This is a genomic window from Streptococcus sp. S784/96/1 (assembly GCF_902729355.1).
Lineage (GTDB): Bacteria > Bacillota > Bacilli > Lactobacillales > Streptococcaceae > Streptococcus > Streptococcus caledonicus.
On record NZ_CACVCC010000017.1, the window covers coordinates 1 to 53,561 of the forward strand.

A 53,561-nucleotide genomic window follows, 5' to 3' on the forward strand; every position below is an offset into this window, starting at 1 on the left:
ATGGACTGGTATAACTATGATAGACCACAAGAAATATTAAAAGGTATGACCCCTATGGAATTCAGGGAGTCATACCTTACTAACTAATGTTCTTTTTTACACTGTCTATTTTAGACGGGGCTTGACAGTGATATTCCAGCAACAAAAAACAAGGTATTAACCACAACCTTATACTGTGTCTTTTGAGAGTTTCCGTCACCATTTCCAGCTAAAATACCTACATAGACAGGTAAAATTGGCAAAACACAGGGAGAAAAAAATGACAACACCCCTTCTAGAAATAAGGTTACTATTTGAACAATATTCATAATCATTTCCTAACTTTAACTTGTATGATTTAATGATAACAACACCATTGCGTCTTGTCAAATTTAAAAACTCTCAACTGTATGAGAGTTTTAATTTTAAGATTAAGGTTTAATACGATGCAACATACGTGGGAATGGAATAGCTTCACGAATATGTTTTGTACCTGCTACGAATGTTACCATACGTTCGATACCGATACCAAAACCACCGTGGGGTACAGAACCATATTTACGGAGGTCAAGATAGAATTCATACTCAGTCTTATCCATACCAAGTTCGTCCATTTTCGCAACAAGGGCATCGTAATCATCTTCACGCATTGAACCACCGATAATTTCGCCGTATCCTTCTGGAGCAAGCAAGTCTGCACAGAGCACACGCTCTGGGTTGCTAGGTACTGGTTTCATGTAGAAAGCTTTAAAGCTTGCTGGGTAGTTCACAACAAAGGTTGGAACACCAAAGTAGTTTGAAATCCATGTTTCATGTGGTGAACCAAAGTCATCACCATGCTCAAGGTGTTCGTAATCTGTATCGTCATCATTTTCGTGTGCTTGAAGAAGGTCAATCGCTTCATCATAAGATACACGTTTGAATGGATGATCAATGTAGCTCTTAAGGAGTTCTACGTCACGCTCAAGCGTTTCAAGTGCTTGTGGCGCACGGTCAATAACCCCTTGGATAAGGGCTTTAACATAAGCCTCTTGAAGATCAAGCGACTCCTCATGAGTTAGGAATGAATACTCAGCATCCATCATCCAAAATTCTGTCAAGTGGCGACGTGTTTTTGATTTTTCAGCACGGAAAACTGGTCCAAAGTCAAAGACACGTCCAAGTGCCATAGCCCCTGCTTCAAGATACAATTGACCTGATTGGCTCAAGAAAGCTGGTTGACCGAAGTAATCTGTTTCAAATAATTCTGTTGAGTCTTCGGCTGCATTTCCTGAAAGAATTGGGCTATCAAATTTGATGAAGCCATTTTTCTCAAAGAACTCATAAGTGGCATAGATGATAGCATTACGAACTTGTTGGATAGCCATTTGTCTACGTGAACGCAACCATAAATGACGGTTGTCCATCAAGAAATCTGTTCCATGCTCTTTTGGTGTAATTGGGTAGTCAGTTGATTCACCAATCACTTCAAGATTTGTCACATCCAACTCGTAGCCAAATTTTGAACGCTCATCTTCTTTAACAATTCCTGTGACATATACAGATGTTTCTTGGCTAAGGCGTTTGATAGCATCAAACTTAACTGTTCCTTCTTCTTCACCAAATGTTTCAATAAAGTTAGGCTTAAAAGCAACCGCTTGGAAGAAGGCTGTTCCATCACGTAACTGTAGGAACGCAATTTTTCCTTTACCTGACTTGTTGGCAACCCAAGCACCAATCGTTACTTCTTCGCCAACATACTGGCTCACTTGATTTATTGTAACTAATTTTCTAGACATGTTCTCTCTTTTCTTATTAAATTTTATTCTAATACTAAATTCTCAAATGATTTAAGCTTCCATAAACGCTCTGATACGTCTGACAGCTTCTCTTAAGGTATCCAAATCGGTCGCATAGCTCATTCGAATATTTTCTGGAGCTCCAAATCCTTCACCAGTCACCAAAGCGACTCCTGCTTCTTCCAAAATAGCATTGGTAAAGTCTGTGACATTATCATAGCCTTTCATTGCCATAGCTTTTTTGACATTCGGGAAAAGATAAAAGGCACCTTGTGGCTTGTTAACCTCAAAACCTGGTACTTCGCACAGTAAAGGATAAATGGCATTCAGACGTTCTTCAAAAGCCTGACGCATTTCCTCTGTAGAAGTTTGGTTACCTGTTAAAGCTTCAATGGCAGCATATTGAGCAGCTGTGGTTAAATTTGACGTTGTCTGGCTAATGATTTTCCCCATAGCAGAGATAATTTCAGCATTCCCTACCGCAAACCCAACGCGCCAACCTGTCATCGAATAGGCTTTAGCAACACCATTGACAACAATTGTTTGCTCACGAATGACCTCAGAAATACTAGAAATTGGTGTAAATTCTGCTCCATTATAAACCAAGCGTCCATAGATATCATCAGCCAAAATTAAAATACTATTGACAACAGCCCAATTACCAATCGCTTCAAGCTCCTCACGACTATAAACAGAACCTGTTGGATTTGATGGAGAGTTAAGCAACAATACTTTTGTCTTATCTGTGCGAACTGCTTCTAGCTGCTCGACCGTTACCTTAAAATCTGTCGCTTCTGTCGTTTGAACAAAGACTGGCTTACCCTCAGCAATGATAACCTGCTCCGAATAAGAAACCCAATAAGGCGTTGGAATAATGACCTCATCGCCTGCATTTAACACCGCCATGAAAAAAGTATAAAGGATAAACTTAGCTCCCGTTCCAGCAACAACTTGATCGGGAGAAACCTTATAGCCATAATAATTTTCCATATAAGTAGTGATGGCCGTTTTTAAATTCGGAAGACCACTAGCCACCGTATAAAATGAGGCTGAGCCATTCTCGATAGAAACAATACCTGCATCACAAATGTGCTTAGGCGTTACAAAATCAGGCTCACCAACCGTCAGACTAATAACATCTCGTCCTTCTGCTTTCAAGGCCTTAGCTCTAGCTGCTGCCGCCAAAGTAACGCTTTCTTCCATTGCTAACACACGATTTGATAAAACTGTCATAGTCCCTCCTTGGTTCCTCTGTAGGAAACTTGGGGAAATAGCTAAGCAGACACTTTGAACTGACTTCCATCACTATTTCCGATAAATGATATTTATCTTCTCATTATATCAGACTTTATCAAAAAAATAACCTATTTCTGTAAGAATTTTTGGAAAGCTTTGAATTTGTAGCTCAGTTTGTTCAGAAAGTGACTCTTGAATCTCTTGACCATACGATTTTGTCACAAGTCTCTTATCTAAAATAATAACAGCAGAGGTCTGATTCTTTCGTCTGATACTCCTCCCTAAAGCCTGCTTTAAACGTAAAATAGTTAAGGGTAAGTGATAGTCATAAAAAGGCTCTTTCCCGCTTTCTCTTAGGTAATTATCCATTTTCTGACTAATTGCTGTCTGAGGATTATCAAAAGGTAGGCGGCTTATCACCGTAATTAACTGATTCTGGTTGGCAAAATCCATTCCCTCCCAAAAAGCACCTGCTCCCAATAACAGTTGACTTTCCCCTCTATCAAACCTTTTTTTGAGACTAGTTGCCTCTCCATTTCGGTGCTGACAAAGGTGAGCAATTCCCCATTCTTCTAAAATTTGAGAAAACGCCAGCATCATTTTATTAGAGATAAAAAGTACCAATACTGGCTTATCTAACAGCAGTAAATCCTTAATCCGCTCTGCTATTTCATAAAGGTAGCGTCTTGTAGAAACTTCCATAATATCTGGCATGCTACTATCCACAAAAAGCTTCTGGCTTACCTCATAAGGTTTTGAAAAACTATCTAAACTATAGTCCTCGTAACCAAGTAAATCTGCCACGGTAACATGATGCCCTATTTGTAAAGTCGCTGAAGTAAAGTAGGTTTTTTGAGTTTCTGGAAGAAACTTTGGGAGAGACATAAAATCTAGGCTCGCACTTTTCAACACTAAACGTCGATAATCAGAAAACACCTCTTCCTCAATCCATATCTGATTGAATGGTTTATCCAAAAGTTTCTTCAATTCTACAAGAATAGGTAACTCCAACTCCTTCAGATATAGTCTCAACTGTGCTAAGGTATCTTCATCTGGTTGCTTCCCGCTATCAGAAAACTGTTGCGACAGATGATTTAATTCAAATTGAATCCCTTCTAAGAGACGCCTATGTAGGGTATTTTGCACATCATCGAAGCTCTGCTCGATTTCTTCTAAGAATGTTTTAATATTACCGCTTCTATGTGAAAAAGCTTCTAAGTTAAGAAAAAATCTCTGAGCTTCATCAACAACCAATGTTTTGCCTGCTACAAAGTTCTTATCATCCTCTACTCTAGTTAAAAAATAAGCATGATTTGTCACGATAATCTTGCTCATTTTCGCCAACTGATAATGTCGTTCCCAAAAATCATAATCTGCAAAGAAACTTCTCCGACTTAAATCACCATCATGTTGAATGCGAGAAAAATACGCTCCAAAACGCTGCTTTTGACCAATTTCATCCATATCTCCTGTTTCAGTCTCACAAAGCCAGACCAAGATCTGCATTTTGTAGCGGTTAACCACTGGATTTTGATCAACTGTCATTAAACTCTCCAAAAATTTATCTAAACTGATATAGTTTTTAGGACTCTTCAAACTCTGAGCAGAAACATTAAAAACCTCCTCTAAACGCTTGATTTCCCCTAACATCATCTGATCTTGGAGCACCTTAGTTGGTACTGTAACGATAATTTGCCCAACATCTGGATTGGCCAAAAGTGGCAACAAATAGCCATAGGTTTTTCCAATGCCAGTTCCTGCTTCAATAAAGGCAGGGTTTCTGTCGCTAAACCGCTCTGCTATTTTTTCTGAAAAAAGCTGTTGCTGAGGACGCTTATCAAGATCTAAAAGCGCTAAATTCATTTCAAAATCTTGAGATAGTTGCCGCTGAGCTCCAAAACTATGAGGTCTTTTCAAAACCAAGCCGCCTATTTCAATCACCTCAGGGCTAAGCGGCTCTGCCTTTTTACCTCGATAAATATCATCAATAATAAGCCTTGTCTCAAAAAGCAAATAGTCGCTAAAATCAAGAATCCTCTCTAAGGTGATGAGTGGTAAGCTTCTGATTTTTGCCTGCAAATGTAACAGTAACTCTGCTGTCGCCCGCGCATCAGCAATCGCGGTGTGGGCATCTAGTAATTCAATTCCCAAGAACCGAGCGAGATTTTCGAGAGTATAGCGTTCCAAATTTGGAAAGAAAATTTGAGATAACTCCACTGTATCAACCAAAGGAGAACGTAACTCAAATCCCTCCATAAAAAGTTCCTCCGCCAAGAGATTGGCATCAAACTTAACATTGTGGGCAACAAAAATAGCACCATCAATCAAGTCAAAAATGGCTTTAGCAACTTGAGAAAAATCAGGTGCTTTTGCCAATCGTTCATCTGTTAAACCTGTTAAGGAAATAATATGATCACTCAAGGCCTCATGGGGATTAACATCACTTTCAAACGTCTCTACAACCTTACCATTTTCCAGAATAACAATTCCAACTTGAATAATTTTAGCAAGACTAGAAGCCGAGGTCGCTTCTAAATCCACGATAGCATACCGTGTTCTATCCATTTGTTTCATAAAACCTATTATAGCGCTTTAAAGCAAAAATTTCTAATACTTTTAAGCCCTCAATAACATAAAAGAACCAACTTTTTACAGAAGGTTCTTTAGAATCAACTATTAATCTACTAACATTGCTTAATACTTTTACATTTTAATCGTTTCGTCCTAAAATGCGGAGCAAGCTAAGGAAGAGATTGATAAAGTCAAGATAGAGACTAAGCGCCATCGAAATTGCCCAGCCATCTCCCACACGACCACCAGTTTGTTGATAAACCTGTTTAATCATCTGGTTATCATAAGCAATCAAACCTGAGAAAATCAAAACAGATAATATACTAATAATATAACTCATGGTCCCAGAACCAATAATCATATTTACTAAACTAGCAATCAACATACCAATCAAAGCAGCAATGAGAGCCTTTCCCATGCTAGACAAATCTTTTTTTACGGTCACACCTACAATTGCCATCGCTCCAAAGACCAAAGCAGATGATACAAAAGCTTGAAAAACAGTCGTTTGGGCATACATCAGTAGGATAAAGCTAAGCGTAAAACCATTAAGAGCAGAATAAGTTAAAAAGAGTGGTAAAGCCATGGGACTATTCTTGCGTGCCGCACCAGAAGCAAAAAAGACAAGTCCTAATTCCGCAAAAATTGCCAAATAATAAATCATAGGAGCATTAGCTAAAATACCGATTAAATTGTGTGGGAATAAATACAACATAACATAAGAGACAAGAGCTGACAGACCTATCCCAATACCAACCAAACCATAAATCTTAGCAAAAAAGCGACTCAAACCTGCATCGGTTTGTGTGTAAATAACATTATTATCAAATTCCATTATATAACCTCTTCATTTTATTATTGAGTACACCCAGATATGTAATACGACTCCCTAGTCAATTTTCCAACTGAGCAAACTTCTATTACTAAATCAACTTTCTAACGATTGTGACTGCCAAGTTCTTTCCGCCTGAAAAATGACCGTCTTTGCCAAACATGTCTCAGAGGAGTTGCTGCCTCCTTGATAGCCCAGTATTTATCAACCATTGTTACAATATAACCTTCTTTATAGCGAGGCGGAGCAATCGTTGCTCCCCACATATGCTTAAGAATAATGTCCTCTTCCTTACGATTCAAATCAATTAATTTTCTGGCATTACGCACGGCAATACGAGGATGCGTCCAAGCATGACCTTTTTTAAATTTGGTATCGCGCCAATCATAATAAAACATATCATGTAATAGCCCTCCACGTGCCGTAGATTTTGCATCCCACCCTAATTTCTTTGCAATTTTAAAACTGGTGTAAGCGACATTTATCGAATGCTCATAACGTGTCGAATGCTGATGTTGCACAATAGTATCTAACTTTTTAAATCGTGGATGATCAATTAAGTCCCTCACATGCGCCATAAACTCAGGGTCTTTTATGTAGTGCTCCATAACGAATCACCTCCTAAAGCCATTATACCATCTTTGCTTAAATCAAGCTGAAAATAAGTATACCAGCTGCCACTGCAACATTCAAACTTTCCGCTTGGCCAGGCATGGTTATATGAACCAGCTGATCAGCCTCTTTAGTCATCATTTCTGAAATCCCATTGCCCTCATTTCCCATAACTAAAGCAAAGCTATCAAGTTGATTGAGTTGGCGATAATCAACGGATTCCTTAGATAAAGTTGTCGCTAAAATAGGCACAGCCGACGCTTTTAACAAAGCAATCGTATCACTTGTACAATGACGCCAAATTGGCAGGTGAAAATGTGAGCCCTGCATCGAACGCAAGGTTTTTTGATTATAAATATCAGCTGTCTTATCAGACAAAAATACCCCATCAAAACCAGCCGCATCCGCTGTCCTAATCATCGTGCCTACATTGCCAGGATCTTGAACATCTTCTAAAAAGAGGTAGCGTCCCAATAGGGCATCCGGTAAACTTTTTTCACTAAAAGCCACTTCTGCGACAATTCCTTGGGGACTAGGGGAGTCAGACAGGTCTTTCAAAATTTCTGGCGTGACCACAAGAACATTCGAAAAATCATCTAGTCGTTCGACCATATCCTCTAACACAAAAATCTGTAAGATTTCTGCACCTGACTGAAGTGCTTCATCGACCAAATGCCATCCCTCAATCAGGTAAGAAAATTGACGATATTTTTTTTGAAGTAATTTTTTTGCCGCCTTAATGGTTGGATTCATTCGTGATGTTATTTTTTGCATAAAACTATTATATCAAATTTTAAAAAAACAGTTAAGAAACTTTGATTTTTATAAGAAATTCAAGTATAATGCAGGTAATGAGAAAACGAATTAAACCCATACTGATTTTGTTATTTATTAGTATCTTTCTGTTTACCTTAGTCTCTACTAAAGCACGGCACGATTATACACAAAAGCAGATTACAATAGCTAATAAAAAAATGTTAGCCGAATCAAAAGCTGCTCAAACAGCTGCCAAAAAAGCTGAAAAGGAGAAGAAAAAACAACAGGACGATGAACCACTTATTCTTAATCCTATTATTGATGTCTCCGGCTGGCAGCTACCGAGCGATATTGATTACGATACTTTATCCGCTAATATTTCTGGTGCTATTATCCGTGTCTTTGGAGGCTCACAAATTACCGCTGACAATAATGCCGCCCATACCACAGGAATTGACAAATCTTTTAAAACCCATATTACTGAATTTCAAAAACGCAGTGTCCCTGTTGCAGTCTATAGCTACGCCCTTGGTCGCAGTGTTGCTGAAATGAAAGAAGAGGCTAGGATTTTTTATGAAAATGCTTCCCCTTATGACCCTACATTTTATTGGATTGATGTCGAAGAAGTGACCATGAAAAATATGGATGCTGGTGTCGAAGCATTTCGTAAAGAACTCAAAAAACTAGGTGCTGAAAATGTCGGCATTTACATTGGAACGTTCTTCATGGCGGAACAAAGTATTTCAGTTGATAAATTTGATGCTGTCTGGATTCCTACCTATGGAGATAATTCTGGTTACTACAATGCTGCGCCACAGACAGATTTATCCTATGACCTTCATCAATATACTTCAAACGGTTGGGTTAGCGGTTCTTCAGGTCTACTTGATCTTAACCAAATTTCACCCGTATCTGATAATCCCAAAGCAATCTACGAAAAACTTTTTGGACCAATCAAAGAAAAAACAGAATAATCAGGTCCGATAAAACTAAGATGAAACACGTTTGTTTCGTCTTTTTGTTTGATAAACATATTGTTAGTCTCTACATTAGTTTATTCTTAATCTCTGTGCTTTGGCAATCCTCAATATTCGAAATAACTCTCTTGCTTTTACTAACATTTTAAGTTAAAATACAGTTATTAAAATTATTTTTATACACAAGGGAGTGCCTTTGGCTGAGATCGCATCTGCGAAATCCTCATTACCTGATCTCGTTAGGACGAGCGTAGGGATTGTGACAAACTGACATCTAAAAAGATGCTCCTTTGTGTATAGACAAAGGAGTTTTTATGTCTCAAAAAATTACCCCACTCGTTGAAGCAGCTATTTTTGCTGCTCTTGCTATGGTTCTATCCCTTATTCCAGATTTTGCAGAATGGTTTACCCCCTCATTTGGTGCCATTCCACTAGTTCTTTTCTCTCTACGTAGAGGAGCAAAATATGGTGTCCTGGCTGGATTGATTTGGGGATTATTGCATTTTCCTTTAGGTAAAGTATATTACCTTAGTCTTTCTCAAGTGGGTATTGAATACATTCTTGCCTTTTCTTGCATGGGATTGGCTGGTGTCATGACAGGATCTTTGCAAAAGTCACTTAAAGCCTCTAAAAAGGCTATTGCTCTCACTTTTGCCTTATTAGGTGCCACTTTAGCAACTCTTGCACGCTATATCTGGCATTACATTGCTGGTGTTATTTTTTGGGGTTCCTATGCCCCTAAGGGTGTATCTGCCGAGTGGTATTCTTTTACGGTAAATGGCACAGCTGGCATTTTAACACTTGGTTTTGTCATCATTGTCATTACAATTTTGCTAAATACCCAACCCAAATTTTTCCAACCGCACACCAAATAAGTTTCTGACAAATAATAGACAAAATGGTATAATAGTTTTATTATACTGTTTTTATATACAAGGAGATGGTAGAAATGGCTAAAAAAGCCAAACTCAAAAAGACGCTAGTTGATCAGATTTTGGACAAAGCAAAGATAGCACATGACAGCTTCGATTTCAATGGGTTAGATGGGGACTTGCCAGACGGAATTAATCGCTCTGCTATTTTCAAAACACTAGCCCTAATCGGAGATAAGACTGGTCCTCTTATTGGAATTCTTCCTATTACCGAGCACCTATCCGAAAAAAAATTGGCTAAAATCTCTGGTAATAAGAAAGTATCTATGATTCCTCAAAAAGACTTGCAGAAAACGACGGGATACGTCCACGGAGCAAATAATCCTGTGGGTATTCGTCAAAAACACCACTTCCCAATTTATATTGACCAAGTAGCTCTAGAAATGGGGAAAATGATTGTGTCTGCTGGTGAAATCGGACGATCCATTCAGATTGAGAGTCAAGTACTTGCTGATTTTGTAGGTGCTAGTTTTGTGGATATTAAAGAGGAGTTATGAAATTCATTGGTACTAGTTGGTCTTTGTGATTATCATAATCCTTTGCACCACATTCATCAATATCTCCGTTACGTGGTAATGCCTCACAATTATACAATGTAGTCTCTCTTCACTCAGCAATTAATAGCGATACGCTTGAATCTAAACTAAGTTTAGATTCAAGCTTTTAGACTAGATGTTTCCGATCTTCATAATAGTCCAACACTGTTTCTTTGTGTAACTATTATTGATATCCCACTAGCAATACAATCATTCAAATCCGCTATGCTCTGCCATCTCTCTTAATATTGACATAGAAAAACATTAGATTTGGAGTAAAATACGAAAATGAAACTTTATTTTGTCCGTCACGGAAAAACAGAATGGAATTTAGAAGGTCGTTTCCAAGGTGCAAATGCCGACTCACCTCTTTTACCCGAAGCATTAGAAGACATTGCGGAACTAGGAGAGTATCTGTCTGATATCAATTTTGATAAAGTCTATTCAAGTGACCAGAAGCGTGCTATTGATACTGCTCAGCTTCTAATTGATAAACACAACAATGATTTAACACTTGAAACTACCGAAAGCCTTCGTGAATGGAACTTAGGTATCTTGGAAAACAAAAAAATCAGTAATATGGAAGCTATCTATCCAAAGCAGATGTATGCTTTCCGTCATAATTTAGCACAATTCAACGCAACACAGTTCAAAGCCGAATCTGTTTTTCAAGTCACTCACCGCATCTCTGATTTTGTCAAAAGTTTAAAAGATAATGATATTGAGAATGTTCTGATTATCGGACACGGCGCTAGTCTAACCGCTGCTGTACGCCATTTACTGGGCTTCTCATCTGCTCAACTCCGTCGTGCAGGTGGTCTTGAAAACGCTAGTGTGACTATTTTAGAAACAGAAGATTTTAACCATTTTGATCTTGTAACTTGGAACGATAAAGAATACCTAAATCGAAAAAAGCAATTTAAAGTCGTCTCATAATAAATGGAAAAGCAAAGAAAGCTATTAGCTCAAAGCGAGTGACTTTCTTTGTTTTTCTACTATTTAAAACCTAATAGCAAACGAAAAAAACGAAAAAACATCTACAACAAAGAAGAGATTGCTAGACAAGTTGCTCTGGGCACAAAAGAGTCCAAAGAAAAATCTCGTCATCTCACACAACAAGAAAAAATGTCCATTATCAAAGCTAAACAAGAAAGATGTTATACGACTGATGATGGTTATTTTTTTGCCCCAACAGATATCATTGGAGATTTTACTGAAGCATATTTAGTACCTCATGGTAATCATTTCCACTATATACCTAAAAAAGATCTATCTCCTCGTGAACTAGCAAAAGTACAGCAATATTGAAATTAAAAGAATGGAAAAATAATGTTTCAGAAAATACTTCTGTACTGGGCACCTAACTGCTATACACTATCAGTTATAGGAAAAACAGGCCATACCACCATCTTCAATAACCAAACCTTTATTCAATCCAAATAATGACTTTGACAATAAATCATTTGATGAACTTTTATCTCAATGACATCATTTAGATAAAAAGTATCGCCATGTAGAGGAAGATGACGTGATTTTTGAACCAAATCAAGTGACATGAGTCAATTCATTCGGGCATATTATCCCCCTTGGCGACCATTTGCACATTATCCCACAAAAACCATTATCTGAACAAGTTACCCTAGCAAATAGATTCTTAACAGATCAGCGTCAGGCTACAGCCCTATTTCTGAAAAATTATTCTTAATAAATCCCCCTCAACTGATAAGAGTCATCATTTTCTCGGTCATACTACTGCTGCTTGTGGAAAAGGCTTGGGTGGCAAAGCTTAGGATACTAGCGATCATTATATATTCAGTAAAGATTCCATTATATCTGTTAATAAATTTGGTCTCACAACAAAACACAAAGACCACTATCACTATATTGTCTTTGGAGAATTAGAGCAATCAGAACCAAATCAAGCGGTCGATTCGCTTACTACTCATCATCAACTTAACAGTCTAAAAGCTGTCTTTGACAAAAATCCAACTGGTGAAGCTCCGCTATTTGATGCCAAAAAAATCACTAAAAATATACTAATAACGATAAAATCGGTCATATCATCACTCATGACACTAAATATTACTTCTACAGTCACAACGAACTTGAGCTTACACAAATTGCCTTTGCTGAACAAGAGTTGATGTTGCAAGATAGGGGTCATTATCAATATGACATTTCATCATCCTAGGACAAACACATGAAACAGATATTTCCTAATTATAATACAGTTTAGAGTAGGTACTCTCAATGTTTTTCCTATAGCAAAACAGCTAAATAATAAAGCATCCGAAGATTGTAATACAAAAAGCTTTGTTTTCTTGCTAACAATCTTTCATGCGATTGTCCTGTCACCATCCGATATTGAACCAAAACTTGCATTAGCTGTCTCTAGTTTGCTGGGAGTACTACTTATGATACTAGCAGTTCTTTTTGTCAGTCCTCATATCGACCATATCCACGTTGTACCACACTCTTGATTAACTTCTGAACAAATTGTTATAATCAAATATGTTATGTTTTAAATTGATACTTATATCTATTTTTATAACGAACGATCTCAAGAGAAGCACAACAGCCTTGCCCTCTTTAAATGAGGAACAAGGCTGTTGTTAAACTGTTATTTTTTCATTTTCTGCTTGACAAAGAACAATTCAGTATGTTTAATTTTCGGAGTTTTTTTTACTACTATCTGCCTTTAACAGATTCCGTAGCAGTGTCCTCACCAAACCATTTTTCTGAAATGTCTTGATATTTACCTTCTTTATAAAGCTCTGTAAAGCCTGCATTGATTTTTTCAACCAATGTTTTATCTTTCTTACGAGCACCTACACCAAAATCACCAACTTTTAATCCCGATGAGAAGACTTTATAGTTTTCTAATTGATTAGCTTGCTTTAAATAATAATTAGCATAAACGTTATCAACTAACAAAGCATCAATACGACCATTCTCTAAATCCAAAAAAGCTTGAGTAAAGGTGTCATAAAGCACTGCATCATTATCTTTAACGATATCTTGGAGAACCTCTGGCTTATTAACAAATTCATCATAGCCAGATGAACCAGCTTGAACACCTAAAACCTTTCCTTCCATATCAGGCGTTTTTGTAATTCCAGAATCTTTTTTGGTTACTAATACCTGCTCGCTAAGCATGTAAGGATTGGTAAAGAGAACTTTCTTTGCGCGTTCTTCAGACATCGTATACCCATTCCAGATAAGGTCGATATTGCCACTATTAAGCTCATTTTCTTTCATTTCCCAACTAATTGGTTGCCACTTAACTTCAATATCGTATTTTTCAAAAACAGCATTGGCAAGATCAATGTCAAAACCAGTATTTTCACCTTTATCGTCTTCAAATCCCATCGGTACAAATGTATTATCAAAACCAATGGTAATAAACTTATCAGCAACATACTTCTCCCACTTGTCTCCGTCCGTTGCTGATTTAATATCCTTTGTTCCAGTACATGCAACCATTACTAAAGCTGTTGAGACTGCTACAAAACTTGTGATAACTTTATTCAATTTCATAATATGATACCCAAAATCTAAGTTTCTATACACAGAAGTCTTAAATGTTGTCCTTTCTAACTCTAATATCCTCTAACATTCCCCGTAAAGCGACTGTTATCGCACTACTTAGGATTAACTCTTAACATATAATCCGAAATCGTTTCTGCAAAAGCTAAATCATGGGTCACAACAATTTGTGTCATTCCTGCTTCACGATTCTGTAAAATTAATTTTTCGACTTCTTCACGAAGTTCTGGATCAAGAGCTGATGTCGGCTCATCATACCCTATAATTTCTGGATCAATCATCATAGCCCTAGCTAAGGCTACGCGCTGTTTCTGACCTCCAGATAAGGAATGTGGATAAGCTTTTGCATGCTCCTGTAATCCTAAACGTTCCAATAGTTGATGAGCTTTTTGCTCTGCTTTTTCCCGAGAAACTCCCATTGTTTTAACTGGAGATAGTGTCATATTTTCTAGGACACTAAGATGTGGAAAGAGTTGAAAATCTTGGAACACAAAACCTAGTAAATTTAAAGTTTCAAGATGATCAATAGCGACGGACTTACCATTATAAATAATCTCTCCCGAATCTATACTTTCAAGCCCTGCTAACATGCGAAGAAGTGTTGTTTTCCCACCGCCAGACGGTCCAACAAGTGAAAGAACCTTACCATTCTCTATCGTAAGATTAAAACGATCAAATATTTTTTTTGTCCCAAAACTTTTTGAAATATTTTTTAATTCAAGCATCTTTCACCTCCTATTTGTAATAGCCAAAATATTTTTCAGCCTGTTTAGACAAGAGGGTCGCAAATCCAACCATAATGAGGTAAATAGCTCCTGCATAAAACATAGGCATGAGACTTGCTTCACGGTTAGTCGCTGTCTGACTGACGCGAAAAAGCTCCGTAATTCCGACAACATGAACCAAAGAAGTATCTTTTACCAGGGTAATCACTTCATTAAAAACACTTGGCAATACAACCTTAGTTACTTGAGGTAAAATGATATAACGAACTGTCTGGAAAGAATTTAATTTTAAAACCTTAGCTGCCTCATACTGACCTTTTGGAATAGAAGCAATTCCTCCTCGGAAAATTTCAGCAAAATAAGCTGCATAATTAACTATAAATGCCACAATCGCAGAAGGTACCCTATCTAATTTGATTCCAATATTTGGTAGAACAAAAAAGAAAAAAATTAGCTGTAAAAGTAGTGGTGTTCCACGTATAATCCAAATGTATAGATGGAGGAACCACTCCAAAGGTTTAAACTTAATTTGCATTAAAAATGCGACAATGATTCCCAAAGGAATCGACAACACTAAGACGATAACAAAGATTTGTAAGGTAACCTGAGCACCTTCCCAAAGTCTTGGTAAGAGCGTCAAAAAATCGGACATGGTTTCCTCCTTCATTTAAAATAATCTATACAACTTTTCTCATCGTGGGATTTATTTTTATACCAACAACAAGAAAATTATATAGAGTCTATTATAGACTTTTTTACCAATTTTGAGAAGTATTTTTCGGTAAAATATGAAAAAACTTGGCGAACTAAGGATATGTTTTTACAATTTATTAACAAACTTCGAATCTTTTCTTTAATTATCTCCTCGATACTCATGAACGTAGTCAAGGAAAAACTGATTGACACTTGGATTATATACAAATACAAAGTATTTTCCTTCACTAGCTGAACTTTTATAGGTTACCGAAGCAGACGAAAGGTTATTATGATTTGAGAACTTATAGTAAGTCGGCGGGCCAAATAAATCAACAACTTCTTGCAGAGTTGATAAATCAGCAATACTTGCTATACTCTCCTTATCACGTTTATAGATTTTAAGCTTACTCACTTGCTCGTCAGAAATTAGTAGGTAATCATTCTCTTCTCTTGTGGAAAATTCATCACTGGAAGCATTATCATAATAATAATCAATACCAGATAAATCATAGTCTTCCTTACCATATGATATCCTAAATATCACTTTATAAACGGACTCCCCTTTAAAATCCTTAGCCTTATATTTTAACACGACTGAATTGTCATTTGGAACCGAGACTTCATCTGCCTTACCATAAGTTTTTAAAAAATCATATAAGCTAACCTCTTCATTATTCAGACCCGTTTCCATATTTAAAAATTCTTTAAAAGTAAAGGCTTGATGTTTTCCTTCTAAATCAATGAGATCCTCTGCCATATATTTTCTACTAAAGGTTTGTAATATTGGTTCCTCAGCTATCCCCTTACCACTACCATACCAATAACCTCCACATAAGCAGATTAAACACAGAAGAAAGAATACTCCTTTCTTCATCCAGAAATGTTTACGTAATACCTGAACTTCTGTAAGATAAGCATCTAAATCAGGAATTAATTCTTGAAAACCAGAAGATAACTTATTGTTATTTTTCAAATTCCTACTCCTTTTATAGGCGCTACGACTATACTAATGATTTTTAACATAACTTAATTAAATCAAGATTAAACCATCATTAATGCTCTTTAAACATCGAAAAACCCAAGAAAGATGATAATCATAGTCTGCTGAGAGGTCTTATAACCTCTCACTCCGATATGAAAGCGAGAGTGGAAGCAAACCTTAGGACATCCTCAACTTCTTGCTTAACTCGTTCACTCCGAGTATAATAATATAAGCAAAAACTCTCTATTATAAATTATCTTAACATACTTAGAGCTAGATTAGCTACACCATTTTTTCAATTTCTCCTGTAGCCAAATGAGATAATCGGAAAAAATAGAAAGCTAGGAAATTATCCCCAGCCTCTTTAAATTATAGCTTTTTAACAAACTCTGATTTTAGTTTCATAGCCCCAAAACCATCGACCTTGCAATCAATGTTATGGTCACCTTCTACCAAGCGAATATTTTTAACGCGTGTTCCTTGCTTGATATCTTTAGGGGCGCCTTTAACTTTAAGGTCTTTAATAACCGTCACAGTGTCTCCATCTGACAAACGTGTCCCGTTACTATCTAAAACAACAAGGCCATCTTCTTCACGCTCGTTTGGATCCCACTCATACGCACATTCTGGACATACTAAAAGTATGCCATCTTCATAAACATATTCAGAGTTACATTTTGGGCAATTTGGTAAATTCATTACTACCTCCTTCATCCTTACTGGATTTATTTTACCTTAAATTAATAAAACTGACAAGTCTCGCAAGAGAGTACCACACCGTATACGCATGAAAAAGCATGTAACTATTTTCTTCTGGCTACATGCTTTTTTAAATATTTTTGCATATTTACGCACATCCATTGGTCCCCCACTCATTTTCGCTCATATTATAGCCAAATTTTACAATAAAAAATATCATTTTTCATGAAAAATCGTCATTTGAACATAACATTTTCTTTATGTTTTTATCCTGAGACGGTGCTCGTATCAAATCCTTGTAGCAAGTTTGCTTGTGGTCTGTTAAATCTATCTATTGGACAAATTTCCCTTTTACATTCTGTCTTTAGCGACTACGTCAACCATAGCTACCTTAACACCTAAGTGGGAAAGAATTGCAACTGATGCTAATACAAATTCAAAAATTATTTTTATTTCTTTTTTAGAAAGTGCGGATTCTCCAAAGGTACGGGAGAGCATCAAAGCCTCCTTCAGGATGCTATTTCTAGATTTGAACCTAACTATCGCAGAGAATGATTGGCTACACATGTTGATTACGTGACAGCGTCCGACCTAATCATCCTTATAGAAGGAACTACTACAACATGGATTCTCAATTTCCGTAGCTCTTCCAAAAGTCCGTTCTTATACTGAGCTCTCTCATTTCTAAGCGCAGACTGCTGTCACTCTCCTACTTCTCAGTAACAGGCTTTGTTAGTCACTTTCCAGACTATCAAACTCCACAAGACAGTTTTACCATCATGGCAAAAGAAACGATTTAACCTCACTACATTCGTTGGTTCATCACTGATATTAGAGGAGTTAAAATTCTCATTTTGATTTTGAATAAGTATAAGTCACTTTATTTTGCAAATTAATAACCAAATAACTAAAAAAGAGCCCTAAGGCCCTCTTTCAATGATTATTTAACAAAGTCCAAAAGTGCAAGGAAGCTTTCTGGTTGAAGTGAAGCACCACCAACAAGAGCGCCATCAACGTCTGGGCAAGCCATGTACTCAGCAACGTTTGCTGGGTTTACAGAACCTCCGTATTGAACGCGAACTTTGTTGGCAACTTCTTGACCAAAGTCAGCTGCAATCACATCACGAACAGCTTTACACATGTTTTGTGCATCAGCTGAAGTAGCTGATTTACCAGTACCGATAGCCCAGATTGGTTCGTAAGCGATAACTGATGATGCTACTTGTTCTGCAGTCAACCCTTTAAGAGCTGCAGATACTTGCGCACCTACAAACTCAACAGCTTTACCTGCTTCGTAAGTTTCAAGAGACTCACCACAACAAATGATTGGAGTCATACCGTTAGCAAAGATAGCGTGTGCTTTTTTGTTGATGTCTTCATCAGTTTCATGGAAGTAGTCACGACGCTCTGAGTGACCGATGATAACATATTCTACCCCAAGATCAGCAATTGTAGCTGGGCTGTTTTCACCTGTAAAAGCACCTGCATTTTCAAAGTAGCAGTTTTGTGCTGCAACTTGTAATTCAGTCCCTTTAACACCTTTTTTCATTCCTTCAAGGAAGATAGCTGGTGAACCAATAACAGTATCAACAAGCTCGTTTGATGGGATAGCATCTTTGACAACGGCAACGAATTCGCGTGCTTCAGACGCTGTTTTGTTCATTTTCCAGTTACCAGCAATAATTGGTTTACGTGACATTTCACATACCTCTTCTATTTTTTATTTACATTGTCTATTTTATCACATTTTAGACATGAATTAAAGGATTTTACAACTTCTCTATAAAATAGCTTTTTAACAGTTGTTTTTCTTTTGGGGTCAATGTGCGGTAGCTACCAGCAGGTAAGTCTTCTTCCAGACGAAAGCCACCAAAAGAAATTCGTTTGAGGTAAATCACTTTAACCCCATAGGCTAAAAACATTTTTTTGACCTGATGAAATTTCCCTTCTGAAATAGTCACAGTAGCGCAGCTCTTTTCTGAACTAGAGCTAATAATCTCAAGTCTAGCTGGTTTACAGGTCGTTCCATCTAAAAATACTATGCCTTTTTCAAAAAAAACTGGCGCATCAGCACGAAGTTTATCATTCACTTCCACATAGTAAGTTTTGTCAACGTGGTGTTTGGGATGAAGCATCCTAAAACCTAGTGGACCGTTATTGGTGATAATGACTAAACCTTCGGTGTCACGATCCAAACGTCCAAGAGGATAAAGCCCTTCGCGATAATCATCCTCAGAGATTAAATCAATGACTGTCTGATGTTCTTTGTCTGTTCGAGCTGATACCACACCAGCTGGTTTATTCATCACATAATACACTTCTGATGTATGGTTAATCTCCTTACCAGAAACTGTAATATTTTGGAGATTCGTATCAACATTGAGGTTAGCAGTTGTAATCACTACTCCATCAACTTTTACCTGATGAGATTTAAGCAGTTTTTTTATATCATTTCTAGAACCAATACCTGCTGTGGTCAATAATTTATCTAAACGCATAAACTTATTATAGCAAAATCATATATAAGGCGAGTTGATACCGATTCTTGCATCACTAAAATCCAATTACTTTTCTACGAAGTTAAGAAAAATAACATAATGAACAAAAAAAGTACTAAACAAGCAAATAGGAGGTCTGTACAATTAACGACTAGTTGCACATGATTTGGAAAACATTTACGCATGAGAATTAATATACCTATACCAACAACAACTCCTAAGGTATTCATGAGTAAATCTGTCACATCAGCCATTCCGATTGTCAAAATATACTGTAACATTTCATAAGACGAACTCATCATGAAACCAAGTCCAATAACTTTCCAAATTAGAGGAAAACAACTGCCAAAAGGAGTAAATGCAATTACGTTAAATAGCAATTCAGTAAATACAATTTCTCCATTAACACCTAAGGGTGAGCAAATGGAATACAATTAACGATTCGAGGTCCGTAGAAAAATGAAACATAGCTTAAATCCGTTTCAAACTTTAATAAAATCGCCAAGTCAATAATATTAGGTATAGGATGAAAATAGATTTTGTAAATTTCCTATTAGTCATTCTTTTTCTCCTAACCGTTAAAAATATTTTTACCTTTTCATTCTATACCTAACCACTCTCCAAATCAAATTTAAGAGGAATCGTTCTCGTATAGAGCAGATGGCTTGCATTTCCTTATAATATCACTATATAATAATAATAAAAGAAGTGAAAACATGGGACTTTTACAAGATGGCCAATGGGTTGACCAATGGTACGATACAAAATCTACCGGTGGTAACTTTGTTCGCACAATAACACAATTTCGCAATTGGATTACAAACGATGGTTCTGCTGGGCCAACCGGTACGGGTGGTTTTAAGGCTGAATCTGGTCGCTACCACCTTTACATTTCTTTAGCATGTCCTTGGGCACATCACACTCTCATCATGCGTTCGCTCAAAAATCTCAAAGAGCATATTTCAATCTCAATCGTTAATCCATTGATGTTGGAAAATGGTTGGACTTTTGAAAAAGCTGACGCTGTTATTGAAGATACTGAGTTAAACAGCGACTATCTCTATCAGGTCTATCTAGCAGTAAAAGCTGATTACACAGGACGTGTGACCTTACCAGTCCTTTGGGATAAGAAAACAAAAACCATCGTCAATAATGAATCTGCAAAAATCATCCATATGTTAAATACCGCTTTTGACGATATCACAGGCAATATCGACGATTATGCACCAGAAGAACTTTTAACTGAAATTGATGACATAAATTCCGTTGTTTATTCCAACATTAACAACGGTGTTTATAAGGCTAGTTTTGCTACAACTCAAGAGGTTAATGCAAAGGAAGTCAAAAATCTCTTTGCTGCACTAGACCAATTAGAATAACGACTCTCAACCCAAGATTTCTTAGTTGGTAATCGTTTTACAGAAGCAGATACCCGTCTCTTTACCACACTTGCACGTTTTGACGCCGTTTATTATGGACATTTCAAAACAAATATTCGTCGATTGATTCTTTGGAACTACACTAAACGTATCTACAATATGCCAAGAATTGCTGAAACAGTCAATTTTGACCACATAAAAAAACACGTATTATGGTAGCCATAAAACCATTAACCCAACTGGTATCGTGCCAGTAGGCCAGAATTAGATTGGAATTGATAACATAAAAGTAGGACAAAAATCAGAGCCAAAAACTCTGCTTCTGTCCTACTTTTTCTTCTAACTTATCACAGTTTTAAATCTACAAAGAAACACCAAATTCTTTTAAACTATCTAATTCTTCTTCTGTCAGACGACGATAATCACCTCTGGCTAAATCGGTTGGTAAGGATAAGGGGCCCATGGACAGGCGTTCCAAAGATAATACTTCTTTACCACGACTAGCTACCATGCGTTTTACTTGATGGAATTTCCCTTCACGGATAGTAATATTAACGCGACAACAATTTTCAGTCTCATCTACTGATAAAATCTCAAGACGTGCTGGCTGACAGGTGTAATCTTTTAGGGTTATGCCCTTTTCAAAAGCTAATACGTCAGCGTAGTCCATAATCCCCAAAACGTCTGCAAGGTAATTTTTATCCACATGTTTTTTTGGTGATAACATGGCATGAGCAAGCTGACCATTATTAGTTAATAAAAGGAGCCCTGTCGTATCAATATCTAATCGCCCAACTGGAAAGACCTCCTTATGACGAGCATCATCATCTAAAAGATCTAAAACGGTTCGGTGATGGTTGTCTTCAGTTGCAGAAATGACACCACTAGGTTTATTGAGTAAATAGTAAACAAATTTTTCATAGCTTAGTTGACGATTGAGATAGATGATTTGATCTATCGTTTCATTAATCTGTAGTTTCGATGAAGTTTCAACTTTTCCATTAACAGTTACTTGCTTTTTCTTCAGAATGGTTTTAACTTCTGTCCTAGAGCCTACACCACAATCTACCAAAAATTTATCCAGACGCATGATATTTCCTTTCTTTTCAACTATTATAGCACAAAAAGAGAAGACCAATTGAGGTCCTCTCCAAAACTTAGCTTTCTAAAGTTGTTTCATACCTTAAAAATTCATTTTATAATAGTCAGTGATACCTTTAACAATACCATTAGCTAACTTCTCACGATAGTCCACCGTTGCGATTTTTCGATTTTCTTCTACATTTGATAAATAACCAAGTTCTAATAACACCGCTGGCGCTGTTGTCTCACGAAGAACTGCAAAGGTATTGCGTTTAACACCATTATTTTTAGCACCACTTGTTCCAACTACTGAACTTTGGATATTAGAAGCAAGACTCGCACTTAGGCGTAACCGCTCTGCATTATTATGATATGCCTTGTTGATTTTTGCTGGGTATTCTGCATAATATTGATAATAGTAAGTTTCAACACCAGACACTGTTGGTGCAGTTGCAGCATTGTAATGGATACTGATAAACAAGTCTGCATTAGATTGATTTGCCTTTTCAGAGCGAGGTAACAAATCAACAAATTGATCATCTGAACGTGTTAAAACAACAGAATATCCAAGTGCTTCTAATTTACTCTTCAAACGATTTTGCATATCTAAGTTCAAAACTTTTTCTTGTTGACCATAATAGGTAGCACCAGGATCCGTTCCGCCGTGACCAGCATCTAGATAAATAACCTTATTGACAATTTGATAATTCCCTTGTGACGCTGATCCAACCTGAAGATTTGACATTGTAACATTTAAGTTAGTCTCTTGAGCCCCTACAAACTCCCGCCTACCATTGTTTTCAACCATATACAAGTGAACATGATACTTCCCACTACTATATTTATGGTTACTTGCATTCACGGTGATTTTATAGGTTCCATTTTCTTGCTTGTTTGCTATATACCATTGGATATCGTCTTGACCGCGAGTCTCTGACCAAGTTGGTAATTGAACTTCCTTCACACCTATTTTCGATTGAATATCGGAAACAATGACATCAAAAGTTCCTTTTTGATGATTCACATTTTGAATACTTAATATTGCCATCGGTTTAGATATTTCTTTGACTTCAATCTTAGTGTCATCTAAGAAAAGTAATCTCCCCTCAACCGTACGGCCGTAAATGTGAACATGATAAGTACCTGAATCAAAGTTATGGTCTTTACTATTAACAGTTAGACTGTAGCTACCATCTTTTTGTTTTTGACCAGTATACCATTTAATATCGTCTTGACCACCTTTAGAAGACCAGGTTGGAAGAAGAATTGTATTGATATAGCTTGGAATATTCTTCACTGTAACTTCAAAACTTGTATCTGTCAAGGCTTGAATCTGCGTTTCTGCTTTAGGAGTTACAACACGATAGGTGGTATTCGCATTTAAGAAAATATTTTCTACTCGACCAGCATTCCCATAAACATGGATATGATAGAGACCGCTCTCATACTGATGATCCCTGATATTGACTGTCAAGCTATGAGTACCATTCCCTTGATTCTTAGCAATATACCATCTGATATCATCTTGACCATTTTTATCATTCCAAGTCGGAATACGAACCTGATCAATATAACTTGGAACATTGGTTACCGTAACTGTAAATTGATCGTCCGAAACTTTAGTGACTTGAGTCTGTGTTTCTAACTTAGGCTGATTATAACTAACTCCTCCTAAAAAGGTTTTCTTACCACCACTCTCTCCATATAAATGAAGCTGGTAACCTTCTGTTTCAAATTGGTGATGTTCGAGATCAATAGTCACTCTATACGCCCCATCCTCTTGCTTGGAGGGTTGATACCATTTTATATCATCTTGACCATTTTTTGAAGTCCAAGTCGGTAAAAACACCTTATGGTATTTTTGCGGAATATCACGGATTGTCACTTCAAATGTACGATCATTATTAGACTTTATTGTTATGGATGGGGCTTTAGGAACAGGTTGATTATAAATAGCTTGACCGACGAAAACTTTCTTACCATTTGGTTTTCCTTCATAATAGTGAATATGGTAAAGTCCTGTTGAAGATTTATGATTATCCATATCCACAGAAACTTTATAAGTCCCATTGCTTTGCTTTTGTCCTTCGTACCATATCAAATCGTCTTGGCCATTAACCTCAGACCATATCGGTACATAGAGAGCATAAAAATAGCCTGGAACATTTGAAATAGTGATATCAAAGCTTCTCTGACTCGTCGTCGTTATTTTCGTCTCAAGCTGAGGCTGATCTAACATAACTTCTTCTGATCTGATAAAAGTCATTTTACCAGTAACCTTTTGACGAAAATAAGCATGAAAATGGTATAGTCCATACTCCCAATGATTTGTATAAGGAATATTAGCTTGACCATTTTGAAGGTTATACCATTGAATATCATCTTGATTATCTTTATTTGACCAAACAGCCACTAAAAGTTCACTGTCCTTTGGTATATTATCTTGGTAGCTAACGGTCATCATCTCAGTCTTTTGGGTCACTGTTAAGGGATTTGCGACAACAGAAGCAGCTAGAGGCTCTTCCTCCCTTTCAGTTGTAGTTTCGACAGATTTATCTTGAGAGGCTACTTGAGTATTTATAGACAAGTCAGAGGTACGTTCTAGGTTAGTAGTTACACTTGAACCGATTTCTTGAGAAGTTAACTCTTCATTGGATAAGCTCACCATATTACTATTAATCAGTTCTTTGACTTCTATTTCCTCAACGTCTAAATTCGATTCAAATGAAGTAGAAACAGAGGCTAAATTTCGATTACTTACTGAAGCAGGCGTTGCTAAAGACGTATCTGAGGAAGTAGGATTTTCTTGAGGGACTGATAAACTTTCATCTGCTTGAACTTCAGTATTTGCAAGAAAGAGCGTAAGTAGCAAAGGAATCATTAGATAAGTTTTTAAAGATTTTTCCATCATATCTCCAATATTTTCCGAATATTTTTACCATTATAGCATAATTTTATGCGATAATAAAACACTTTTAAAAGAATAAAACAAAGTCAAGCTTTAGAGCTCGTCATTTTTCTTCAATACTACATTTCTAAAATTAGACCAATTACATGTCCATTGGACAATTTAAAATGGATGCTTAAAATTTGCAGAATGTCTAGTTATAGATTTATAATCAACTACTGTGTCAAATTGTCACCACTATAACGTTAAGGAGGTTGATACAAATATCTCAACCTTATCTTTTTGATAGTAATAACAGATTGATGTAATGGTTGATTGGAAGTCTGCAACTGGACACCTCTTTATTTTAGTACCACGCAATCATTAACGGTATCCTGTACGACCGTGAGAACCTTCGTTCATCTTATTTCCAACCTCAAAAGGCTTCCCAAGACTTTTGAGCTATGCGGATGTGGGAGTAAAAACTGTTCATTGGACAGTTTCAGCTCGAGCTTATAAACCAGAGAGCGAGGAAAATCGAAATCATCATTTTTTTGTCGATTTAACGATTTTTTGTCCACTCTCTTTCCTTTATTTTTCGGTTTTAAATGTATATCAATCATTTTATAAGATTTATTTGATACTATCTAATATAACAGTATTAACTAATTAAAGTAGCATTCTTTTACTTATTTTGATAAAATGACACAAATAAGAAAAAGCAAGGAATAACTATGGATAGCTTGGAAAATCGAATTTTATCTCACTCTTCTAATGAGCACCGCTTTGACCCAAATCAGCAAAAAGAGTTTTTAGGAACCTTTAGAGAAAGAGTTGTTTTAGCTATTAAAACAACCGATTTAAGTCCTGAATTGTTCAAAAACCTCCCATATTTTCTAGTCGATTTCAATCAGAATTGGCAGCCTTTAGTAGCTAAAATTTCCTCAGAAATCAACATTTCATCGCAAATGTCCTTGATGAAATTGGCGAAACAGCATAACCTCCCTAGCACGATTGTCCAGGAAAAAGAGGCGACATCTCCTTACGCCTTTATCGTACATTCCGACCATGCCATAAACTTAGAACAAATTGAACCAGTGTTGGCTACCTCCTCCTCAGACAATGCAAGTCCTAAACATAAAAAATTATCCTTTTTTGGAAAATTATGGAAAAAGCGATAATCACAAAATCAAAGCTACAGTGCTAATCCCCCAAAATCGAAGATACAAAAAGAGGTAGGAATTTGATATACTCCCCTTATAGTGGACAGTGAAAAAACAAAAATTCACTAGAAACTAAAAGGGGAGTTTTCGTATGTCAAAAAGAATTCCAAAATGAGTAGAAGAAAAACTAGAGATTGTTAACTTATATTTAGAAAAAGGGAAATCCATTTCAAGCTTAATAAGGGAATATGGCGTCAGTGATACTGCCATTAGAACTTGGGTTCGTAAATACCAACAGCTAGGTGTAGCAGGACTAAGAGAAAGTAAAACTTGGACGAGGTACTCAAAAAAAATCAAAGCAACTAGTAAAGGAATCTATTTTTACAATAACGAACGATTTCAAGAGAAGCACAACGGCCTTGCCCCTCTTGAATTGAGGGACAAGGCCGTTGCTTAATCTTTTATTATTTCATTGTCCACTTGACAGGGAGCAGTTTAATTTTCCTAACCTCTCTTTTTAAAATCGGATAATCTCACGGCTTTTTTCATAAGAACTCACAAAACGTTTTGTTACTCCCGGCTCAACAATTTCAAGAGCATATGAGATTTCATTGAATGCTGCTTGATAACTAAAATGCATTTGGAAGAGTTCCATTGTACGGTCATAACTTTCTTGAATATTTTGATCAAAGCTACGATAACGATTTGAATACTGAAGTAGTTGCTCTGTTAGGACAGCATCTTGAACAACTTTGTAAGTCACTTCTTCCAAGCTAGACATCGCCTTGGTAGAAACTTCTTTCATTTTATCAACAGTTACCATATCCACACGTCCTCGGCTCAATTCATCACGAAGTGCTTCTAATTGTGAACTTGTAGTAAAAAATTGACTCATAAAATCTTGTGGAATCCCTGGAAGATTACGCTTTTCTATAAAACGCTTAATCGTATGAAGACGATTAATATAAGCTTCTAGCTTATGACGAGCATCAGCTTCACCCTTTTCGGTTCCTTTCAAGCTATCATAAATCGCTAATTGTCCTTCTTCAACATCAGCAATCTTAGATTCTAATTTTTCCAAAACTTTTCGCCATTCAGTGAATGTTTTTTCTTCTTCTGACATATTTTCAAGTGCTGACTGCAATTCATCTACCATATCAGACAAATTCGAGTGATATATTCCCAATTTATTACTAATGCTGTCGCTAAAAATATAGCGTTGTGATAAGCGATTTAACTCATTAATTAGACTAGCATTATTTTCTTTAACATGTGCTAAATATTTTGGCAAACGATTAGTTGCTTTTACAACTTCTTTATGAGCTGCAATTTCACGCTCAAACAAATCATAGAAACCACTTAATCGTTCTTGGATATCTTGACAGCTTGTTTCGGCTTTGACCAATTCGAGTTCTGCCAAATCATCAGAAGTATCACTAATGGCCTCACGAATAGCTTGGAAACCAGATTCAATATTCTCATCAGAAAAATAATAATTTTCTTCTAGTAAACGGCTATAACCTGATTCGAGGTCATCCAACTGATCTGGGAATTCTTCGTCTAATTTAGTTACAATCGGTGGAATTTTCTCAGAAATTTGTCCTAAAGCAATCGTATGTTCTTCGGCTTTTTCTAAAATTTCTGCTGCTTCAATCGGATCTCCTGATGAATTAAGAGTAACAAATTGCGAAAACTCAGACTGAATATGAGATAATTGCTTACTAATCTCTGGCATAGCCTTACCATAATAGTCGGCTTGATTTGCAATTTCCGTTTGTAAGTTTTCATACATATCCAAAGCATAAGTGACGCGTGAACTATTTTTTTCCTCTTGCTCAGCAAGTACTGATAAGGCTTCACGAATAGCTTTAATATCCTCTTCAACAACAGTCAACTGACTTTGAATTCCCTTAATTTCATGTTTTGCCTTTATAAAATTAAAGGTATCATTCAAACTCTCCGCTTCAAAAATATGATTTTCAATATCTGAAAAAGAGTTAAGGGTTAAATCAACCCACTTTTGATTCCACTCTCGGAAAGAAGTTTGACTTTGTCCGATTAAGTGCAAACTTTTGACGTGTTCGATTTCGTCATTGACCGGTAAGTCAAAAAGTTCTTGTTTTTTCTCTTCTAAACTTGCAATCAAGGCATCATTTTTTTTTCTCACAATGACACCAACTAGGTAGGCAATAATAACTAAAATAATTATTGCTACTACGAGTAGAACGATTCCGTTCGACATGGGGCTCTCCTTACATATTTTCTAAAAGGTCTATAACATTACAATTATAGCATAGCTATAACCTCTTTTCAATTAGATGACCAATTTTAAATGTCCAAAGTTGAATAAACTGCGTTTTCTTCAATAAATTCACGACGCGGTTCAACCTTATCCCCCATCAACATATCAAAGATTTTATCTGCCTCAGCAGCATCATCAACTGATACACGCGCCATGAGACGACGTTCTGGATCCATTGTTGTTTCCCAAAGTTGATGATCATCCATTTCACCAAGCCCCTTATAGCGCTGAACTGTTGGTTTTGAACGCCCTACAGTATAACGCGCCAAAGCTTCTTGAAGCTGAGTTTCTTGATCTGCACCTGGTTGAATGTATTCTTTAATTTCAGACCCAACTTTAACCCCATAAATTGGTGGTTGAGCAATGTAGACATATCCTGCTTCTAAGACTGGACGCATAAAGCGGTAAATTAATGTCAATAAAAGGGTGCGAATATGGGCACCATCAACATCAGCATCTGTCATGATAACCAATTTTTGATAGCGAGCTTTTGAAACATCAAAATCGGCACCAAATCCTGTTCCCATAGCGGTAAATAGACTACGAATTTCTTCGTTTGCAAGAATTTTGTCCATCGTAGCTTTCTCAACATTCAAGATTTTACCTCGAATTGGTAAAATAGCTTGATATTCACGGTTACGACCTGATTTTGCCGAACCACCCGCTGAGTCTCCCTCAACAATGAAGAGTTCGTTCATTTCTGCGTTATTTGATGAGCAATCCGCTAATTTTCCTGGAAGGTTGGAAATTTCAAGACCTGATTTTTTACGGGTTACTTCACGCGCACGCTTGGCTGCAATTCTAGCCTTAGAAGCCAAAATTCCTTTCTCAACAATTTTACGAGCCGTTTGAGGGTTTTCAAGTAGAAAACGTTGAAAGGCATCGGAAAAGAGACGGTTAGTGATTTTTACTACTTCAGAATTTCCAAGTTTCGTTTTCGTTTGACCTTCAAATTGAGGATTAGGGTGTTTAACAGAGATTACTGCCGTTAATCCCTCACGCACATCTTCACCAGTCAAATTATCATCTTTTTCTTTAAGAATATTGTTGCTACGCGCATAATCATTGACAACACGGGTCAAAGCAGTGCGGAATCCTTGTTCATGGGTACCGCCTTCATGAGTGTGAATATTATTGGCAAAAGACATGACCGTTTCATGATAGCCTGTTGTGTACTGCATTGCAACTTCAACAGAAATCCCATCCATTTCACCATCAGTATAAATAGGATGTTCAAAAATAACATCTTTATTCTCATTGATGTATTCAACGTAAGATGTGATTCCACCCTCATAGTGGAAATCTTTTCTTTGTTCATGACCTTCACGTTTATCAGAAATTGAAATCTTCAAGCCCTTATTCAAAAAAGCTAACTCTTGAATACGTTTGGCTAGTTTAAAGAAATCATATTCTGTGGTCTCTGTAAAAATTTCTGGATCCGGTGTAAAGTGGACGGTCGTCCCAGTGCGATCTGTTTTACCAATGACTTCAAGGTCATCCACAACCACCCCGCGACGATACTCCTGATAATGAATTTGACCATTTTTATGGACACGTACATCTAGTTGGGTAGATAAAGCATTTACTACAGATGAACCAACCCCATGTAAACCGCCTGATACTTTATACCCACCACCGCCAAATTTTCCTCCAGCGTGAAGCACTGTAAAAACTGTTTCAACAGCGGGACGTCCTGTTTTTTCTTGGATATCAACTGGGATACCACGACCATCGTCCACAACAGTAATTGAATTATCTGGTTCGATGAAAACATCAATTTGGCTAGCAAAACCTGCCAGAGCCTCATCAATAGAGTTATCAACAATTTCCCAAACTAAGTGGTGGAGGCCTTCTTTCGAAGTTGATCCAATATACATCCCAGGACGCATGCGGACAGCTTCAAGCCCTTCCAGAACTTGAATTTGGCTGGCATCATATTCTTGCGCTAATGCTTCTAAATTTTTATTTTCTTCAGTCATTTAATTCACTAACTCCATCAAGGATTTTTTATTGTCTACTAGCAAGGCAGCGAAGCCCACTGCTTCTCCTGCTTGCCTATCTATATCACGATCACCAATTACTAAGGCGCTTGACATTTGGTATTTTTCTTTTAAGTAAAGCAAGCTCTCCGGATCAGGTTTTCTAGCGAAACCATTTTCTGATGTCACCACTTCGGTAAAATAAGAATTTAGATTCGTGGTTTCCAAAATTGTTAAAACCAATTTATTACGGTGAGAAATTAAAAAATTCCGTCCCCCATCAGCCACTATTTTTGCCAATACATCACGAGCTCCTTTACATAATACTGGTTGTTTCAGATACTCTGCCTCAAGCATTTTGTACTGGTGTAAAAAAGTCTCTTCATTCGGAATAAAGAAATCCACCGCTTCACGAGTCGATTCTTTTAACTTAACATAAACTTCATCATGCGAAGCCTCTATCCCGTATTTTTTTAAACTAGCAATAAAAGCCTGAGTGGAAACTTCATAGTTATCTAACAAGGTTCCACCTAAATCCCAAATATAATCGTGATAATCCATACCCTTCATTATAACATATTTCTTAGGATTTTCACAGAAAAAAGCAGAGCTAGACACAACCTACGAACGAAGAAAATGCATGTAACTATTTTCTAGCTACATGCATTTTCTTCAAAATATCTTCATACCAATCACATATGCGCATTGGGTTCATACTCTATTTCGCTTATATTATAACAAAATTTCATGATAAAAATATAACTTTTATGAAAAATTGTTATCAGAAAGCGATATTTTCTTCATGCATTTGTCGTGGCAAAAGGAGAAGCTCTACTAGTTTTTTTAGAAATCTAATGGACAGTATAATTTAAGTCACATTTACACTAATAACAATCATTTGCCAAGTTTATTATGATAAGCCATTGATAAAATCAATCCTACTCCAATTAGATTAGAAATCAACGACGATCCCCCTTGTGAAATAAAAGGAAGAGGAATCCCTGTTAATGGCAAAATTCCTAAAGCTGCACCAATATTTTCAAAAACATGAAAAAGAATCATCATAATAAAACCGACAGCAATAACCGTGTAAAAGCGATTATTAGACTCTAATGTGATACGTAGCATACGATAAAAGAGCCACAAATAACAGACTAAAACAAAGGCAGATCCCACAAAACCAAAATTTTCACCAATAACTGTGAAAATCATATCACTCTCTCGAACAGGAACAGATAATTCTACAATTTTAAACCCTTTACCTAATAGACCACCACTTCCAATAGAAACCAGGCTTTGAGTTTGTTGATAAGCGATTCCTGTCGCATAAGCAAACGGATCTAACCAAGCAGAAATTCGATTGATTTGATAAGTATCCATCCCTAAATTGAAAAGCCACTCACGACCTTGTTCGAAAGAAAAAAGAACAAGAAAACCTACAATTGATAATGCTATGGCAAAGATAATAGGTAGTAAAATCTTCCATGAAATACCAGATAACACAACAACACCAGATAAAATGGCTATAAAAACCAAAGCTGTTCCCAAATCTTTTTGTGCAGCTAATAGGACAAGAACTGGAAATGTTAGCAAAGCATATATCCCCAGCAACTTCCAATCCTCAACAAGTTCTTTCGACTTTCTCTTTTTTTGGAAGACCACTGTCGCTCTTGCCAAAACTAAAATATAGGCAATTTTCATGAATTCGGATGGCTGATAAATGGTTATATTGTTTATTGTTACCCAGTTTTTAGAGCCCGTAGCGGTATATAAACTCGGACTATAAAAAAACAAAGGAAGAAACATAGCTGCAAGTCCCAATATATAAAACCAAGGTGTCGCTTTCCACAAAAATTTTGTATTAAAAAACATCACTACAAAAGCCCCAAACACCCCAAGTGATAGCCAAAGCCCTTGTAACAAAAGAACATTTCCTAAGCGATCAGGATAGTCAACCGCTGTCGCTACATAGACTGACAAAAAGCCTATGACAATCAGAAAAAAAACAGGTAGCAAGAGCGAATAATCAACCCGTTGCTCCCAAGTTTTAAAATGCTTTACCATAACAACCTCTACCTACCCAATTTATAAAACTAAATGCTTATTTATTATAGCACGATTTTTTTATTTTTTCGTTCCACAAATAGATTTTATTCTTTTACTTTAATTAAGCTACATTTTATGAACAAACTTGTCGCCTTAATAAAACTATTTTCCCGTCAATAACGTTCTCCCAAACCTATCTAGTAAAATAGCTCCTAATGGTGCTGTTATTAAAATCCCTAAAACCGCAATAGAGAGAATCAATTTGCCACTACTTAATCCTACTGCCAAAGGAATTCCCCCTATCGCTGCTTGAACAGTTGCTTTGGGAAGATATGCAATCACACAAAAAACTTTTTCGCGAAAGGTAAAGCCTGTTCCAGAAACACAGATAAATACTGCAAAAGCTCTAATAATCAATGTCAGAAAAATCAAAATTACTGCTGCTAAACCTGCTTCACCCACATATCGAACATCGACAATAGCCCCCACACAGATAAAAAGCAGGATCTCACCAATAATCCAAGTATTGCTAAAGAATCTTGAAAAATGGTTAACAACATTTTCACTCATCCCACGGCTCATCTGTATCACCATAACCAAAACAGACAATAATCCAGAAAAAGGTAAAACATGTGAAAATTTAGCTTCAATAGCCATAGGTATAAAGGCAAAGCTCAATAATAACAAACAACGATAAGCAGCCGGCAAGGAACCAAATCTATGAATATCTTTCAGCATATTAACAAAGACAATTCCAAGCATCAAACCAATAATAACGCTGGAAATAATAGATATCGGTATATCCAAGAGGGTAAGTATTCTAAAGTTTCCACTCTGTACCACGCCTAAAAAACTAGTAAAAAGCACAATAACTACTATATCATCTAAGGAAGCTCCGGCTAAAATTAACTGGGGTATTCTCTTTTCCGTGCCGATGTTTTGCTCAATTAAGGCCACCATTCGAGGAACAACAACAGCTGGAGATACGGCAGCCATGACACTTCCCATTAAGGCAGCCTCACTGTAAGAGATATCAAACATTATCGGAGCTAGTAAGATATAAGCCAATAATTCAATACAAGCTGGAACAAAAGCCATCAATACTGCCACCCACCCAATCGTTTTAAAATCTGAAATTTTGATTGTCAGCCCTGCCTTTATCAAAATAATAACCAGAGCTATCTTCCTGATATCGACTGAGTTTTCTAAAATTGAAGCGTCTATTACGTTAAAAAAATAAGGACCAATAAGAATACCAGCCAAGAGTAGGCCAATAATCTTCGGTAACTTTACCTTCTCAAATAATAAGCTACTACTAATAGCAGCAAAAAAGATAAAAGCTAAGGATAGTAACATTACATTCCTCCATAAAAATCAAAATCCAAAAGACGCCTACCAATTAATAATTAAAGGCCAATTATTGACATCTCAATTATTAACTGGTAGACGCCATCAGCTTTTCAGCGATGAGAGGATTCTCCTCTTGCGATAGCTAAATTTTACTTGTAAAGGCCATTAAGCTAGCTTAGACGACTGATAAGCCCGTGATGATTTCATAATATCAGAAAAAGTAGCAACAATAGTTTCTTCAAATTCTTTATTAACCACACGACTAGCAACTTTTTCTAAGACTATTTGTTCACGTGAAGTATCCAAAACAGCTTTACCTGTTGCTTTCTTATAAGCTACCACTTGACTAACTAACGCCATACGTTTTTCTAATAAAGCAACGAGTTGCGCATCAATCATATCAATCTCTTGACGAATTAACTCTAAATCCATAATCATACCCAATCTGTTCCATCCAATAAACGAATTTCGTTTAATGATTCCAACAGCTAAATTTAAATTCCTTTCTATTTGTGATAAAACTTAATGAAATAAAACTTGATTGACCAAATGAATATCACTTTCATTAACAACTAAATAGATAGTAGCGCCAGCTTGCAAGATTGTTCTTCCAGTCACTACCTCACTATTCCCGTGAGAGACTTGAGTTGTAATCAAAACGTCATTAGGAAGTTTCAAATCTGAAACTCGTCGTCCAACTAATTTTTCAGTAACAGGTAGTTCAATCATCGTTGGCTCGCTATTTTCTAAATGACTGACCGGTACCATCTTAGCTAGCATGGCTTCATAAACAGGTTCTCCACCTAGTAAATCCATAGTCAGATAGGCCACTAAAACAACCAAGCCAATAGTCATCAATTGAGACAAATCTCCAACCATCTCCGTCACCAAGATCATAGCTGTCAGAGGCGCTTTAGATACGGCACCAAAATAACCTGCCATACCTAAGATTATAAAAATCGTCAACTGGCTTGTCTGCGCTAGCCCCATTGCTTCCGCTAAAAGGCCAAAAATAAACCCAGACAAGGACCCCAAAGCCAACAACGGGAGAAAAATCCCTCCGGGAAGTCCACTACCGTATGCAATCATGCTCCACACAAAACGAATCACAAGAAATAACAGGGCAATTCCAAGCGTGAACCCACTGTCTGGGAGGTGTAAAATCAAATGATGACCTCCGCCCAATAACTCTGGGAAAAAATAACCAATAGGAACTGTTAAAAGAACTGCTAGAATACCGTAAAACGGAACAGGAAGCTTTAATAAGTTTCCTAAAAATCCATAAACCTTTCCTACTCGCAAAACAGTCCATTCATAGCCATACCCTAAAAATCCTAAGAAAATCCCCATTGGGAGTAAAAGAAGATATTGGCTAAGACGCAACGCTTCAAACCCCTCTGGCATATGAAGAACAGGTGTTAAACCAAAGATATTCAAAGAGATAATATTAGCAACCAAACTAGCCACTAGAGCTGTAATCCAAACCATGCGTGAAAAATGGTGATAAACTTCTTCAATAATAAAAAGAAGTCCTGCTATTGGCGCATTAAAAGCAGCTGAAAGACCTGCCGCGGCCCCGCTAGCAATGAGAACGCGTTTCTCCTTAGGTGTCAACCCTAGATACTCAGATAATCCTTTAGCGGTTACTGCTCCCAACTGAATACTTGGTCCCTCACGTCCTAGCATCAACCCCATAGAAATAGCAAAGCTTCCACCTATAAATTTTTTCCAAAGGACAGACCACCAAGAAACCTGTAAACGCCCCATCAACTCTCCCTCAACATGAGGAATCCCTGACCCTTTAATGTCTGAATCAGACTTAACCAACAATCCAACTAACGAAATCAATACTAAACTAACAATCAAAATCCCCAATAGATAAATAGGTTGACTGGTTACCCTAGTATAAGCATTTAATGTCCATTCTGTAAAAATACCAATTAAGAGACGGAAGAGACTAACTACTATTCCAGCTGAAATGCCAACTAAAATTCCGCGCCAGACAGGCACGAAAAGGTGTTGCGTTGATAATCGAAATTCTTTTTGATGTGTTTCCATAACCCTTCTCAATAATACATAAAGAAGGTCAGAGGAATCCCTAACCTTAATCTTTTATCCTAATTTTGCAGACATTTCTTCAGCAAAAGCCTCAAGATTTTCAATGTCTTCATCCTCTGCTGCCAAATCTACTTTAACAGAGCTTGCACCTTTAGTAGCTCCAGTTAAAGCAAATTGCTCTTCAAATTCGTCCACAGATTTACAGAAGTAATCATAGAAAGTATCTCCTGAGCCAACAACACCAAAAATCTTACCTGACAAATCAACATCTGCCAAATCTTCATAGAAGTCTACAATCTCATCAGGTAAGTCACCATCACCATAAGTGTAAGTTGCCACAATGGCCATATCCGCATCTTCAAAATCTGTTGCATCTACAGTTGTGCACTCATCCACATCAACAGTGTGTCCTAACTCTTCTAGCTTTTTAGCGACGATATCTGCAATTTCCTCTGTATTACCGGTCATACTGGCGTAAACAATTTTTGCTAAAGCCATATCTTTCTATATTTCCTCCAAAGTCAAATTAGTAGTATTATACCATATTTTTAAAGAAATGGGGCGTAAGCTGTGGCAAGTTTTTGTAAAAGTTCTCTTTTTTCAGCATCACTAGCAAAGGAACCTCTAATAGCATCCTGATTATGCTGATAAAAATCGCTAACCGTTGCACTAAAATGGGTTGCATAAAGGGAGTATTCCTTTGCTAAATCGGTATCAGATACTGTACAATTATCTGTGTTAATCGAGATATTAGCCCCCGCTGCTTTTAACTCAAGATAAGGATGATCTGCAATTGTCTCAATTGCCTTCGTTTGTAAATTACTTGTAAGAGCTAGTTCTGCTATCAAATCTGCAGCAACAAACGACTCAAGCAAGCCTGAAATTTCCATAATAGTTGTTGTATACCCTGTTCGCTTAACACCTACTTGAATAGCATAGGCAATATTAGTCGCACAACCACATTGTTCACCAACATGCAAGGTCCTATTAATGCCCAAGTTGTGTGCATGCTGAATACCTTTTTCCAAAACCTTTGCTGGGAAATCAACTTCATTTCCAGCAAAATTTGCCCCTACAACGTCGACCTCACCACTTGCTTTAGCTTCTGAAAACATAGACATGGTTGCTTCTAAATCATTTTGTCGCAACCCACATACTATAAGCTTTGGCAATAATATCAAATTCTTTTTCGGCTCTTTTCAGACCGCAACAGACAGCCTTGATTACTTCTGCAATGGATAATTCCTTATCTGTTGATAATTCTGGTGCAAATCGAATTTCCGTATAAATAACATTTTCTTGTGCAGATTGTCTGACAACATCATAGGCCACTAACTCCAGCGCCTCTTTAGTTTGCAACATTGGGCGAATGAAATCAAAGGTTTTAAGGCAGTCATTTAAACTTGTAATGTCGGCTAGCACTGTGACTAATGTTTTTAACTCATTATCATCCATTGGAATAGAAATAGCTGCCTCTCAGCTAATTGACGAGTAGTTGGTAATGATAGCAATCCATCTAAATGACAGTGTAATTCAGTTTTTGCAAGTTAATGTAGGTCTGTGTGTACCATGAGAAAACTCCTTGTCTAAAACGTTTTCACCATCGTAACATACTTTTTTTAAAATCAATAGAGAAACTAAAGTTTTAGGTAGTCTTTAGTTTTTATGAATTTTCTAAAGATTATCTTTAAACTATCCAAAGCTTCTAAATCTATACTTGGTTTTGGAATCCAAATTCAAAAAACTAATTTCTCAAAACCACTAAAATTGTTTTTTCCCAACTCGTATCAATAGAAATTTCTTTCATCTCTGAGACTTCTATTTTCTTAACACTGAAATAGGTTTTACCACCATACCTGATATTAAAATCATCATCACTTTCTTCAACAATTTCTTGAAAAGACATGTTATCCCCCAAGGTAAAATTATACCGTTCCATCTCAGAAAGTTGTTCTCTAGCAGCTAAAAGATAAACTTCCCTTGTAAAAGGCTTCTCTAAGTTAAAAGCCTTTCTTTCATCAGTCAACGCAAACAACTCAACAATGTTTAATTCTTCTATTACTTCCGAACTAACCTCGTTAATCGTTTGATTCACATCTTTTATGGTATCATTGACTATCTCACTTGTGCTACAAGCTGTTAAACTTATTGCAAACAATAGTAAAGCTATCACTTTTACAGTTTTCATCTACTCTTCTCCTCTCTGATATTCCAAAATATCACCTGGCTGACAATCTAATTCCCGACAGATACTAATCAGCGTATTAAACCTCACACCTTTGGCTTTTCCTGTTTTTAAAATAGATAAATTAGCTTCTGTAATACCAATTTTTTCAGCTAATTCTTTGGAAGTGACACCTCTTTTTTTCAAAACACTATCTAAATTGACTTTAATAATATCCATCATCAAATAATACTTTCTGAATCTTCTTGTGCCGCTCTGCCATTTTTTAAAATAAGGTGCCCTGTAAAAGCAATCAGTAAAAAGACAAGATTAAGCCTATAATCTCCAAAAGAAGATTGACTAAAGAGATCACTGGCATTACGAATAGCAAAATAATAAAGCGTCACATTACTAATAAATTGTATCGTTAAAATCAAAGCAAAAATCCAAACCAAACGTAAGCTAGACACAATGTTGGTTTTCGCAAAATAAGTTTCTTGTGAGAGATTTTTGAAAATTGGCTGACAATATCTGGCAATCAATCCGTAGAGAATCAGTATCAAGATAGCCATCACGGTAAGCCATATAAGCAACCAGTAAGGTAATTTAAACTCTATCAAAACATCTGTAACCATTGGTTTAAACACCAGGAAACACATTCCTCCAAATGCAACAATTCCAGCCAATACATAAAAGAAGTATTGAGCGATATAAGCTATTATTGACAAGCCTTTAAATACAACCGATGCCACAATCAATTCCTCCTTGAGATTATTATAAAACGATAATTACATTTTCAAAATTATCATAAAACAATAATCCTATCTTGTCAACTATTTATATGCTAAATTTTTGAAAAAAGCGTCTCTTTTTGATAGGCTAAGGTCAAGAAAAATAAAAGGAGCTATTCTTATGAGCGATTACATTTTACCTGAAGTTTGGGAAACCCCTCAACAAATGGGTGGAGCTTGGGGTGGTCTCAATCAACCAACGACCGGAGCCCGTTTTGAACAAACCCTGCCCAAAGGAGACAAGCCTTTTCAAGTTTATTCACTTGGAACGCCAAACGGCATCAAAGTGACGATTATGTTAGAAGAACTCAAAGAACTGGGTCTTAATGCAGATTATGACCTGTTCAAAATCAAGATTAGCGAGGGAGACCAATTTGGTTCAGATTTTGTAGCAATCAATCCCAATTCTAAAATCCCTGCTATGTTAGATTTATCAGGGGATGAGCCAATTCGCGTCTTTGAATCGCCATCTATCTTGCTCTACCTCGCAGATAAATTTAAGGCTTTTATTCCAGAAGATTTTGCCAAACGAACAGAAGTGATGAACTGGTTATTCTGGCAGACTGGAGCTGCACCTTTCTTAGGAGGGGGCTTTGGCCACTTCTTCCACTACGCACCTGAAAAAATCGAATACGCCATCAACCGCTTTGCTATGGAAGCCAAACGCCAGTTAGATCTTCTTGACAAAGAATTAGCAACCAAACATTTTATCACAGGTGATGATTATACCATCGCCGATATCGCCATCTGGTCTTGGTACGGTCGTCTCGCGCAAGATAATATTTGGGACCGTGCGGGCATCTTCTTAAATGTAAAAGAATACAAAAATCTCCAACGTTGGACAGCAGAAATCGCTAAACGCCCTGCCGTTGTCCGTGGACTTGCTGCAGAACATAAGGAAATTAACTGATGAACTGGCAACTCAAAACATTTAACGAGCTCACTCCACAGCAAATCCATGCCATTTATAAGGCTCGTACAAATGTATTTGTCGTTGAGCAACATTGCCCCTATCCAGAGGTTGACGATTGGGACTTAACTGCCTTTCATCTGTTTCTGGAAAATAGCGGAGCTGTTATTGCTTATTGCCGATTGATAGAGACAGCTGACGAGGTCAAACTAGGGCGAGTTTTGGTTGTACAAAGCTACCGACAAAATGGACTTGGACGTGATTTGGTCACCAAAGCACTTGAGGTTTCAGCCCAGCTTTTCCCTCAAAAAAACATCTATGCCCAGGTCCAAGCCTATCTCAAAAACTTTTATGCTTCATTTGGTTTTGAAGCAACTTCTGCAGAATATACAGAAGATGGCATCCCACATTTGGACATGATACAAGGAGAAACTGGCAGGCTTATGCTATAATGAAGAAAATGATGTGAGAGGTAGTTATGACATTTAATAGTATTCTTGAAAAAATTAAAACTTACGACACGATTATTATTCACCGCCACCAGCGACCTGATCCTGATGCCATCGGTTCTCAAATTGGACTGCGTGAGATTATCCGCACTAATTTTCCTGAAAAAAACGTTTTAGCTACTGGCATTAACGAACCAACCCTATCTTGGATTGCGGAGATGGATCAAGTGGCTGATAGCGACTATGAAAATGCCTTGGTTATCGTTACAGATACGGCTAACACACCCCGCATCGATGATGAGCGTTATACAAAAGGCAACTTCCTCATTAAAATCGACCACCATCCTAACGAAGATGCTTACGGTGATATTGTCCATGTCGATACAACAGCCTCATCTGCTAGCGAGATTATTACAGATTTTGCCCTAACCGTTGGATTGCAACTGTCTGATTTTGCGGCTTCGGTACTCTACAATGGTATTGTAGGTGATACTGGGCGATTTTTATACCCTGCTACAACAAGCAAAACCATGCAAATTGCTGCTAAGTTGCGCGAATATGACTTTGATTTTTCAGCCATGGCTCGTCGCATGGACTCCTTCCCTATGAAAATTGCTAAGCTTCAAGGTTATGTCTTTGATCATCTTGTTGTTGATGAAAATGGGGCTGCGCGTGTCGTCTTAACTCAGAAAGTTATGTCAGACTTTGAGGTTACTGAAGCTGAAACCTCTGCCATTGTTGGCACACCTGGCAAAATTGATAGCGTTGAAAGTTGGGCAATCTTTGTCGAACAATCAGACGGTACTTATCGTGTTCGTCTCCGCAGTAAGACAGCCATCATCAATGGCATCGCCAAACGCCATGATGGTGGTGGACATCCCCTTGCCAGCGGAGCCAATTCTTATAGTTTAGAAGAAAACGAGCAAATTTATCAAGAAATCAAAGAATTATTAGCTAAATAACTTGTCAAGCTCTGCCATTTTTGATAAAATTAAAAAGTTAATAACTATGGTACGCAAAGTACTATGGCAGAAAGGAACCATTAACATGAAAAAAGATATCCATCCAGAATACCGTCCAGTTGTCTTTCTTGACACTACTACTGGTTACCAATTCCTTAGTGGCTCAACAAAAGCCTCTAAAGAAACTGTAGAGTTTGAAGGTGAAACTTACCCACTTATCCGTGTGGAAATTTCATCAGATTCACACCCATTCTACACAGGTCGTCAAAAATTCACTCAAGCAGATGGACGCGTGGACAAATTCAACAAAAAATACGGTCTCAAAGACGCAAACGCTGCGAACTAAGACTAGTAGCCTTTCCAAATTGGAAAGGTTTTTTTCTTGGCTTTTAAACATAAAAAATGGGCATTTCCGCAGTTGGAGATGCCCATTTTTATGGTTGAAAGCTAGCTTTTGCTAGCCTCTTTTATCTGCAATTGTCTTCGTTCTTGCTTTAATGGATTTGCTGTTATCAGCTAACTTATTAGATGTGTTTCGTAACGGTGTAAGGGATTTAAGATGATACAACACACATTGTTTTCTCTGTGACTTTTCTAGCTGTTCTATATCCACGTCGCTCTTTTTAAAGAAGTGCTTTGAACTGGATATCTGAATCTTCTAAGAAGTAATCATCAAATCCACGTGGGTGATGGTACTCAATACGATCCTTATCAAGTGGGTAAGTGTATTTTCCACCAACTTCCCAAATGAATGGATGGAACTGATATTGTAAACGTTCTTTACGCATCTTCCAAAGTTGAAGGATTTCATCTGTTGATGCCATAAAGTTTGACCAGATATCATAGTGAACTGGGATAATAACTTTGGCTCCAAGATTTTCAGCCATGCGCAATAGATCAATTGAGGTCATCTTATCTTGGATACCGATTGGATTGTCACCATAGTTATTAATAGCAACGTCAATCTTGAAATCACGTCCGTGTTTCGCAAAATAATTTGAGAAGTGAGAATCGGCACCATGATAGATGGTTCCACCAGGCGTTTCAAAGATATAGTTGACCGCTTTTGATGCCATCAAATCGTCCGTCACTGGTAAACCGCGCAAGCTATTGCCATTTTCTTCATAACCTTCTATTGGAAGCGTCACAAGGCAGGTACGATCAAATGACTCTACCGCTGTCACTTTGATGTCTTTAAAAGCAAAGCTGTCACCTGGTTTGACCACTTGGATACGTTCTTCTGGGACACCCCATTTTTTCCAAATATCCGCACAACCACTTGGTCCAACAAATTTAACATGGGACAATTTAGGGTTGTTAAGAATAGCAGCTGAGGTTGAGATATCCATGTGGTCAGAGTGAACATGTGATACTAAGTAATAATCTAATTCATTGATGGCAAATGGGTCAATGACCATTGGTTGGACACGGAGGTTCGGCTGTAATTTGCGTACCCCTGACATGTTTGCCATTTGGTGTCCCCAAATCATGTCTTTTACTTTTTTCGTTGATTTTCCACGATTTGCCCAAAGATCCATGACAACGTTAGCACCACCTGGTGTTTTAATCCATACGCCACAGTTACCTAGCCACCACATGGCAAAGTTACCTTCCGGTACCACTTCTTCTTCAATTTCTTCGTTGAGCCAAGTTCCCCACTCAGGGAAAGTTGATAAAATCCACGATTCGCGTGTGATATCTTGTACTTTAACCATAATTTAGAACGCCTCCTAATTCATTTTAGTATTTTCTTATATTCTTAGTATAACTCTGTAAACGTTATCAACAAAGACCAAGAAACACACAGTTATGTGTTCAGAGTTGGACTGATTGTTCATCTTCATTCCTCTTATAAAACGCTAAAATCCCCATTTCCTCCGATACCAAATTTCTGGTAACATCAGAGAAAAACGAGATTTTCTTTTTAAGAGTACTAGAATTGGTAATAAGTACGTGGTCCGTAACTATAATCTTGACTACGGTAATGTTCAAGGATACGGTCGTTATCATGGCGAAGTGATGCTTCTGGCATTTTTAAGCTACGATCATACCCATGGTAGTCTTCATTTGAAATATTGTAAACAGCATTCCAACGATGCGTACGCTTCATAAAGTCATTTCCTCGGAGCGTATACGTGTGATTTTTATTAGTTCCATCAATGGTGTCATTCCATGTAAGGTCTACATGATAGAAAGCACCATCTACTTTGACAATATTCCAAGCATGCAGACTATTCATTCCCATGCGAGGATCTCCAAATCCCTGAATATAATAAACATCTAAACCAGCTAACTGTCCCATATCCTTAAAAAGTTGCGCATATGCTTGACATACCGCTTCATTATCCTTCAAAAATGCATAAGGTGTCTGCACTGAGATACCTGTTGGCGTTAGACTACCCACGCCACTATTGGCATAACGATAATTTGTCATGATATAATCTTGAATTTTATCAATTTTGGTAACGTCGGTATCTGTCTCGTTAATATTTTGTCGTGTCCATTGACGAATATGATCCATGTATTCCTGATGTTGAATATCTGTCATGTAATATTCAGGTTTCAAGGTTACGGTGATTTCATCGACACCTTGAAATCCATCAACCCACCAGCTGAAACTTTTTGAAATACCTCGTGCATTTGGTGTATTTGAAAGGTTCTCCTTGATAAAACGACTAATCCTTTGTGAAAGATCTTCGCCCATTTCCGATTGCTTCAAGGTAAACTTAATCGTTTTAGTACGCAGACGATGTGCTTCATCCGTACGCTCTTTTAAAGTATCTAAATCACTGATTCCACGGAGATCTGCTAAATCTTGATTATAGGCTGTCAAATCAGTATTTCGATAATCTTTGAGGTTATACCCTTCATTCTTGAAGTTTTCCAATGTTGTTAGCATCTTAGGATCAGTATTCGGACGAGTAGATCTCGTTTGGCGATGGCGATAATCGACGCTATTAGTATAACGACGTGTCGCAGCACGATTCATCTCTTCAATAACATTAATATTATGTTTAATCTGCTCTGCCGATTGGGCAAGAATAGCAACATTCTCATTGGAGGTATATGACCGCTGATTGATAAACGTAATCAAATCTTCTGTTAATACACGGATTTTTGCATTTGTAGTGTGTAAATTATTATTAATCAATCGGTAAGTCTCATCACTAGGATACCAATGCTGAATCATCTTATGTCGTGAATCGTCTAACTGGTCCAATTCGCTTAACTGAACATAATGTTGCTCGACGAAATTTCCCCTATCATCTATTTTATTTAGTGAGTCATGATACTGTTGTACCTGCACTTCAAAATGTTCGATATGGGGATTGTTTTCAACATGTTCAGTACGATACTGCTGAATAGCTGATGAGGCACGTTTCTGCAAACTATCAACTTCTGCTTTTAATTCGGTTAAAGTCTGTTGCGATTCTTGTGACAACTCTCTATCGCTACTAATGGCTTTCCACTGAGAATAGTTATATACTAATTGTTTCCGCTCAGCCTCTAGCTGATTATAATCATTACGATAGTCACGATACGGATCTTCCCATTCTGATGACATTAGTTCTGAACTGATATCATATACCGTGCTCACATCGTAAAACGGATAATCCTCTGCTAGGTTTTCTACCGTTCGGTGGCTTACTGGTTCTGTGTGTGTCGCTCCTAAGCCATCCGTTTCTTCAGCAGGATAACCATCTTCAACAATGGTTGTTAAAAGATTTGCTGCATAACTGCCTGTATAGCTACTGTCAGCTTTTACATCTACTGTACTTACAGTTGTTAGTCCAGCTGTTGTCAGAATAACACTTGCCAGTGTACGAAATTTTTTGGCCATAGATACTCCCTTCTTAATGCCATAAGAAAATTAAATTTCTCTTATAAATTAAATTGAACATTTTTTGCGATAGTGTCTAAAAATTATATCATTTATTACAACTCAAGTAAATGATAAAATGGAAAATACAGAAATAAAATTAATTATTGATAAAATTATGAAAATAGTAAATTATCTATTTTGTATTATATTTATACATATTCTACAGAAGATTACCTCAAAATATTCAATTTTAACTTTATAATTACTGGTTTCAATTTTTCAGAATAAATCAGTGACCTTATGAAATGTTTTGGAATTATCTTATTCATGTAATTGTCGTGTGATAAAGGAGAATTAGTATGAACACATATATGCTATCCCTCCCTCTCCCAAAAAGCTATGCATCAACAAATAGCCCTGTAAACCGAAAACAGGTTGGATTCCTCCCAACCTTAATTGTTATTATGATATTTGTATTTCCTTTAATTCTTCAAGGACTTCTTGATAAACTAATTTTTCAATCTGTAAAGTGATGCGTTGCACATCTTGTCTCTCAGTTAATTGCTGACTAATCAGTCGGACAAGTTCTTCGTGAAATTTATGATCATCATAGGAATTAACCTTTTTGCCAAAGCGTATAAGACGAATGATATCACTATCTGACAATACTGCTTGGACTGTCAAAACCGGCAATTGAGTATCTACTTGGTCTAGGGTTGAAACGATGAAATCTACCATAACCAAATCTTTAACACTTTGAAATTGTTCATTTGTAAAAATGGCTTCAATCGTTACACGAGGCAAGTATTCCCGACATTGACTCAGTAAAAATTTTTGAACAGCGACACCTTCATCACAAATAATCAAGGCTGTTCTTTTGTGACACGATTTTTCTGGTACTTGAAGTTCTCCTCCCAGATGGATGGCTAAAAATCCAATATCATCTTCAGTGAGGTGAATATTCCACGCTTTTTCTAAAATTGGAACAGTTGCCCGTGTCGCTTCAAACAACATTGCATATCTATCTTTTAATTGTGGCAACAATATATTTTTAGTTGTAATACCATATGTTTTACGATAAATGAGTGCTTTGCTATGGGTCAAAAGCTGACGCAGTAACTCTTGGCGCCGATTGAAACATAACCCTTTTTCCTCACTTAAAGTGTCTAAAAAGATATTCAAAGTGCGCCGCATTCCGTCATAATCTTGACTTTCCAGATGGGCATCTTTATCCTTACGAAAAGACAATAATAGCAGAGCAATAATACCAACTTCAATCTCATCCAGAGTAAACTCAAATGTTGATGTCAACTGATTGGCAAGTTTTTTCGCTACACGATATTCTATCCTCTGACGAATAAGGCTAAAGTCATCAAAAAACCTATCTTTCTCCACTGCCGTAAGTTCCATATTGCGATAATTTAAGAGAAAATAGGGTAGGGTTTTTATGATGAATTGCCTGTCTTGCTGGCTAATTTTTTTACCAATATTAGTCTGAAGATTGATAAAAAATAGGTTAAAATAATCTAATATTTCTGTTGAAAAATAGCGCTCTAAGACAATAAATCTATCTTTTTTTAAATTTAAAATCCCCCATAGTTGCTGATTATTGATATCTAAAAATTGCTGGGCTAGACCATAAAAAAATCGAAATTTATCCAAGGGATGTCCAGAAAAATAATAGCCTTTATTTCTCATGACCTTTAACACAATTTGGACGGGTTCATGATCCAAATACTGGCGAATATCATTCAAATCATTTAAAACCGTATTACGTGAGACATCTGTCAGATGCATCATTTTTTCAATGGTTACCCGTTCTTGAGAAAGCGCAATATAGGCCATGATAAGCCTCATGCGTTCTTTTCGACTCATGACATAAGAATAATCATCTAATTCTGACAATAATTCTCGACAAGCTGTTTTTTGAGCTTCATTTAAAACGACTCCAATACGCGGATAGGAGATTATAGGCGGAATATCTGCTGGTAAAGCCTCATTTACCTTTTCAAGGTGATAATAAATTTTACGTCGCGACTGTCCTAACGTTCTTGAAATAGACATGACAGTCTCAGGTTCTTCAAGTTTCAATAAGTATCGGACTAATTCATAACTTCTCTTATCTAGTAAAAGCATAGATCTCCTTCCTAAACATTGCCAGTTAGCAGCAAGAGTCATTGACTGATTCCCTATCGCCAGAGTCTATTATAACACTTTTTGAAAACGTATGCAAAACCTATTGGAAATATTCAAACTATTTTTACATTACCGCAACAGAGTGAAAAGAAGTAGAACAATTCTCTAAAAAGTACACAAAAACTCAATTTTCAAAAAGATTAACTCCTTTTGGTACACAGTTGAAGGCATAGAAATGCGTTATTAAAACGCTGTTTCTATGCCTTTTAAGTGCTTATTTTTCAAAAAATGTTATCAGTGCGGCACTCCTTTTTGTCCATAATAGGCATTCGGACCATGCTTACGTAGGTAATGTTTGTCTAAAATATACTGCGGTGCTGGTTCGACACGAGGATTGATTTGCTCTGTAAAGCGATTCATCTTCGCGACTTCTTCCAAAACAACAGAATGATAAACTGCCTGATTAGGTGTTTTTCCCCAGGTAAACGGCCCGTGATTGCGTACCACAATTCCTGGCACTGCAACTGGCTCTAGATTGCGACGGGTAAATTCTTCAATAATCACAGCACCTGTTTCCTTTTCATAGGCCATATTTACCTCTTCTTCGGTCAATGAGCGTGCGCAAGGAATAGGACCATAGAAATAATCTGCATGGGTGGTACCATAAAAAGGGATGTCACGACCAGCTTGCGCCCAGCCAACTGCTTCAGTTGAGTGAGTGTGCACTACTGCTTGAATATCTGGCCAAGCCTTGTAGAGAGCAACGTGTGTCGCTAAATCTGATGATGGGTTGAGCTCTCCCTCAACAACATTCCCATCAAGGTCTGTCACGACCATATTATTAGGGGTTAATTTGTCATAATCAACACCTGACGGTTTGATGACGATGCGTCCCAATTCACGACACACTTCTGACACGTTGCCCCAAGTGAATTTAACCAAACCATGGGCTGGAAGGGCAATGTTTGCCTCATAGACCCGTTGGCGCATTTCTTGTAGTTTTTTTGCCATTAAATTACCTCAGCTTTCTTCATCAGCGGATAAAGGAAATCTTGTGCTTCTCGGATCGCTTCACGCGTTTCTTCAACCGTATCACAATTTTCTGACCACATTTCAATTAAGAAGGGACCGTTGTAATTGGTCTTTTTAATAACTGAAAACATATTTTCCCAGTCGACACAGCCCTTGCCAAATGGGACATCACGGAATTGCCCCTGAGAAGTGTCCGTAACAGGGTAAGTATCTTTAAGGTGAATAGCTGCAATAGAACGGTGACCTAAGTAAAACTCACTCCAAATGTCATTGTGCCAGGCAGATACATTTCCCGTATCTGGGTAAACAAAGAGATAAGGGGAGTCTATCTCCTTTTCCACAGCCCTGTATTTTTCAATAGAGGACATGAAAGGGTCGTCCATAATCTCAATGGCTAACATAACCTGAGCTTGTTCTGCCCAGTCGCATGATTTACGGAGGTTTTTAATAAAACGTTCCCGTGTTTCGGGAGATTTTTTCTCATAATAGACATCATATCCCGCTAATTGAATGGTTCTGACACCTAAATCCTGAGCCAATTCGATACATTTTTTCATGAGTTCCAGTGACTTAGCTTCAATTTCAGAATCGTTAGACCCTAAAGGATAGCGACGGTGACCTGAGAAGCAAATGGTTGGAATTCGCACCCCTGTCTCATAAATAGCCTTAACCACATCTAAACGCTCTGCCTTGGTCCAGTCTAATCGTGCCAAACGGTCATCAGATTCATCCACAGACATTTCCACAAAATCAAATCCCAATTCTTTAGCAAATTCAAGACGCTCTAGCCAACTAAAATGTTTTGGTGTCGCTTTTTCATAAATACCAATCGGACGTGCCATAATCTACCCCCAGATACGACGAATTTCATCTTTGAAAGCACGTGCAGCCCCGGCAGGATCCTCTGCTTCAGTGATGCCTCGCCCTGCAATAAAGGTAAAAACATCTACTCCTTCAAAGAGTTTCAAGGTATCCACATCAAGACCACCTGTTACTGAGACACGGAAGCCCATGTCAATTAATTTTTTTACCTTATCAAGGTCTTTGTCACCCCAAGTTTCACCAGCAAGGAGGGCATCACGAGATTGGTGATAGATTGCTTGTGAAATCCCAGCATCTAGCCATTGTTGTGCCTGCTCATAAGTCCAATCACCATAGAGTTCAATCTGGATTTCCCCACGGTCTCCACGGATTTCTTCAATAGCCTTACGCGCCGCTTCCATAGTAGGAATGGTTGCACAACAAATACAAGTCATCCAGTCCGCACCACGCACTGCGTTATTTTTAGCGACAGTCCCCCCTGCATCCGCACATTTGGTATCAGCGACAATGAGTTTATCTGGGAAGAGATTACGCAAAACCTCTACCAATTCTGAGCCCACTTGAAGAAGACAAACGGTCCCTGCTTCAATGATATCAACTTCATGACCAACTGATACAGCTGCTTTGATAGCCCCTTTCCAATCAGAGTGGTCAAGTGCTACTTGTAAATTTGGAATATGTGTTGTCATAATTGTTACCTCTTCTAAATGTTATACGTCTTAACTCTCTAAATCTAGCCCCTCAAGATAAGGACTATTTTTGGATTCTTCTACCATTGCTAGCACTTCTTCTGGTGTCTTACAAGCAACCAGGCGCTGAATAGAATCTTCCAACTCAAAGAGAGCAACAATCTGCGGAATCGCAACAGTAGTATGAATAGCTGCTGATTGTGCTGCTAAAGTCAATAACACCGATACTTCTTTACCATCTGAAAACGTCACTGGCTTCGTCAAAGTAATCAGTGAGAACGAATCACGTGAGACACCCGCTCCAGCTTGAGCATGAGGCATCGCCATACCAGGCATCAAGATATAGTAAGGACCATATTCTTCTGTAGACGCGATAATGGCATCGTAATATTCTTCCTTAATCGCACCGCTTTCAATCAAAGGATCACAGGCCAAATGTACCGCCTCTTGCCAAGTTTCCGCTGTCAGTCCTAAACGAATGGAATTATTATCGATAAATGACTGCTTTAAATTCATGATTTTCTCCCTTGCTCCATAAAATCTAGGGAGGTTGAAACATCTGTCTCAGCCTCCCTTATATCCATTTCAACGCTTACAAAACTTCGCCCAGTTTTGTTTTGATTTCCACATCATCCATCAGGTTATCAAGTCCAACAAGATGGCCTTTTGTACGTCCTTCCAACTCCTTAATCAAGTGATTAGACGCCACCACAATATCATAACCTGCTGCTAGGCCTTTAGCTTCTCCAACAGAGCATGAGGCTGACTGGATATCGGTTACCCCGAGTTCACGAAGAGCCTTTTCCACCTTCATTTTGATCACCATTGACGATCCCATTCCGTTTCCACACGCTGTAAGTACTTTAACCATTTTGAATTCCTCCATTTTTCATTTGTAACATCGCAGAGCAGATACTCTTAGTGATTTCTACTGAGCATCTCCACGGTAATAAGCTTCTTTATCTTTTGCTTTGGCAAATTGCAATTGTGGGATGGCAAGCAAGAAGAGGCAGACCAAACCATAACCGACAACGCCAAGATATTTAAAGGCATAACCAAATGGCAACCAAGGCAACACCAAATCAATATTTCCGTGATAACCACCAGTCAATCCCAAAAGACTGACCGCAACCGCACCAAGAGCCACTTGAAGCACACCAGATAAGAATGATAAGGCTACTGCAGCTTTCCAGCCACCGCGTTTGTCCGCATAAACCGCAATCGCCGCATTGTCAAAGAATACTGGCACAAAACCTGTAATAATCAAGACTGGATTTTTGAAAATAACCAACAATGCAATGGTGAGCAATTGCCCAATCAAACCGAAGGCAAATCCTGAAAGCACCGCATTTGATGAGCCAAAACCGTAAGACGCTGCAACGTCAACCGCTGGGAATGACCCTGGAAGCAATTTACTAGAGATTCCTTGGAAGGCATTTGTCAATTCTGCAACGAACATGCGAACCCCTTGCATCAAGATAAAGAGATAAACTGAGAAAGTAAGGGCTGTTTGAATCACATACATCAAGAACGATTTCGCCGGGTTATAAGCACCTGCTCCAATCAATTCTGCATTAGACATAATTTCAGGACCTAAGACAGCGAGAATTCCTCCAAAGAATACCAGCATAAGTGTTGCTGAGGCAACGACCGTATCATGGAAAATATTAAGGAAAGAAGGCAATTTCAAGTTATCCAAATTTTCTTCTTTTTTACCAAAAATTGGAGCAACTTTATCCACAAACCAAATCGCAAACTGTTGCTGGTGACCAATGGCAAAGCCACCACCACCTGTCAAACGTTGGGTCGCCTCAACCGTCATATTTGAACTCACTGCCCAGTAAAGCCCACAGATGATGCCAACTGCCCACGCTCCTGTTGCATTTTGCAACTGAGGAATAAGGAGAAGAACAAAAACAGAAATCGTCGCTGCCTGTTGCACCATAATGTGACCTGTAATGAACAGTGTTCTAACCTTAGTTACTTTACGAAGAGCAACCAGCAGAATATTAACCCCAAATCCAATCAAAAGAGCTGTCGTTGCTACGTCAATAAAGCCCATCTCTGTTAATTTTTCATTCGCAGCAGCTAAGCCAAAATAAGGGTCAATAACCGCCGCTTCAAGGTTAAACTTCTTAGCTAGGGCAACAAGGATTGGACGGAAAGTAGTTACCAAACCACCTGCACCAACATTCAAAATAAGGTAACCAACAGTAGCTTTTACAAATCCCGCAAAAACTTCGTGAGCTGATTTTTTTAGAAGAATGTATCCTACCAAAACCAAGAGACCAACGAAGAAAGCAGGATTCTGCAAAATATTAGTTGAGAACCACTGCAAGACAACCTGTAAGATATCCATGAGATATACCTCGCTTTTTGATTTATTAATGATGTTTACTTACAACTTCATTATAGATTGTGTAAGCGCTTTAAAAAAGACCAAGAAATACACAATCATGTGTTCAAAAATGTACTTATCGGTCAATATCCCCTTGTGAAATAGTATTTATCGTCACCAAAAACTGAAGAAAACTTCACCTTCCTAAACAGTAAATATGTTACAATTTGGCACAAATAGAATGAATTTAGAAAAAGAATAAGACTACATCTTAAGAAAATGCGCCCTAAACCACCTTTACTGCACCAAGTCTGTTACACTACTAAAGAGGTTAGAAGGCAGAGAGGAACCGAATAGACTGAAAAAATATTCATCCCTCTTAAATTTTAAAGTAAAGACAGTTTGACGCTATAAAATAAAAGGCTAAAACACTTTTTTCCTAATCTCGAAGGGGTCGGCAAGACACAGGCTTACCAAGAAGTAATAGAATTCCAAAGGAGGTTTTGATACTGACTTCATCAACTTCATTTTTCACTTTCAACCTCAGAAGGTCTCCTAGATCTTAACGATTGTGACTAATCCTGTTCGTCTTATTTCATACTCCTACAACATTCTCCTATCTTTCCGTTTTTTCAACATAAACAATATAACTTATCTGTTCCAAGCAACTGCTACTTACGCCTTAAATAGACCGTATGATATCACTATTGACATGGTAATCGCAATACTATCCCATACATTTTTTCAAAACCAAACAGGCGATACAACCCGTCTGACTATCTCTGCTAAAGTATGAATAAATCTCATACCAACCGTTAGTAATGCACCAAAACCAGTCAAGGCAACACCTATGGACTAATACTAAAAGACTAACAGACAGAACCCGCAGCAACACAATCAAATTGTCAAATAATTACAAGAAAAACTAGAAAGAAAACTCACTAAAATCTGAGTTAATTGCACTCTAGTCTCCCCTCAATAAAAGGTACCGAATGCCAATCAATACACAGAGATAGAAAAAATTAACAAGGCCAGACGGAAATGCCATAATTTGACTAATATTCAAGGTAACCGAAGTCACTTGAGCCCCCTTATTGAGAGGCTAAAACCACATTTCCCAACAAATAAACCAGCAAGGGATTCCTGTTATAGACAATATGTAAAGACCCCCAGTTGATATCTCGTGGATTTACCTTGTATCACCAGCTCGCAGCTCAAGGGATTCCTTGTGTTGTCATGGCACCAACAACGATGATGATTGAAGGTCGCAGACGTGTCAAAACCGATAAAAAAAGATGCAGCGACCATTGCTAAGGCTCTGACTTTTAGAAGTTATAGTCCCGTCCATATTCCAACGGCAGAGGATGAACAAGTCAAAAAAGTATATCCGAATGAGGATAGACCATCAATTGGCTCTCAAGAAAATCAAGCAACAGATTTTAGCCTTCTGTCTTCGCCATGAGTTTCGATATACAAACGGTGCTAGTCACTGGACTCAGAAGCATGTGAAATGGCTTCAGTCTCTCCAACCAGTAGGACTGTATGCTGAAATCCTAACCGAATATCTCCTCAGCTACGAAAAGCTAGTTGACCAGATCGAACGCTTTGATAATCGTATCGAACAACTCTCTCTAGGAGACAGTTACCAAGAAAAAGTGGCTAAGTTGACTTGCTTTATCGGTGTGAAGACCTTGACTGCTCTTTCCATCGTAACAAAGATTGGGGATTTTAATCGTTTTGCGACCGCTCAACAAGTTGCCTCTTACCTTGGGTTGACCCCTAGTGAAAATTCTAGTGGGGAAAAAGAACGAAAAGGAGGGATCACTAAGGCTGGCAACAGTCA

49 protein-coding genes, 5 pseudogenes and 1 riboswitch are annotated in these 53,561 nt (G+C 37.5%); of the genes and pseudogenes, 15 read left to right on the plus strand and 39 right to left on the minus strand.

Annotated features, from left to right (window positions below; translation table 11 throughout):
* Complete coding sequence (locus GZ996_RS12220; RefSeq protein WP_161979366.1) at positions 1-87, plus strand: IS3 family transposase; 87 nt, start codon at positions 1-3, stop codon at positions 85-87.
* A gap of 23 nt (positions 88-110) precedes the next feature.
* On the opposite strand, the gene GZ996_RS06970 is transcribed toward GZ996_RS12220, so the two are convergent.
* The 7 genes from GZ996_RS06970 to GZ996_RS07000 all read right to left on the minus strand — a co-directional run bounded on the left by GZ996_RS06970 (position 111) and on the right by GZ996_RS07000 (position 7,782).
* Complete coding sequence (locus tag GZ996_RS06970; RefSeq protein ID WP_274378782.1) at positions 111-308, minus strand: cytochrome c biogenesis CcdA family protein; 198 nt, start codon at positions 306-308, stop codon at positions 111-113.
* A 102-nt stretch (positions 309-410) separates the two neighbouring features.
* A complete protein-coding gene (gene asnS, locus GZ996_RS06975) occupies positions 411-1,757 on the minus strand; it encodes an asparagine--tRNA ligase (protein ID WP_161980049.1) in 1,347 nt (448 codons plus the stop codon).
* A gap of 51 nt (positions 1,758-1,808) precedes the next feature.
* A complete protein-coding gene (locus GZ996_RS06980) occupies positions 1,809-2,990 on the minus strand; it encodes a pyridoxal phosphate-dependent aminotransferase (protein WP_161980050.1) in 1,182 nt (393 codons plus the stop codon).
* Between the two features lie 108 nt (positions 2,991-3,098).
* The gene (locus GZ996_RS06985; protein WP_162011676.1) at positions 3,099-5,567 is read right to left on the minus strand and encodes a bifunctional DnaQ family exonuclease/ATP-dependent helicase; all 2,469 of its coding nucleotides are present in this window, start codon (positions 5,565-5,567) and stop codon (positions 3,099-3,101) included.
* Between the two features lie 136 nt (positions 5,568-5,703).
* The gene (locus GZ996_RS06990) at positions 5,704-6,399 is read right to left on the minus strand and encodes a Bax inhibitor-1/YccA family protein (protein WP_162011677.1); all 696 of its coding nucleotides are present in this window, start codon (positions 6,397-6,399) and stop codon (positions 5,704-5,706) included.
* A 101-nt stretch (positions 6,400-6,500) separates the two neighbouring features.
* Positions 6,501-7,004, minus strand: a complete 504-nt coding sequence (locus GZ996_RS06995) for an HD domain-containing protein (RefSeq protein ID WP_156805596.1) — start codon at positions 7,002-7,004, stop codon at positions 6,501-6,503.
* Positions 7,005-7,041: 37 nt separating this feature from the next.
* Entirely contained in the window at positions 7,042-7,782 is a 741-nt protein-coding gene (locus tag GZ996_RS07000) for a TrmH family RNA methyltransferase (protein WP_156805597.1), read from the minus strand.
* A gap of 77 nt (positions 7,783-7,859) precedes the next feature.
* Between GZ996_RS07000 and GZ996_RS07005 the strand changes: the two genes are divergently transcribed.
* From GZ996_RS07005 to GZ996_RS12225, 6 genes and pseudogenes are all read left to right on the plus strand, one after another.
* The gene (locus GZ996_RS07005) at positions 7,860-8,738 is read left to right on the plus strand and encodes a glycoside hydrolase family 25 protein (protein ID WP_162011678.1); all 879 of its coding nucleotides are present in this window, start codon (positions 7,860-7,862) and stop codon (positions 8,736-8,738) included.
* A gap of 179 nt (positions 8,739-8,917) precedes the next feature.
* A riboswitch (TPP riboswitch) is annotated at positions 8,918-9,015 on the plus strand.
* Between the two features lie 40 nt (positions 9,016-9,055).
* Positions 9,056-9,616, plus strand: coding sequence for an energy-coupled thiamine transporter ThiT (thiT, locus tag GZ996_RS07010; protein WP_162011679.1), 561 nt, complete (start codon positions 9,056-9,058; stop codon positions 9,614-9,616).
* A 74-nt stretch (positions 9,617-9,690) separates the two neighbouring features.
* Positions 9,691-10,170 (plus strand): aminoacyl-tRNA deacylase, encoded by a 480-nt coding sequence (locus GZ996_RS07015; protein ID WP_161980054.1) that lies wholly within the window; start codon positions 9,691-9,693, stop codon positions 10,168-10,170.
* A 327-nt stretch (positions 10,171-10,497) separates the two neighbouring features.
* A complete protein-coding gene (locus tag GZ996_RS07020) occupies positions 10,498-11,145 on the plus strand; it encodes a histidine phosphatase family protein (RefSeq protein WP_156805601.1) in 648 nt (215 codons plus the stop codon).
* A 48-nt stretch (positions 11,146-11,193) separates the two neighbouring features.
* A complete protein-coding gene (locus GZ996_RS07025) occupies positions 11,194-11,517 on the plus strand; it encodes a pneumococcal-type histidine triad protein (RefSeq protein ID WP_162011680.1) in 324 nt (107 codons plus the stop codon).
* Between the two features lie 497 nt (positions 11,518-12,014).
* Positions 12,015-12,353: pseudogene (locus tag GZ996_RS12225) on the plus strand (pneumococcal-type histidine triad protein); the annotation flags it as partial.
* A gap of 544 nt (positions 12,354-12,897) precedes the next feature.
* Here the strand turns inward: GZ996_RS12225 and GZ996_RS07035 are convergent.
* The 9 genes from GZ996_RS07035 to GZ996_RS12230 all read right to left on the minus strand — a co-directional run bounded on the left by GZ996_RS07035 (position 12,898) and on the right by GZ996_RS12230 (position 19,789).
* A complete protein-coding gene (locus GZ996_RS07035; RefSeq protein ID WP_162011681.1) occupies positions 12,898-13,746 on the minus strand; it encodes an amino acid ABC transporter substrate-binding protein in 849 nt (282 codons plus the stop codon).
* A 104-nt stretch (positions 13,747-13,850) separates the two neighbouring features.
* On the minus strand, positions 13,851-14,480 hold the full coding sequence (locus tag GZ996_RS07040; protein WP_162011682.1) for an amino acid ABC transporter ATP-binding protein: 630 nt from the start codon (positions 14,478-14,480) through the stop codon (positions 13,851-13,853).
* Between the two features lie 10 nt (positions 14,481-14,490).
* The gene (locus GZ996_RS07045) at positions 14,491-15,132 is read right to left on the minus strand and encodes an amino acid ABC transporter permease (protein WP_156805606.1); all 642 of its coding nucleotides are present in this window, start codon (positions 15,130-15,132) and stop codon (positions 14,491-14,493) included.
* A gap of 201 nt (positions 15,133-15,333) precedes the next feature.
* Positions 15,334-16,149, minus strand: coding sequence for a hypothetical protein (locus tag GZ996_RS07050; RefSeq protein WP_162011683.1), 816 nt, complete (start codon positions 16,147-16,149; stop codon positions 15,334-15,336).
* 378 nt (positions 16,150-16,527) lie between these two features.
* Positions 16,528-16,857: a zinc ribbon domain-containing protein YjdM gene (locus tag GZ996_RS07055; protein WP_162011684.1), complete on the minus strand. Its 330-nt coding sequence runs from the start codon at positions 16,855-16,857 to the stop codon at positions 16,528-16,530.
* A 351-nt stretch (positions 16,858-17,208) separates the two neighbouring features.
* Complete coding sequence (locus GZ996_RS07060) at positions 17,209-17,355, minus strand: hypothetical protein (RefSeq protein ID WP_161979740.1); 147 nt, start codon at positions 17,353-17,355, stop codon at positions 17,209-17,211.
* A 442-nt stretch (positions 17,356-17,797) separates the two neighbouring features.
* Positions 17,798-18,556 (minus strand): triose-phosphate isomerase, encoded by a 759-nt coding sequence (tpiA, locus tag GZ996_RS07065; RefSeq protein ID WP_156805610.1) that lies wholly within the window; start codon positions 18,554-18,556, stop codon positions 17,798-17,800.
* 70 nt (positions 18,557-18,626) lie between these two features.
* Positions 18,627-19,355: a 16S rRNA pseudouridine(516) synthase gene (locus GZ996_RS07070; protein ID WP_156805611.1), complete on the minus strand. Its 729-nt coding sequence runs from the start codon at positions 19,353-19,355 to the stop codon at positions 18,627-18,629.
* A gap of 74 nt (positions 19,356-19,429) precedes the next feature.
* Positions 19,430-19,789 (minus strand): VanZ family protein, encoded by a 360-nt coding sequence (locus GZ996_RS12230; RefSeq protein WP_443255853.1) that lies wholly within the window; start codon positions 19,787-19,789, stop codon positions 19,430-19,432.
* Between the two features lie 282 nt (positions 19,790-20,071).
* On the opposite strand from GZ996_RS12230, the pseudogene GZ996_RS07080 reads away from it, so the two are divergent.
* Positions 20,072-21,002 (plus strand): annotated as a pseudogene (locus GZ996_RS07080) (glutathione S-transferase family protein).
* A 93-nt stretch (positions 21,003-21,095) separates the two neighbouring features.
* Here the strand turns inward: GZ996_RS07080 and GZ996_RS07085 are convergent.
* Both GZ996_RS07085 and GZ996_RS07090 read right to left on the minus strand, forming a co-directional pair.
* Entirely contained in the window at positions 21,096-21,824 is a 729-nt protein-coding gene (locus tag GZ996_RS07085) for a pseudouridine synthase (RefSeq protein WP_161980926.1), read from the minus strand.
* Positions 21,825-21,917: 93 nt separating this feature from the next.
* A complete protein-coding gene (locus GZ996_RS07090; protein WP_162011686.1) occupies positions 21,918-24,725 on the minus strand; it encodes a GBS Bsp-like repeat-containing protein in 2,808 nt (935 codons plus the stop codon).
* Between the two features lie 713 nt (positions 24,726-25,438).
* On the opposite strand from GZ996_RS07090, the gene GZ996_RS07095 reads away from it, so the two are divergent.
* Positions 25,439-25,885: a DUF1694 domain-containing protein gene (locus GZ996_RS07095; RefSeq protein ID WP_162011687.1), complete on the plus strand. Its 447-nt coding sequence runs from the start codon at positions 25,439-25,441 to the stop codon at positions 25,883-25,885.
* 172 nt (positions 25,886-26,057) lie between these two features.
* Positions 26,058-26,216, plus strand: a pseudogene (locus GZ996_RS12235) (transposase); the annotation flags it as partial.
* Positions 26,217-26,384: 168 nt separating this feature from the next.
* Here GZ996_RS12235 and ezrA read toward each other — a convergent pair.
* From ezrA to GZ996_RS07160, 12 genes and pseudogenes are all read right to left on the minus strand, one after another.
* Positions 26,385-28,109, minus strand: a complete 1,725-nt coding sequence (gene ezrA / locus GZ996_RS07105) for a septation ring formation regulator EzrA (RefSeq protein ID WP_156805617.1) — start codon at positions 28,107-28,109, stop codon at positions 26,385-26,387.
* 86 nt (positions 28,110-28,195) lie between these two features.
* A complete protein-coding gene (gene gyrB, locus GZ996_RS07110) occupies positions 28,196-30,148 on the minus strand; it encodes a DNA topoisomerase (ATP-hydrolyzing) subunit B (RefSeq protein WP_162011688.1) in 1,953 nt (650 codons plus the stop codon).
* Entirely contained in the window at positions 30,149-30,709 is a 561-nt protein-coding gene (locus GZ996_RS07115; protein ID WP_156805619.1) for an HAD-IA family hydrolase, read from the minus strand.
* 333 nt (positions 30,710-31,042) lie between these two features.
* The gene (locus GZ996_RS07120; RefSeq protein ID WP_156805620.1) at positions 31,043-32,212 is read right to left on the minus strand and encodes an FtsW/RodA/SpoVE family cell cycle protein; all 1,170 of its coding nucleotides are present in this window, start codon (positions 32,210-32,212) and stop codon (positions 31,043-31,045) included.
* Positions 32,213-32,356: 144 nt separating this feature from the next.
* The gene (locus GZ996_RS07125; RefSeq protein ID WP_162011689.1) at positions 32,357-33,550 is read right to left on the minus strand and encodes a cation:proton antiporter domain-containing protein; all 1,194 of its coding nucleotides are present in this window, start codon (positions 33,548-33,550) and stop codon (positions 32,357-32,359) included.
* Positions 33,551-33,709: 159 nt separating this feature from the next.
* Positions 33,710-33,976 carry a chorismate mutase gene (locus tag GZ996_RS07130; protein ID WP_156805622.1) on the minus strand — a complete coding sequence of 89 codons (267 nt, stop codon included), beginning with the start codon at positions 33,974-33,976 and terminating at the stop codon, positions 33,710-33,712.
* 90 nt (positions 33,977-34,066) lie between these two features.
* Entirely contained in the window at positions 34,067-35,602 is a 1,536-nt protein-coding gene (locus GZ996_RS07135; RefSeq protein WP_162011690.1) for a ClC family H(+)/Cl(-) exchange transporter, read from the minus strand.
* A gap of 54 nt (positions 35,603-35,656) precedes the next feature.
* Positions 35,657-36,100: a flavodoxin gene (locus GZ996_RS07140; RefSeq protein ID WP_156805624.1), complete on the minus strand. Its 444-nt coding sequence runs from the start codon at positions 36,098-36,100 to the stop codon at positions 35,657-35,659.
* 50 nt (positions 36,101-36,150) lie between these two features.
* A pseudogene (locus GZ996_RS07145) lies at positions 36,151-37,113 on the minus strand (adenosine deaminase).
* Positions 37,114-37,346: 233 nt separating this feature from the next.
* Positions 37,347-37,790, minus strand: coding sequence for a hypothetical protein (locus GZ996_RS07150; protein WP_162011691.1), 444 nt, complete (start codon positions 37,788-37,790; stop codon positions 37,347-37,349).
* Positions 37,791-38,006 (minus strand): helix-turn-helix domain-containing protein, encoded by a 216-nt coding sequence (locus tag GZ996_RS07155; RefSeq protein ID WP_156805656.1) that lies wholly within the window; start codon positions 38,004-38,006, stop codon positions 37,791-37,793.
* Positions 38,007-38,008: 2 nt separating this feature from the next.
* Positions 38,009-38,518 (minus strand): hypothetical protein, encoded by a 510-nt coding sequence (locus GZ996_RS07160; RefSeq protein ID WP_161980922.1) that lies wholly within the window; start codon positions 38,516-38,518, stop codon positions 38,009-38,011.
* Positions 38,519-38,678: 160 nt separating this feature from the next.
* Between GZ996_RS07160 and yghU the strand changes: the two genes are divergently transcribed.
* The 4 genes from yghU (at position 38,679) to GZ996_RS07180 (ending at position 41,224) form a co-directional block, all read left to right on the plus strand.
* A complete protein-coding gene (gene yghU / locus GZ996_RS07165) occupies positions 38,679-39,467 on the plus strand; it encodes a glutathione-dependent disulfide-bond oxidoreductase (RefSeq protein ID WP_162011692.1) in 789 nt (262 codons plus the stop codon).
* A complete protein-coding gene (locus GZ996_RS07170; protein ID WP_162011693.1) occupies positions 39,467-39,919 on the plus strand; it encodes a GNAT family N-acetyltransferase in 453 nt (150 codons plus the stop codon). The genes yghU and GZ996_RS07170 overlap by 1 nt, the downstream gene beginning before the upstream one ends.
* A 26-nt stretch (positions 39,920-39,945) precedes the next feature.
* Positions 39,946-40,878: a DHH family phosphoesterase gene (locus tag GZ996_RS07175; protein WP_156805629.1), complete on the plus strand. Its 933-nt coding sequence runs from the start codon at positions 39,946-39,948 to the stop codon at positions 40,876-40,878.
* A gap of 85 nt (positions 40,879-40,963) precedes the next feature.
* Positions 40,964-41,224, plus strand: coding sequence for a type B 50S ribosomal protein L31 (locus tag GZ996_RS07180; protein ID WP_156805630.1), 261 nt, complete (start codon positions 40,964-40,966; stop codon positions 41,222-41,224).
* Between the two features lie 277 nt (positions 41,225-41,501).
* On the opposite strand, the gene ulaG is transcribed toward GZ996_RS07180, so the two are convergent.
* The 9 genes from ulaG to GZ996_RS07225 all read right to left on the minus strand — a co-directional run bounded on the left by ulaG (position 41,502) and on the right by GZ996_RS07225 (position 51,739).
* Positions 41,502-42,593 (minus strand): L-ascorbate 6-phosphate lactonase, encoded by a 1,092-nt coding sequence (gene ulaG / locus GZ996_RS07185; protein ID WP_156805631.1) that lies wholly within the window; start codon positions 42,591-42,593, stop codon positions 41,502-41,504.
* Between the two features lie 218 nt (positions 42,594-42,811).
* Positions 42,812-44,719: a transglutaminase domain-containing protein gene (locus GZ996_RS11920; RefSeq protein ID WP_238386412.1), complete on the minus strand. Its 1,908-nt coding sequence runs from the start codon at positions 44,717-44,719 to the stop codon at positions 42,812-42,814.
* 444 nt (positions 44,720-45,163) lie between these two features.
* The gene (locus GZ996_RS07195; protein WP_162011694.1) at positions 45,164-46,837 is read right to left on the minus strand and encodes a BglG family transcription antiterminator; all 1,674 of its coding nucleotides are present in this window, start codon (positions 46,835-46,837) and stop codon (positions 45,164-45,166) included.
* A gap of 294 nt (positions 46,838-47,131) precedes the next feature.
* Positions 47,132-47,848, minus strand: coding sequence for an L-ribulose-5-phosphate 4-epimerase (locus GZ996_RS07200; RefSeq protein ID WP_162011695.1), 717 nt, complete (start codon positions 47,846-47,848; stop codon positions 47,132-47,134).
* A complete protein-coding gene (locus GZ996_RS07205; protein WP_162011696.1) occupies positions 47,848-48,711 on the minus strand; it encodes an L-ribulose-5-phosphate 3-epimerase in 864 nt (287 codons plus the stop codon). The genes GZ996_RS07200 and GZ996_RS07205 overlap by 1 nt, the downstream gene beginning before the upstream one ends.
* Positions 48,712-48,714: 3 nt before the next feature.
* Positions 48,715-49,380 (minus strand): 3-keto-L-gulonate-6-phosphate decarboxylase UlaD, encoded by a 666-nt coding sequence (locus tag GZ996_RS07210; protein ID WP_156805635.1) that lies wholly within the window; start codon positions 49,378-49,380, stop codon positions 48,715-48,717.
* 30 nt (positions 49,381-49,410) lie between these two features.
* Positions 49,411-49,896: a PTS sugar transporter subunit IIA gene (locus tag GZ996_RS07215; protein WP_162011697.1), complete on the minus strand. Its 486-nt coding sequence runs from the start codon at positions 49,894-49,896 to the stop codon at positions 49,411-49,413.
* A gap of 76 nt (positions 49,897-49,972) precedes the next feature.
* Positions 49,973-50,251, minus strand: coding sequence for a PTS sugar transporter subunit IIB (locus tag GZ996_RS07220; RefSeq protein WP_156805637.1), 279 nt, complete (start codon positions 50,249-50,251; stop codon positions 49,973-49,975).
* A 57-nt stretch (positions 50,252-50,308) separates the two neighbouring features.
* Positions 50,309-51,739, minus strand: coding sequence for a PTS sugar transporter subunit IIC (locus GZ996_RS07225; protein WP_162011698.1), 1,431 nt, complete (start codon positions 51,737-51,739; stop codon positions 50,309-50,311).
* A 1,164-nt stretch (positions 51,740-52,903) separates the two neighbouring features.
* On the opposite strand from GZ996_RS07225, the pseudogene GZ996_RS07230 reads away from it, so the two are divergent.
* Positions 52,904-53,561 (plus strand): annotated as a pseudogene (locus GZ996_RS07230) (transposase); the annotation flags it as partial.

What these genes read in the sequence shown, in the direction of transcription:
- GZ996_RS12220 (WP_161979366.1), top strand. Translation starts at nt 1, where the DNA reads ATGGACTGGTATAACTATGATAGACCACAAGAAATATTAAAAGGTATG.
- GZ996_RS06970 (WP_274378782.1), bottom strand. Translation starts at nt 308, where the DNA reads ATGAATATTGTTCAAATAGTAACCTTATTTCTAGAAGGGGTGTTGTCA.
- asnS (WP_161980049.1), bottom strand. Translation starts at nt 1,757, where the DNA reads ATGTCTAGAAAATTAGTTACAATAAATCAAGTGAGCCAGTATGTTGGC.
- GZ996_RS06980 (WP_161980050.1), bottom strand. Translation starts at nt 2,990, where the DNA reads ATGACAGTTTTATCAAATCGTGTGTTAGCAATGGAAGAAAGCGTTACT.
- GZ996_RS06985 (WP_162011676.1), bottom strand. Translation starts at nt 5,567, where the DNA reads ATGAAACAAATGGATAGAACACGGTATGCTATCGTGGATTTAGAAGCG.
- GZ996_RS06990 (WP_162011677.1), bottom strand. Translation starts at nt 6,399, where the DNA reads ATGGAATTTGATAATAATGTTATTTACACACAAACCGATGCAGGTTTG.
- GZ996_RS06995 (WP_156805596.1), bottom strand. Translation starts at nt 7,004, where the DNA reads ATGGAGCACTACATAAAAGACCCTGAGTTTATGGCGCATGTGAGGGAC.
- GZ996_RS07000 (WP_156805597.1), bottom strand. Translation starts at nt 7,782, where the DNA reads ATGCAAAAAATAACATCACGAATGAATCCAACCATTAAGGCGGCAAAA.
- GZ996_RS07005 (WP_162011678.1), top strand. Translation starts at nt 7,860, where the DNA reads ATGAGAAAACGAATTAAACCCATACTGATTTTGTTATTTATTAGTATC.
- thiT (WP_162011679.1), top strand. Translation starts at nt 9,056, where the DNA reads ATGTCTCAAAAAATTACCCCACTCGTTGAAGCAGCTATTTTTGCTGCT.
- GZ996_RS07015 (WP_161980054.1), top strand. Translation starts at nt 9,691, where the DNA reads ATGGCTAAAAAAGCCAAACTCAAAAAGACGCTAGTTGATCAGATTTTG.
- GZ996_RS07020 (WP_156805601.1), top strand. Translation starts at nt 10,498, where the DNA reads ATGAAACTTTATTTTGTCCGTCACGGAAAAACAGAATGGAATTTAGAA.
- GZ996_RS07035 (WP_162011681.1), bottom strand. Translation starts at nt 13,746, where the DNA reads ATGAAATTGAATAAAGTTATCACAAGTTTTGTAGCAGTCTCAACAGCT.
- GZ996_RS07040 (WP_162011682.1), bottom strand. Translation starts at nt 14,480, where the DNA reads ATGCTTGAATTAAAAAATATTTCAAAAAGTTTTGGGACAAAAAAAATA.
- GZ996_RS07045 (WP_156805606.1), bottom strand. Translation starts at nt 15,132, where the DNA reads ATGTCCGATTTTTTGACGCTCTTACCAAGACTTTGGGAAGGTGCTCAG.
- GZ996_RS07055 (WP_162011684.1), bottom strand. Translation starts at nt 16,857, where the DNA reads ATGAATTTACCAAATTGCCCAAAATGTAACTCTGAATATGTTTATGAA.
- GZ996_RS07060 (WP_161979740.1), bottom strand. Translation starts at nt 17,355, where the DNA reads ATGCTCTCCCGTACCTTTGGAGAATCCGCACTTTCTAAAAAAGAAATA.
- tpiA (WP_156805610.1), bottom strand. Translation starts at nt 18,556, where the DNA reads ATGTCACGTAAACCAATTATTGCTGGTAACTGGAAAATGAACAAAACA.
- GZ996_RS07070 (WP_156805611.1), bottom strand. Translation starts at nt 19,355, where the DNA reads ATGCGTTTAGATAAATTATTGACCACAGCAGGTATTGGTTCTAGAAAT.
- GZ996_RS07085 (WP_161980926.1), bottom strand. Translation starts at nt 21,824, where the DNA reads ATGCGTCTGGATAAATTTTTGGTAGATTGTGGTGTAGGCTCTAGGACA.
- GZ996_RS07090 (WP_162011686.1), bottom strand. Translation starts at nt 24,725, where the DNA reads ATGGAAAAATCTTTAAAAACTTATCTAATGATTCCTTTGCTACTTACG.
- GZ996_RS07095 (WP_162011687.1), top strand. Translation starts at nt 25,439, where the DNA reads ATGGATAGCTTGGAAAATCGAATTTTATCTCACTCTTCTAATGAGCAC.
- ezrA (WP_156805617.1), bottom strand. Translation starts at nt 28,109, where the DNA reads ATGTCGAACGGAATCGTTCTACTCGTAGTAGCAATAATTATTTTAGTT.
- gyrB (WP_162011688.1), bottom strand. Translation starts at nt 30,148, where the DNA reads ATGACTGAAGAAAATAAAAATTTAGAAGCATTAGCGCAAGAATATGAT.
- GZ996_RS07115 (WP_156805619.1), bottom strand. Translation starts at nt 30,709, where the DNA reads ATGGATTATCACGATTATATTTGGGATTTAGGTGGAACCTTGTTAGAT.
- GZ996_RS07120 (WP_156805620.1), bottom strand. Translation starts at nt 32,212, where the DNA reads ATGGTAAAGCATTTTAAAACTTGGGAGCAACGGGTTGATTATTCGCTC.
- GZ996_RS07125 (WP_162011689.1), bottom strand. Translation starts at nt 33,550, where the DNA reads ATGTTACTATCCTTAGCTTTTATCTTTTTTGCTGCTATTAGTAGTAGC.
- GZ996_RS07130 (WP_156805622.1), bottom strand. Translation starts at nt 33,976, where the DNA reads ATGGATTTAGAGTTAATTCGTCAAGAGATTGATATGATTGATGCGCAA.
- GZ996_RS07135 (WP_162011690.1), bottom strand. Translation starts at nt 35,602, where the DNA reads ATGGAAACACATCAAAAAGAATTTCGATTATCAACGCAACACCTTTTC.
- GZ996_RS07140 (WP_156805624.1), bottom strand. Translation starts at nt 36,100, where the DNA reads ATGGCTTTAGCAAAAATTGTTTACGCCAGTATGACCGGTAATACAGAG.
- GZ996_RS07150 (WP_162011691.1), bottom strand. Translation starts at nt 37,790, where the DNA reads ATGAAAACTGTAAAAGTGATAGCTTTACTATTGTTTGCAATAAGTTTA.
- GZ996_RS07155 (WP_156805656.1), bottom strand. Translation starts at nt 38,006, where the DNA reads ATGGATATTATTAAAGTCAATTTAGATAGTGTTTTGAAAAAAAGAGGT.
- yghU (WP_162011692.1), top strand. Translation starts at nt 38,679, where the DNA reads ATGAGCGATTACATTTTACCTGAAGTTTGGGAAACCCCTCAACAAATG.
- GZ996_RS07170 (WP_162011693.1), top strand. Translation starts at nt 39,467, where the DNA reads ATGAACTGGCAACTCAAAACATTTAACGAGCTCACTCCACAGCAAATC.
- GZ996_RS07175 (WP_156805629.1), top strand. Translation starts at nt 39,946, where the DNA reads ATGACATTTAATAGTATTCTTGAAAAAATTAAAACTTACGACACGATT.
- GZ996_RS07180 (WP_156805630.1), top strand. Translation starts at nt 40,964, where the DNA reads ATGAAAAAAGATATCCATCCAGAATACCGTCCAGTTGTCTTTCTTGAC.
- ulaG (WP_156805631.1), bottom strand. Translation starts at nt 42,593, where the DNA reads ATGGTTAAAGTACAAGATATCACACGCGAATCGTGGATTTTATCAACT.
- GZ996_RS11920 (WP_238386412.1), bottom strand. Translation starts at nt 44,719, where the DNA reads ATGGCCAAAAAATTTCGTACACTGGCAAGTGTTATTCTGACAACAGCT.
- GZ996_RS07195 (WP_162011694.1), bottom strand. Translation starts at nt 46,837, where the DNA reads ATGCTTTTACTAGATAAGAGAAGTTATGAATTAGTCCGATACTTATTG.
- GZ996_RS07200 (WP_162011695.1), bottom strand. Translation starts at nt 47,848, where the DNA reads ATGGCAAAAAAACTACAAGAAATGCGCCAACGGGTCTATGAGGCAAAC.
- GZ996_RS07205 (WP_162011696.1), bottom strand. Translation starts at nt 48,711, where the DNA reads ATGGCACGTCCGATTGGTATTTATGAAAAAGCGACACCAAAACATTTT.
- GZ996_RS07210 (WP_156805635.1), bottom strand. Translation starts at nt 49,380, where the DNA reads ATGACAACACATATTCCAAATTTACAAGTAGCACTTGACCACTCTGAT.
- GZ996_RS07215 (WP_162011697.1), bottom strand. Translation starts at nt 49,896, where the DNA reads ATGAATTTAAAGCAGTCATTTATCGATAATAATTCCATTCGTTTAGGA.
- GZ996_RS07220 (WP_156805637.1), bottom strand. Translation starts at nt 50,251, where the DNA reads ATGGTTAAAGTACTTACAGCGTGTGGAAACGGAATGGGATCGTCAATG.
- GZ996_RS07225 (WP_162011698.1), bottom strand. Translation starts at nt 51,739, where the DNA reads ATGGATATCTTACAGGTTGTCTTGCAGTGGTTCTCAACTAATATTTTG.